This is a genomic window from Pseudomonas sp. AC016 (assembly GCF_979253365.1).
Genome location: NZ_CEEDCC010000001.1, coordinates 5,675,804 through 5,733,020, shown reverse-complemented (window position 1 = coordinate 5,733,020; position 57,217 = coordinate 5,675,804). Strand labels below are relative to the sequence as shown.

Genomic DNA, 57,217 nt, shown 5'->3' with positions numbered 1-57,217 from the left:
GGTATTCGACGCTGCAGCCAGGCAGCGGCGTGACCTGCACGTCCATGCGCTCGACCACTCTTGCCGCCCGACGACGTTCGGCTGCCAGGCCGAGCTTGCGCTGCAGGCGCGGCAACACACGCGCCAGATGCTGGACCTCAGCATCGTTCTCCGGAGCCAGTCGGGCCTGTTGCAGCAGCTCCATGGCCTCGGCGTATTGTTCGTGACGCTCCAGCACCCGAATCTGTCGCGAGCGGGCGCCGGGATAACTGGACTGCCGATAGACCGACAGCGCCAGCGGCCAATCCTGCAACCGCTCGGCCTGTTGACCGATGCGAAACAGCAGCTTGGCGCGGCGCATCTGCAGCCAGGAACTCCGGCAGTGAATGGCAATGGCCTGCTCAGCCAGATCATGCAGGACAAGACTGGTTTCCAGCGCTTCGCGGCAGGCATGCAGTTGCAGGCACACATCAATGTCTTCCCGCGCCGTGATTGCCCGGGAATCGACAGAAAACTCGACCTTCTCGTAGCGATAGATACCCAGATCGGCGAGTACGAACTCCGACCACTCCTGATAAAGATTGCCGAAGTACAGCAGCCGCAGACGGTCGCACAGTGGCATGACCTTTAGCGAAAAAACCATGTCCTGCAATGAACCATGCCACTGATCAAGAGGTTGCGGCTCCGTGTAGATCGGTTGCAGTCGTTCGAACCACAGCTCCTTGCGTTCGGAACCCTTCACACCGTGCGCCTTGAAGCACTGGCTCAACTCGTCCTTGCGCAGCAACTGGAACAGCTCATCCAGACCCAGCGCAGGCCGGTCGTCCACCCAGCCCAGTTCCAGCAGCGGGCCCACGTTTTCGACAGGGTCACCTATTTCGTCGTAGCTCAGCTTGCTCGCCCGGAACAGGGCGCCCTTGCGCATGACCATTCTCACCAGCAAACCCTGCGTCGCCACCGGCAGCCCGGCAAAGGCCTCGATGAACTGGCGCTCCGACTCGTCGAGCAGATCGTCGTAACGCTGCGCGATCCAGTCCAGCACCTGGCGAAAGTTTTCCAGGTAATAAAACGGATTATCGAGAGGTGAGGTATTCAAGGCCAACGGTCACAGGTTCGATGAACAGACCGGGCAAGGATACTGGCTATCCGTACAGATAACAGCCCAAAAAGCCACTCTCTACCCGCAGGCCGATCAATGGCGCTCTTCATCCCGCGTGCGACCCGCCGTAGAATCAACGCGATTTGTCCACTAGCGGAGCGACGACAATGCAGGCACCTCTGGTTTACCTCGCAGGTTTCGACGTTTTTCGTCCAGACGCCATCGAGCATGGGCGTTACCTGAAGGCGCTGTGTACCGCACATGGTCTGGAAGGATTGTTTCCGTTCGACAACGAAGTGCCTCCCGGCCTGTCACCTAATGAAACCGCGCAGCAGATCTATACGATGAATGTGGCGATGATTCAGCGCTGTACTGCCGTGCTCGCCAACCTGAATGTGTTTCGAGGTCTGGAGCCGGATTCAGGTACGGCGTTCGAAGTGGGAATGGCGGTAGCGCTCGACAAACCGGTGTGGGCGTATTTCGAGCTGGTGGATTCGCTGCGGGATCTGGTGCCGCATGATGAGCACGGGTTCGACGACAACGGCTTTTCAGTGGAAGACTTCGCCCTGCCCCGCAACCTCATGCTCGCCTGCAGTTGGGCCGGGACCAGCTCTACGGTGGAGCTGGGGGCTGAAGCGCTGGCGTTGTATTTGAGCAAGCGGTGAAGGCAACGATCATGGCCTCTCGGATAATGATCGTGCCCATCGCTCTGCGCTCATCGTTCTACACAAATCATCTGGCTATCCGGAGAGGCAGCCCCACTGATGTGCTTTTGTAGCGCGATAGTGAGAACACTGCAGATCGCGACGTGGGTGAAGGCTGAGTCCTGGCGCTGATTCGGGGGGCAATCGGCATGGATGCCGATTGAGCTGCACTGGGCCATGGATGGCCCATTTGCAGCGACCCCCGAATCAGTGTCAGGACGAAGGAACCCCGGCGAAGCCGGGGCCGGAACCGGAGCAGCGGGCTTTGCCTACTTTGGCCCCTCAAAGTAGGTCGCCGAGGGGCGAAAAGGTGACTTGAGCCATGCGCTCGGCTCACTGAATCCGCAATCTGTGCCATTTGTGACGCGGAGCGTCACGGGCGGCATACCCACGCAGAGCGATGGGCACGATCAGTGTCGTTGGGTATAACGATGAGCACAGAGCGTAGGAACGATCATGGCGATGAGAATACTGATCGCATCTACCGAACTGATTCCTTCATCCCAATGTGGAAGATCCGATATCACCGGTCACGACCGGGTCAAGTTTGTCTGCGTCGACGAAGTCGTCCAGACCGAGGATGTCCAGGTCGAGGTACGCCTCGGGATCGAGGTCTTCATCGGCGTCCGCGTCGTTCAGGGGCGACTGGTCGCCGCCAAAGTGATGAATGTCTCGTGTTACGTCAGCGTGTGTCTGTGAAGGTATGTGCATGATCTGGATGCTCCTGTCGATCGTCAACGAATCGGACACGCTCCGGGTGCCCGCATTACCGAAGGCTAACCCAGCGGCGTCCAAAAGCCAGCGCCTGAAGGTGAAATCTTCAGGCCCACACCAGAAAGTCTCCGCCATTGTCGCGCAGCATCTGCAGCATGCCCTGCGCGGCGGGCGAAAGGTAGCCGCCGCTGCGCAGGGTGACGCCGATGGTGCGCTTCATGGTGGTCTGTTCCAGCGGCACCTCGCGCAGGTGTTGCATGGTCTTGCCGAACTCCAGCGATTCGCGGGCGACGAAGCTGAGTAGGTTGCTCTGGGCAATCAGGTTGGGCAACAGCGAGATCGAATTCGCTTCGATCTGTACCGTGGGCAACGGCAAGCCATTTGCGGCAAAAGTCGCATCCAGCCATTTGCGTGACGACACGCTGACTGGCGGCAACACCCAGCGAAAGGCGCAAAGGTCGCTCATTTGCAGCGGTTTGTTCTTGAAGATCGGGTGCTGCTTGCTGGCAATGACCACAGCCTCGTCCTCAAGCACCGCAAAGCTGGTAACCCCTTCGCTGTCTGGCGCCAGCGCGCAGATGATCATGTCCAGTTGCCCAGAGCGCAGCGACTCGCGCAGCAGGTCGTCCTGGCCGATCACTAGCTTGAAGGTCACGTCGGGCGTGCGTTGCAACAGGGCCGAGGTCAGTTTCGGCATCAGGTATTCAGCCATGGTCGCCGCGCAACCAACACGGATGTTGCCGACCATACCGCTGGCAAAGTCCCGTACCTCACGCTGGGTCTGGGCAATGCTCTGCTGCAACTCCTTGCCCCGTGCCTGAAGCAGCTCGCCGACGGGTGTCAGCTTGATGCGCCGACCGTCACGCTGAAACAGTTTGGTGCCGAACGATTCTTCCAGTCGCTGAATACTTTTGGTCAGCGCGGGCTGGCTGCGGTTGAGCTTTTCAGCAGCCCGTCCCAAGTGGCCCAGTTCGGCGATGGTTTCAAAATACGTCAAATCGCGCAGGTCCATATCTATCAACCAAAGTTATCAATTCATGATTATTAGAAAATAGACTTGATGGGTTGTGATGTCGATACTTGTCGTACTCGATCAGGGCCGTGTGCCAGTTGATCGACTCGCAACGCTCGCAACAACAGGGAGAATCTTCTTGCAACGCACCTTGAGTCTGTCTCTTCCCACCCTTTCCCCGCCGGTTCAGTGGCTGGGTCTGATCCTTCTCGCTGGCAGCGCCGGCCAATTGCTGAAACTGATCAACATGCCTGCTGCGATGTTCCTCGGGCCGATGCTGATCGCCATCGGTTTCGGCGTATCGGGCGCCACCATTCGTATGAACAAGCGACTCTTTCAATTCGGCCAGGGCACGGTGGGAGTGCTGATCGCGCACGCCATGTCGGTCAGCGTACTGATGACCGCGCTTGAGTCCTGGCCTGTCATGTTGCTGGCCACACTGCTGACCGTCGTGCTGAGCGCCGCCGTCGGCCTGTTGCTGGTGCGGTTCGCGGGCATACCGAGCAGCACAGCGGCCTGGGGCACATCACCGGGCGCAGCGTCGGCGATGGTGGCCATGTCCGAGGATTACGGCGCCGATTCGCGGGTGGTCGCGACGATGCAATATGTGCGGGTGGTCTGTGTGGTTGTGATCGGCGCGCTGGTCAGCCACTTCATGGGCGCTTCGGGCAGCGGCGCTCAGGCGCACAGCAACGAAGTGATGCTGCAAGGCTCCAGCCTGCTGGATCTGGGCTTGAGTCTGGCAGTGATCGTGGTCGGCGTGCTGCTGGGCTCGAAACTGCCCGCAGGTGCCTTGCTGATGCCGTTGATACTGGGCGGCGCACTGCAGCTGAGCGGCGTGCTGCAAATCACCATCCCGGACTGGCTGTTGCCACTGGGCTACGGTGCCATTGGCTGCTACGTCGGCCTGCGCTTCGACCGCCCTACTGTTCAGTATGTCTGGCGGCGTCTGCCGATGATGATTCTCGCCTCGCTGGTGTTGATCGTGCTCTGCGCCCTGTCCGCCTCGTTGATCGCGATGATGATGGACAAGGATTACCTCTCGGTTTATCTGGCCACCAGCCCCGGCGGCCTGGACACCATGGCGATCATCGCCATCGACACCCACGCCGACGTCGGCTTCGTGCTGGCCATGCAGACCTTGCGCCTGTTCGGTGTGATTCTGACCGGCAGCTTTCTGGCCAGACAGATCATCCGCCTGACCGAAAAGCGCGCATCGTCACACTGAGGTTTGAACGCAGCCTCAGTCCAGACCCGCCAGCGCACTGGCCAGACTCGGCGACAGCGGCAGTACCGGCAACAGCGTGGCCTGATACGCGTGATACAGATCAGGCTTGCCGGGCCAGATGTCTTCGCTCGGCACATTCTGTTCGTTCAACTCATGACGCCAGCTGCCGTGCTCGTAATCGATGAACAGCGTTTCATTGAATTCCCAGAACACCCGATACCAGTCTTCGTATTGCTGCTCGCCGGTACGCTGCAGCAAGGATGCCGCCGCAGCCGCCGCTTCGCAGTGCGTCCAGTGCAAGCGATGACGCACCACCGGCCGATTCTCCCAGTCCAGGGTGTAAACGATGCCGGGCGCACCGTCGACGTCCCAGCCGTAGCGACAGGCATTGGCGAACAACTGGCGGGCGTCTTCGAGCAGCCACTCGGGACTGGACCGTCCGGCGTCACGACGCGCGGATTCAAGGTGCAGCACCAGACGCGCCCATTCGAAGGCATGCCCCGGCGTAGTGCCGAAGGGGCGGAAGCCATCGGCGGGATTCTCGCGGTTGTAATCCAGCAGTGGCGTCCAGTCCTGAGCGAAATGCTCGATGACCTGAAAGTCATTGTCGCCTGCGTGCTGATGAATCACACGCTCGACGATACTCAACGCACGATCCAGCCAGAGTGCGTCACCGGTCACGTCGGCCAGTGCCAGAAACGCCTCGGTGCTGTGCATGTTGCTGTTGGCGCCGCGATACGCTTCCTCGCCGCTCCAGTCACGGGCGAAGGACTCGCGCATCGCGCCCTCGTCCTCGCTCCAGAAATGGCTGTTGATAATCTGAATTGCATCCGACAGCAGCGCCTGTGCACCGGGCCGTCCGGCAACCACAGCCGAACTGGCCGCCAGCGCGACGAAGGCATGCAGATAGGCTTGTTTGTCGGTGGTTCCATCGTCTTCGAGCGCCGCGCTGAACCAGCCGCCGTGCTCGGCATCGCGCAACGGACCGCTGAGGGCTGCGACACCGTGATCCACCAGCGCGGCGCAGCCGGGAATACCTTGCGCGTGGGCCATGGCGAAACAGTGAGTCATGCGTGCAGTGTTCATGGTTTCGGCGGTGGCACCCACCATCAGACGGCCGTAATCATCAAGGCTGCCGAAACCGTTCTGCAGCTTCGCAGCCTTGGCAAAGGCCAGCAGGCGATTGCCTTCCTGGGACAGCCATTGATGATGGGCTGGCGAACGCAGCCAACTGCTGAAGGTTTGTTTTTTATTGTTCATGACGCTGAGCAGCCTCCATCGATAGACATACCTGCACGGTGGTCTTCGCGACCGGGTGCAATAATGCGCGCCCGGCCGGTCGGCGGCAAGCGCGCTCAGGCCCTGTCGATGTCGGCTTTTCAGACCTTGAAGCGAGCCACTACCTGGTTCAGATCAGCGGCCAGACGCGACAGTTCATGGCTTGAAGCACTGATCTGATTGGCGCCCTGGGTCGACTGCATGGACAGGTCACGGATGTTGACGATGTTGCGGTCCACTTCACGCGAGACCTGGGCCTGCTCTTCGGCGGCACTGGCGATCACCAGGTTGCGTTCGGATATCTGGTTGATGGACGAGGTGATTTCGCTCAACGATTCACCTGCACCCTTGGCCAGCGACAGCGTGGAGCTGGCGCGGTCACGGCTGGTGTTCATGGACTCCAGCGCCTGAGCCGAACCGCTGCGCATGGCGTTGACCATCGAGTCGATTTCCAGGGTCGACTGCTGGGTACGGTGCGCCAGCGCCCGCACTTCGTCAGCCACGACGGCAAAGCCGCGACCCGACTCCCCGGCACGTGCCGCTTCGATGGCGGCATTGAGCGCCAGCAGGTTGGTCTGCTCGGCGATCGAACGGATCACGTCCAGCACCTTGCCGATGTCCTGAGACTGATCCGCCAGGTTCTGCACCAGAACCGAAGTGGCCTGAACGTTTTCGGTGAGGGTCTGGATTGACTGCACCGTCTCGATCACCCGGTTCTGCCCGGCCTGTGCTGACGAGCTGGAATGACTGGACGCATCAGAAGTGGACACTGCATTACGGGCCACCTCTTCAACCGCCGAGGTCATTTCGTTGATGGCGGTGGCGGCCTGGTCGATTTCGGCGTTCTGCTGGTTCAGCCCGCGATAGCTGTCCTCGGTGACCGAGTTCAGTTCGGTGGCGGCCGACGCCAGTTGACCGGCAGAGCTGCCGATGTGGCGCATCGCTTCGCGCAGGTTGCCCTGCATCTGCTCCAGCGCCCGCAGCAAGCGGGTGACTTCGTCGTTGCCATCCACCGCAATGCTGTGGGTCAGGTCGCCCTGGGCCACATGCTCGGCGGCACTGACGGCGCGTTGCAGCGGACCCACGATGCTGCGGGTCAACCACAGAGCCAGACCAATGGTGCCCAGCGCGGCGAGCACGACAAACACCAGAACGATGCTGCGCGATGCCTTGTATTGAGCCTCGGCCGCCTTGCCTTCCGCATCGACCTTGGTGACGTAGAAGTCGGCCAGATCATTGAGTTGTTTGCCCGAGCCATCGACGATCTGCTTCATGTCAGCCAGCAACAGCTTGTTCAGTCCCTTGCTGTCGCCTTGAGAGGCAAGCACAAAAGATTGATCCAGCGCGGTACGGTATTGGCCCATGGTCACCAGAAACTGATCGGCGAGGACCTTCTCTTCCGGGGTGTCGACGAAACCGTTGAGAATGTCGAGCTTCTTGGTCAGGTCACCCAGACGCACGTCCATCTGCCCGCGGTAGGTAGAGATGCTTGCGGGGTCGGTGTCCAGCGCCATGCGCAGGGAAATGGTGCGAATGCGCAGCATGATTTCGCGCACATCGTTGACCACCCGCATGCTCGGCACCCAGTTGGTTTCGACGGCCACCTCGCTCTCACGGATGGCAGACATCTGCACCAGTGCGAACCAGCCCAGCAGCGCCACCAACAGGGAAATCAGGGTAAAACCCAGACCCGCGCGGCGGGCAATCGTGAGTTTGCGTAAATTCATGGCCAGGGCTCTTTTATATTTGGAAAGGCAGTGTGGGCAGCAGCGGTTGTCAGACAACCGCCAAGCGTATCGACATTGTCGGACACTTCTTTAGGCCGTCGGCCATCATTTCATCTTCCAGAAACCGCCCGACGAATGAACCCGCTCATCCCGACGGGATGCATGTCTACCTCTATGCACCTGAAACCGACTTGCACAAACGTGGAGGTTTGCCATGCATCTGGAAGGTTCCTGCCATTGCGGCGCCGTGGAGTTCAGTCTGGACAGCGCCCACCCCTACCCTTATCAACGCTGCTACTGCTCGATCTGTCGCAAGACTCAGGGCGCGGGTGGCTATGCGATCAACCTGAGCGGCGATGCTGCGAGCATGAAGGTAAAAGGGAAGGAAAATATTTCGATCTATCACGCCAGGATCCGCAAGGACCATCACGTGGAGACCAGCAGTGCCGAGCGGCATTTCTGCAAAGTCTGCGGCAGCGGCCTGTGGCTGTTCAGCCCGGATTGGCCAGACTTGATTCATCCGTTTGCGTCAGCCATCGATACACCATTGCCGATGCCGCCTGAGCGCACTCACATCATGCTGGACTCAAAGGCGTCATGGGTGGAGGTGGATGTGCACGAGGGCGATCTTCAGTTCGATGGTTACCCTGAAGAGTCAATTGCCGACTGGCATGAACGGCTGGGGCTGGAGCGTTGAGGTCTGACAATTCACTGAAATGCTTCCATGCCACTGAAACAGCGCGGCCTTGAAGACACTGAACGTTGGAGGCGGCTTGCCGGCGATGAACGATGACGCGATTTTCCTGATCTACCGCGCCAACCCGGTCGTCGGATTGCCGCACAGACCAAGCCCCTCCCTCAACCAACCGAGCTGCCGGCGAGCTTCATTCTGATGCCGCCAAACGCCACACCCGCGCCACATCCCGTGCCCGTTCCTGCAGCAGGCGAGGTGCTTCGCGGCAGGCGTGTTCAAGGTCCATCGGCCCGCTGGTCAACGCGAATGCGGCGCTGATGCCGTGCTGATAAAGCTGCTCGTAACCTTCGCCCAGCGTCCCGGCCAGCACGATTATCGGGACATGCTGGCGTTGGGCGACGCGTGCAACGCCCAGGGGCGTCTTGCCGCGCAAGGTCTGGGCATCGAAGCGGCCCTCGCCCGTGATTACCAGATCGGCACCGACCAGCGCCTGCTCGAGGCCCGTCAGGTCTGCGACCACCTCGACCCCGGCGCGAAACGAAGCATTCAGATAAGCCTTGGCCGCGAAACCCATGCCGCCTGCTGCACCGCTGCCGGGGCTGTCACGCAAATCGCGCCCCAACGTACGGGCGGAGTGGTCGGCGAAATGCCCCAGCGCGGCATCAAGCGCCAGCACCTGATCGGGCGAGGCGCCCTTTTGCGGACCGAAGATATGCGATGCGCCATTCGGGCCGCAAAGCGGGTTATCGACGTCGGCTGCAATTTCGACACGTACATTCGCCAGCCTCGGGTCCAGACCACTCAGGTCGATCCGCGCCAGATCGGTCAGGGCGCGTCCACCACGCGGTAACGGCTGATCATTTCGGTCCAGAAACCGCGCGCCCAGTGCCGAGAGCATGCCGCTGCCGCCATCGTTGGTCGCGCTGCCACCGATGGCCAGAATGACCCGTTGCGCACCGGCATCCAGCGCCGCCGAGATCAATTGACCGGTCCCTTCGGTGCTGGTCAGGCAGGCATCGCGTTGCGCGCGGGTGAGTAGTTGCAAGCCGCTGGCCATGGCCATTTCGATTATCGCGGTGCGGCTCTGCGCCAGCCAGCCCCAGTGAGCGTCGACGCTGTCACCCAGCGGGCCGCTGACCTGTGCGCTCATCCATTGACCCTCGCAGGCGTCCAGCACGGCTTCGATAGTGCCTTCCCCACCGTCGGCCATCGGGCACTTGACCAGCTCGGCATGTGGCCAGACTTCGGCCAGGCCGCTGGCAATTGCGTCGGCGACCGCCTGGGCACTGAGGCTGTCTTTGAAGGAATCGGGGGCGATGACTATTTTCATTGTTGTTCTCCATGTCCGTCACCGGATGTTCTCATCCCTGCCACGCCTTGCCGCCTGCCCGGCGCACAACGATTGCGCGCGGTGATCGGGCATTTGAACAAAATCTGCCTTCAGGTCTGTCGCGGGGTCATCTGCGCCCCCAGATAAAGACGCAACAGGTCAACGGTCTTGTAAGGGTCGCAGCCGGTCAGCTCAGCAATTTTCTCCAGCCGGTAACGCAGACTGTTGCGATGGATACCCAGCGCATCGGCGCAGGCCTGGCTTTCGCCGCTGTGGTCGAACCAGCTGCACAGGGTTTCGAGCAACTGACCCTGATGGTGCAAACGGGCAATAGGCTCGGCGACCTGGGACGCCAGCCAGTCATGCCGGTGACGCCAGAACAGCACGGACAGACGGTGATCGGCCAGACGCACCAGCTGTTGTTTCGGGTGGGCCTGTGCGACGTAATCCAGCAGGTCCCGGGCGGCCGCGCAGGCATGACGCAACTCGGGCAAGTCCGCCGAAGGTTCCACCGTGGCCATGCGTATCACGGGCCAGTGGTGCTCATCAAACTGCTTGAGCAGCGCATTGTCGTCGCGATCCTTGACAGCCGTGCGGCACCAGTAGAGCAAGGTCGGTTCACGCAGCACGAACCAGCTGTCGGCATAGCGCGAGCCCAGCCATCCAGCAATCTGGCTGGCTGCCGAGGCCTGTGCACCCAACTGAATCAGCACCGCCTGGCGCGGCAATTGCGGCTGCAGGCCCAGTTGGCGGGCTTCGTCGACCAGGCTTTCAGGGCAATCGGGCAGCAACAGCCGCGCCAGCAGGTCTTCGCTGCGCTGCAGGCGCCATTGGCGATCGGCCTGTTGGCGGCGCTGTTCCATGAGCATTTCAGCGGTCATCTTCACCAGCTCGCCGTAGACGCGGACCTCGTCCGGTTCGCCGGTAATACCGAGCACACCGACCAGTTTGTGGTCGAGCATCAGCGGCAGATTGACGCCCGGCTTCACGCCGCCCAGATGCAGCGCAGCCCGGGAATCGATTTCGAAGATCTGGCTGTTGGCGAGCACCCGTTGAGCACCTTCGTGCCGAGTGCACAGACGCTCGGGGTCACCGCTGCCAATGATGATGCCCAGATAGTCCATGACATTGACGTTATAGGGCAGAATCGCCATGGCGCGATCGACGATGTCCTGAGCCAGGTCCCGATCAAGCGCAAACATGAAGAACTCCCGGTGCCACGAGGGGCTTGGAGTGAGTAGACATGCGGATACATTTTGTTGAAGTTATTGAGCCAGCGAGTGTGCCTGAAATCACTGTTGAGCGCGATGCGCGTGGCGCAGAGCCCACGCAGCCGGCCTCAACCCTGATCGTGCCCATCGCTCCGCGTGGGCATGCCTCCCGTGACGCTCCGCGTCACACATGGCACAGATTGCGGATTCAGTGAGCCGAGCGCCCGGCTCAGGTCACCTTTGCGCCCTTACGGCGCGCTACTTTGAGGGACCAAAGTAGCCAAAGTCCTTCGCTCCGGTTCCGGCCCCGGCTTCGCCGGGGTTCCTTCGTCCTGACACTGATTCGGGGGTCGCTGCAAATGGGCCATCCATGGCCCAGTGCAGCTCAATCGGCATCCATGCCGATTGCCCCCCGAATCAGCGCCAGGACTCAGCCTTCACCAGCGTCGCGTTCTGCGGTGTTCATGCGATCGAGCTAAAAAAGCGCATCAGCGCCGCTGCCTCACTGGATAGCCAGATGACTTGTCTATAACGAGGAGCACAGAGCGATGGGCACGATCATATCTCCGGGACTTTGTGTATAAAGATGAGCGCAGACCGTGCGCCACCCTCTGTATTACCCAATCAACCCCGCCAGACCAAGGGCTTCCAGAACTTGATCAGATCCCGACTCGCCAGCCTGCTGTCCCTGCTCACGCTTTCAGCCTGCACCTCGATGGCCGAGAGTGAAGACCCTACCCGACGCTTCGAGGATTACCGTCAGCAGACTCGGGAACTGATCCGCTCCCAGCGCACCTTCCAGACGTCCGACCACGAAGCCGAACTGAACTGGAATGCGCCGCAGCAATGGACGCCGAGCGGTGAGATCAAAGGCGGCGTGCTGATGGTGCACGGCCTGGGGGATTCACCCTGGTCATTTCACGACGTCGGTCAGCGGCTGGCCGATCAGGGGTTTGTGGTCCGCACCGTGCTGCTGCCCGGTCACGGCACCAAACCCGAAGACATGCTCGACGTGACGCTGGAGCAATGGCAGCAGGCGGTACGTGAGCAGGCAAACCTGCTCGGCAAGGAAGTGCCCAAGGTGTATCTGGGCGGTTTTTCCACCGGTGCCAATCTGGTGCTGGACTACGCCTACGACCATGAAGAGATTGCCGGGCTGTTGCTGTTCTCCCCCGCCTTTCGCTCCGACAGCGGTTTTGCCTGGCTGACACCCTGGATCGGCTGGGCAAGGCCATGGCTGCTTGCGTCCCCCAAGGACGGCCTGCGGCCGATGCAGACGCCGCTGCGTTACATGAATGTGCCCACCAACGGGTTCGCCCAGTTCTACCGCAGCAGTGCTCTGGCTCAGAATCGCCTGCTCAGACGTAAATATGACAAGCCGGTGTTCATTGCTATCGCCCAGCACGACTCGGTGCTGGACACCGCCTACGTACTGGACACCTTCAACGAACGCTTCAGCCACCCGGACAGCCGCCTGATCTGGTACGGCGACCTGCCCGCCAAGGCTGCGCGTACCTCACGGGTCGAGGTGCGCACCGACTACTTGCCGGACTACCGCATCAGCCGCTTTTCGCACATGGGCCTGCTGTTTTCCCCGGACAACCCGCTGTACGGCGTCAATGGCACGCAGCGAATCTGCTGGAACGGCCAGACCGACGAGGACACCGCGAAATGCATGGCGGGCGAGCCGGTCTGGTACTCGGACTGGGGTTACCGCGAGCCGGGCAAGATCCACTCGCGACTGACCTTCAATCCCTATTTCGACTGGCAGATGCAATTGATGCTGGGCGTACTCAAGGATGCGGACGAGGGCTAATCCTGCGGCACCAGCCTCTCACGGCTGTTGCTAAGGTGGGTCCACATGGCAGCGCGCGCCGCGTCCGGGTCCTTGCGACGAATGGCGCTGAGCAGCGCTTCGTGTTCCAGGTTGGCCAGGTAGCCCTGATGGGCCAGGTTATTGCCCGCACGCTCGCTTGAGGCAATGCGGCTGCGCGGAATGATCGCGCTGCCCAGGTGCTGCATGATTTCCATGAAATACGGATTGCCGGTCGCTTCGGCGATCAGCATGTGAAAACGCTTGTCCGCCTCGACGCAACTGTCATCGTTGGCCAGCAGGTCCTGATAGTCGTCCAGCGCCTGACGCATGGCCGCCAGTTGTTCTTCCGTGCGACGCACCGCCGCCAGCGCCACAGCCTGAGTTTCAAGGCCGATGCGCAGCTCAATGATGTCGCGCACCCGCGACACGGTTTCGACCTTCAGGCGCAACCCCGTCTGGTCGCCGCGCTCCAGCACGAAGGTGCCGATGCCATGATGGGTCACTACCAGCCCCGAGGCCTGCAACTTGGAAATCGCCTCGCGCACCACCGTACGACTGACTCCGTGTTCACGGACGATCTGGTTTTCCGATGGCAGCTTCTCGCCCGGCGCAATCTTGCCCAGCAGGATGCGCTGACTCAGCTCGGTGACCAGATCAGTGGCCAGACTGTGCTGGCGGCGTTTGGGGGCGGTGCTGGCGGGCTCTTGCATGAAGGTTGTCCTGACGTTGTCTGGCGCTTGTCTGATTGTGCGGCGTCTGGTGAACCCGTAACGCAGCGGCAAGGCTGACGAAGGCACATGGGGCCTGAGTTTCAGGGTCACCAGAACTTGTCTGACTTGTATTACAAGCTGGCCGAGCTTGTCAAAACCTCTCCTGCCCTTCTGTCCGTCTTTTTATGACGTGATACTCCAGAAAAAATGATGTTCGGTAACGGCCAACGATACTCACCCTGAGCGCAAAACCCTTGAAATACCTGACCTCTAATCACTGAAAGCTGAATCAGCTCCACGATAAACAACTGAAACCTCTCGTCGCTGTCCGCAAAAATTAATCGTGATCCGACCGTAGAGGGGGCTTGCGCAAGCGCATCCAACTTGTATGATGACCGACAATGCGAGGGACACACCTTGCACATACCCGCATAAAAACAACGAGTGGGAGATTCAATTGTGAGCACATCCAATTCCGGGATGGCCGCCGGCGCAGATTCGGTCCTGACTTCAGCCGTATCGAAAGTCAAACGTCATGTCCTGCCGCTTTTCGTCATCATGTTTATCGTCAACTACATCGACCGGGTGAACATCGGCTTCGTGCGCTCGCACATGGAGCACGATCTGGGCATCGGTGCTGCGGCCTACGGCCTGGGCGCCGGGCTGTTCTTCATCGGCTATGCGTTGTTCGAGGTCCCTTCCAACATCCTGCTGCAGAAAGTCGGCGCACGCATCTGGCTGACGCGGATCATGCTCACCTGGGGCCTGGTCGCGGCCTGCATGGCCTTCATCCAGAACGAAACCCACTTCTATATCCTGCGCTTTCTGCTGGGCGTGGCCGAAGCAGGCTTCTTTCCAGGCGTGATCTACTACTTCACCCGCTGGCTGCCAGGCGTTGAGCGTGGCAAGGCAATCGCCATCTTCCTCAGCGGCTCGGCCATCGCTTCGCTGATTTCCGGCCCGTTGTCCGGCCTGCTGCTGCAGATCACCGGGTTCGGCCTGAAAGGCTGGCAGTGGATGTACTTCATCGAAGGCATGTTCTCGGTGGGCCTGTGCTTCTTCGTCTGGTTCTGGCTGGACTCCAAACCGCACGATGCCAAGTGGCTGACCCGTGAGGAACAGGACGCACTGGTCAACGCCATCGACGCCGAACAGGCCGCTCGCGAAGCCGCAACGCCAGTCAAGGCGTCCATTGGCAAGCTACTCAAGGACGGCCAGATCATCCTGTTCTGCCTGATCTACTTCTTCATTCAGTTGACCATCTATGCGGCGACCTTCTGGCTGCCGAGCATCATCAGAAAAATGGGCAGCCTGACCGATTTCGAAGTCGGCATGTTCAACTCGATCCCATGGCTGCTGTCGATCATCGGCATGTACGCCTTCGCCACCCTGTCGGCCAAATGGAAACGCCAGCAGGCCTGGGTTGCTGCAGCGCTGCTGATTGCCGCGGCGGGCATGTTCATGTCCACCACGGGCAGCCCGATCTTCGCGTTCGTTGCCATCTGCTTTGCGGCACTGGGCTTCAAGTCGGCCTCGTCACTGTTCTGGCCGATTCCCCAGGCTTATCTGGATGCCCGAATTGCAGCGGCGGTCATCGCGCTGATCAACTCGGTCGGCAACCTCGGCGGTTTCGTGGCACCGACCACTTTCGGCCTGCTGGAAGAGCACACCGGCTCGATTCAGGGCGGCCTTTATGGCCTCACCGCCACGTCGCTGATTGCCGCGGTCATTGTCTTCGCCGCTCGCAACACGCCAAAGCCAGGCGCGACGCCGGTCGCCGCTGTGCAGACGCCTGCGACTCACTGACGCTCATTCCAACAACAATTTCGCAAAGGATTTCACCATGAACGCTCAGCACTCCAACATCACTGCCAAGGCCCCTGTCATCACCGAGATGCAGGTCGTGCCGGTAGCGGGCCATGACGACATGCTGCTCAACCTCAGCGGCGCGCACGGCCCCTACTTCACCCGCAACATCGTGATCCTCAAGGACAACGCAGGAAACACCGGCGTCGGCGAAGTGCCGGGCGGCGACCTGATCCGCCAGACCCTGGAAGACGCACGCTCGCTGGTGGTCGACAGCAGCATCGGTACCTACCAGAAGATCCTCAATGACGTGCGCAAGGCCTTCGCCGAACGCGACTCGGGCGGCCGTGGTCAGCAGACCTTCGACCTGCGCATCACCATCCACGCCGTCACCGCGCTGGAAGCCGCCCTGCTCGACCTGCTCGGCCAGCACCTGGACGTGCCCGTCGCCGCCTTGCTGGGTGAAGGCCAGCAGCGCGATCAGGTGGAGATGCTGGGTTATCTGTTCTATGTGGGCGATCAGCACAAGACCGACCTGGCCTATCGCAGCGAACCGGATGCCGACAACGACTGGTTTCGCCTGCGCCACGAAGTCGCTTTGACACCTGAGGCGGTAGTACGCCTGGCTGAAGCCGCGCACCAGCGTTATGGTTTTCAGGACTTCAAACTCAAGGGCGGCGTACTGCGTGGCGACGAGGAAATCGAAGCGGTCACAGCGCTGGCCGAACGCTTCCCCGACGCCCGTATCACCCTGGACCCCAACGGGGCCTGGTCGCTCAAGGAAGCCATCCGTCTGTGCCGCGACCAGCATCATGTGCTGGCCTACGCCGAAGACCCATGCGGAGCGGAAAACGGATTCTCCGGCCGTGAAGTGATGGCCGAGTTCCGGCGCGCCACAGGGCTTAAGACGGCCACCAACATGATTGCCACTGACTGGCGCGAGATGGGCCACGCAATTCAGCTGCAGTCGGTGGACATTCCGCTGGCCGATCCGCATTTCTGGACCATGCAGGGTTCGGTGCGGGTCGCGCAGATGTGCAACGAGTGGGGCCTGACCTGGGGCTCGCATTCCAACAACCACTTCGACATCTCGCTGGCGATGTTCACCCATGTCGCCGCCGCTGCGCCGGGCAATATCACCGCCATCGACACTCACTGGATCTGGCAGGACGGCCAGCGCCTGACCAAGGCCCCGCTGCAGATCGTCGGAGGCAAGGTCGAGGTGCCAAAAAAACCGGGGCTGGGTGTCGAACTGGACATGGATCAACTGGCCAAGGCACACGAATTGTACAAAGGCATGGGCCTCGGCGCGCGCAACGACGCTGTGGCCATGCAGTTCTTGATCAAGGACTGGACGTTCAACAACAAGCGGCCTTGCCTGGTGCGCTGAACCGCGTTCGCCTGCTTCAAGAACACTCGCCATAGTGTTGGCACACGGCGCGCAACCCCCTTGCGCGCCGTTTTTTCTCGCTTCGCACTGCCGCGTGATACTGTCTTGCAACAATCAGTAACGACTAGCCCGCATGCGCCATCTCGTTCATACCCGTCCCCGCCTGACCATCGCTGCGCTCGTAGGACTGACGTCCGGCGTCGCCTCCGCCTGGGTGCTTCCCGACACCACAGTGACCCAGAATCTGCTCATTGGCTGGGATCTGGGCGTCTGGCTCTACCTGATCCTCATATTCATCCGCACCCTGCACAGCGACGCAAGCGATGTGCAGCGCATCGCCATGATGGAAGACGAGAATGCCGGCGCGATCCTGATGACCGTGTCCATCGCTGCACTGGCCAGCCTGGCGGCGATAATCGTTGAAATCGCAGGCACCAAAGGTCTTTCGCCGCATGCCCAGTTGCTGCATCACGCGTTCACCGGCGTCACCGTCATTGGTTCATGGCTGATGATCGGCGTCGTGTTCAGCCTGCATTACGCCCGTCTGTTCTATACCTGGAAAGGCAAAGAGCCGGCACTGTCTTTCGCCGGTGGCGAGAAAAACCCGGATTACTGGGACTTCCTGTATTTCTCGTTCACCTTGAGCGTTGCGGTCCAGACCTCCGATGTCGGCGTGGCGACGCGCCAGATGCGCCGGATCGTGCTGGCCCAGTCGCTGATCTGTTTTGTGTTCAACACGGCTATTCTGGGGTTCTCGATCAATATCGCGGCCAGCCTGTTCGATTAGCCGCTTCCCCAAACCTGCCCAGGGAGACCACTGCTCATGACCCGATTGACCATTGCTGTGCTTGATGACTGGCAGAACGTGGCCAGCGATGTGGTGGACTGGTCGCCACTGCACTCCATCGGCGAGGTCAGCTTCCTGCATGACTTCCCCGCCGACACTGCCACCATGGTCCAGCGCCTCCAGCACTTCGATGTGATCTGCGTGATGCGCGAACGAACCCTGTTCGACGACGCCCTGCTCAGCCAGCTCCCGCGGCTGAAACTGTTGACCACCGGCGGCATGCGCAATGCGGCCATCGACGTCGCAGCGGCCAAACGGCTGAATATTACGGTGTGCGGCACCGACAGCTACAAGCAGGCAGCGCCGGAGCTGACCTGGGCACTGATCATGGGCATCACTCGCAATCTGGTGACCGAAGCCAATGCATTGCGCGCCGGTCACTGGCAAGTCGGGTTGGGCAGCGATCTGTACGGCAAGACGCTGGGCATTCTGGGGTTGGGCAGTATCGGCAAGTGGATTGCCCGTTACGGTCAGGCGTTCGGCATGGAGGTCATCGCCTGGAGCCAGAATCTGACACCGGAGGCCGCCGCCGAATGTGGCGTCACTTATGTCAGCAAGCAGGCGCTGTTCGAGCAGGCCGATGTGTTGTCGGTGCATCTGGTGCTCAGCGATCGCAGCCGAGGGCTGGTGGATGCACAAGCGCTGGGCTGGATGAAGCCCGGCGCGTTCCTCGTCAATACGTCGCGTGGGCCGATCATCGACGAAGCGGCGCTGATCGAGACCCTGCAACAACGCAAAATCGCCGGAGCCGCTCTGGACGTGTTCGATACCGAGCCGCTCCCGGAAAACCACCCGTTCCGCACGCTGGGCAACGTGCTGGCGACGCCGCATATCGGCTACGTTACCGAGAACAATTACCAGACCTTCTATGGCCTGATGATCGAGAACATCCAGGCCTGGCACGCGGGGACGCCGATCAGGGTGTTTGCCTGATCGCGACCGTTTGACGCTTACAGGGTGTAGGCGATACCTACCTGCACCGTACGCGGGGCGCCCGGATAGGCATACACGTTGCCGAAGGCGCCTTCTTCATAGTCCTTGTCGAAGACGTTCTTCACATCGAGATTGAGCTTCACGTGCTCGTTGACCTTATAGAAGGCCAGCAGATCGAACACGGTGTAGCTGTCCATCGAGAACGCGGTGTTCGCAGTCTGCCCGGCACGTTGATCGACATAGCGACCGCCCGCCCCCAGGCCCAGGCCACGCAGCGCGCCGTCCTGGAATTCATAAACGTTCAACAGGCTGAACGTCTGCTCCGGAATGTTCAGCAGACGGGTGCCGGTGCGCAGGGTGTTGTCCTTGGTGACCTCGGCATCGACGTAGGCATAGCTGCCCATCACACGCCACTCCGGCGTCAGGTTGCCGACCACGTTCAGGTCCAGACCGCGACTGCGCACTTCGCCCGCTGCCACGCTGAAAGTGGAGTCGACCGGGTCGGTGGTCAGCACGTTCTGCTTCTCGATCTGATACAGCGCAGCGTCGACGCTCAACTGACGGTCCAGCGCTTCCCACTTGACGCCCACTTCATAGGACTTGCCCTCCTCAGCCTTGAAGCCGCCACCCAGACGGCTCGCGCCGGTGTTGGGCTTGAACGAACGAGCCGTGTTGGCGTAGACCGCCACGGTGTCGGTCAGGTCGTAGGTCAGGCCGAGACGCGGGGTCACTGCGTTGTCGCTGTTGGTGAACGGCACGCCGACACCGAAGGTATCGTAGTCATGCTCGAAACGCTCGAAACGCACACCGGCCAGCAGTTTCATGCGCTCGGTCAGCGCTACCTGATCCTGCACAAAGGCGGCGTAGGTCTTGAGGTTTTCCTTGTCGTTGGTGGTAGTTCGCGTCAGCGCCGGACGGGCCTTTCCGTAAACCGGATCGAAAATGTCAATGGTGTAGGCGTTCACCGCACCACTGGAGCGTCGGATGATCGACTTGTAGTCGTAGTCTTCGTATTCGACGCCCGCCAGCAGCGTATGGTCGAACCCGCCAGTGGCGAAATGCCCGGTGACGTTCAACTGCACATCGCGGTCAGTCCATTCCAGCTTGCGGTAATTGAAGTTACGGCCCAGCGTGCGCCCGTCGGCTGCCAGGCCGTTTGCCTCGATGGCGTCACCCTTGAGCGAGCCGTCGAGCATCTGGATGCCGCCGCCCAGTTTCCAGTCGGCGTTCAGGTCGTGGTCGAAACGGATCTGCGCCATGTTGTTGTCATTGTGCAGCTTGCCCACGTCCTTTTCACCGAAGAACGTGTCCCGGGAAGCGGTGCGGGTCTGCGCGGGATAACGCGTCAGGCCACGGTCCAGCGGCGCGTTGTTGCGCATGAAGTCGCCTTCGAAAGTGATGCGCGTGGCGTCATCGACCTGCCAGCTCAGGACCGGCGTCACGCCGTAGCGTTCGGTTTCGACGTGATCGCGAAAGGTATCGCCGCCCTCGCCCACCACATTCAGGCGATAGGCAAATCGCCCGTCGTCATCCAGAGGACCGGATGCGTCCAGCGTGCCGCGCTTCATCCCCTGATCATTGAGCTGGCTGCCCAGCGTGACTGAACGCTCGGCCAACGGCTGTTTGGACACCACGTTGAACGTGCCGCCCGGATCTCCACGCCCGTAAAGGGTGGTGGCAGGACCGCGCAGCACTTCCAGACGCTCGATGGTGTTGGCGTCCGGCATGTTCGGATAGCCGCGATTGATCGGGAAGCCGTTGCGATAGAACTCGCCCGTGGTGAAGCCGCGTACGGTAAACGTGGTGAGACCCTGACCGCCGAAGTTGTTGGCACGCCCCACGCCGCCTGCGTAATCCAAAGCATCTTGCAGGCGCGTGGCACCGATGTCTTCGACGGCCTCGCGGGTGACGACACTGATCGACTGCGGCGTTTCGTGCAAAGACGTATCGGTACGGGTGGCACTGGCAGAACGGGTCGCGCGATAGCCCTGGACAGGGCCCTGGGCAGTCTCGATATCCGTGGCGCTCTGGATGTCGATGTTCTGCAGTTCGATCGAGGAATTGTTGGCAGTCACCTGATCGGCCCAGGCTGATTGGGAGATTGCTTGAATGACACAAAGAGACAGAAAGGTACGACGCATCGAGGTGCAGCCCTTGGCAAGAAACCAGGCCTCATGGGACCCGGCGGGATTTTTTCGCGAATAGTACAGATTCTTATTAGCACTTGATACAAATTACCAAAAAAGACATTCCACCTATTTAAGTCCGTACGTGCAGGGCTCTGTGAGAACTGGCTCATACATTTGCCTATACCGCACGCAGGCGGCGAACGACGGCGTGCGACGCCTGTCTCAAGCATCGGACCGGCGCAGCCTGCGTCCTCATCTCTAGCGCATCAGCAACGCATCAGGAAACGGTATGGACCACGAAGTAGACGGCAAGACCCCCGGCCTGTCAGCCGAAGAAGAGCGCGAGATCGATGAGAACCAGCCGCCCCGCGCGGCGGTACTGCATGAAACCATCCGCATGCAGGGCGACCATGAGCTGGAACGCAGTGTCGCCGCCCTGTGGTGGTCAGCCCTGGCGGCCGGCCTGACCATGGGCCTGTCGCTGATGGCGATGGGTTTGCTCATGTCACGCCTTGAAGGCATATCCGGCAGCCATGTGATTACCAGCCTGGGTTATTCGGCGGGCTTCCTGGCGGTCATCCTGGCTCGCCAGCAACTGTTCACCGAAAACACCATCACTGCGGTATTGCCGATCATGAGCAAACCGAACCTGGCCAATATCTGGCGGCTGTTGCGCCTGTGGGGCGTGGTGCTGGGTGGCAACCTGATGGGCACTCTGCTGGTGGCATACGTCATGCTCAACCTGCCGATCTTCGATGCCAAGACCGACCACGCGTTTCTGGAAATCGGCCGCAAGGTCATGGAAAACGATGTCAGCCAGATGTTCTCCAAGGGAATCGTGTCCGGCTGGATGATTGCGACCATGGTCTGGATGATCGCCTCGATGGAAAATGCCAAGATCGCGATCATCGTGCTGATCACCTACCTGATGGCACTCGGCGACTTCACGCACATCGTCGTGGGCTCGGCTGAAGTGTCGTATCTGGTGTTCGCAGGCGAGCTGGGCTGGAAGGATTTCTGGTTCACCTTTGCGGGTCCCACGCTGGCGGGCAACATCATTGGCGGCAGTTTTATTTTCGCCCTGATCAGCCACGCGCAAATCCGCAGCGAGAAAGACACCAGCGCCAAACTTGAACGGGACAAGAAACGTCGTTCGGAAGAAAAACGCCTGGCCGACGCACAGAAGCTCAAGGACAGCGATGCCGGGATGCCGAAAGACATATGATCCCCGTCATTAAACTTTCTTTCAGGAACTTCGCCGCCATTTAGGGGCAAACTAGGTCTTTGAACGTACTTATTCAGGCAGGGACCATGACCCGAATTCTGGCAATCGAAGATGATGCCATCACCGCAAAGGAAATCGTCGCAGAGCTCAGCAGCCACGGACTTGAAGTGGACTGGGTGGACAACGGCCGTGACGGTCTGGCGCGTGCAGTGAATGGCGACTACGACTTGATAACCCTGGACCGCATGCTGCCGGAGATCGATGGCCTGACCATCGTCACCCAGCTACGCGCCCAGGGCATCGCCACGCCGATCCTCATGATCAGCGCGCTGTCCGACGTGGACGAGCGCGTTCGTGGCCTGCGGGCCGGAGGCGATGATTACCTGCCCAAGCCGTTTGCATCCGATGAAATGGCGGCACGCGTCGAAGTGCTGCTGCGTCGCAGCAATCCGGTCAGCGCCGCAAAAACCGTTCTGCAGGTGGCCGACCTTGAGCTCAACCTAATTACCCGTGAAGCCTGTCGTGGTGGCGAGCCGCTTGTGCTGTTGCCGACCGAATTCAAACTGCTCGAGTTTCTGATGCGCAACAGCGGACAGATCATCACCCGCATGATGATTTTCCAGGAAGTCTGGGGTTACCACTTTGACCCCGGCACCAACCTGATCGATGTACACATCGGTCGCCTTCGCAAAAAGATCGACCAGCCTGGCATCGCACCGCTGATACAAACCGTGCGAGGTTCAGGTTATGTCATTGCCGAACCCGTCTAACGGTTGGCGCTCCTCTTCCAGCAGGTTGCTGGCGCTCTACAGCACACTGTTCGTGGCCTGGAGCGCCATCCTGTTGGGGGTTCTGTACTGGGAGGTCAACGGTTACCTGGACAGTCTGGCACGTCGTTCGCTGACCCATCGTCAGCAGTTGTTCACGCGCTTCGAGGGGCAGGCGCTGATCGACGCGCTGGCCACCAGCATGACCTTCGACACGCGCTCCGTAGACGCCTACGGCCTGTTCGATGACCAGTTCCGGCACATCGCCGGGCCGATCACGCACATCCCCAAAGTGCTGCCCATCGACGGTCAGATCCATGAACTGAGCAGTTGCATCGACTCCGAAGACCCGGGACTGCCCAAGGACAGCTGCGACGCGATTGTGTCGCACACCGTAGACGGGCGCTGGCTGGTGCTGGTGCGCGAGAACGGTTCACTGTTCGCGGTCAGCACGCTGATTCTGCACGCCCTGCTCTGGGGCATCTCGTTGACGATCATTCCCGGAGTCGCCGGTTGGCACCTGCTGCGCCAACGACCTCTTCGGCGTATCCGCGCCATCCAGCTCAGCGCAGAGTCGATCATCGCCGGAGACATGGCCGGACGCCTGCCCGTCTCCAGCAGACGCGACGAACTGGACATGCTGGCGGTCATCGTCAATGCGATGCTCGACCGCATCGAAAAGCTCATGAACGAGGTCAAGGGCGTCTGCGACAACATCGCCCATGACCTTCGCACGCCACTGACCCGTCTGCGTGCCCAGCTGTACCGCATCCAGCAGCAGGCCAAGTACGACTCGCCCTGCGCGCTGCAGATTGCGCAAGTGATCGGTGAAGCGGATACGCTGATGGCGCGCTTCCGCGGCCTGCTGCGCATCTCGGAACTGGAAGACCGGCAGAGGCGCTCTGCCTTTGTCGAACTTGAATTACGTCCACTGTTGCAGGAACTCCACGACTTTTACCTGCCGTTGGCCGAAGAAGACGAGATCACCCTGCTCCTGAAGATGGAAGACACGTTGCCGACGCTCGTCGGAGATCGCGCCTTGCTGTTCGAAGCCCTGGCCAATCTGCTGAGCAATGCCATCAAGTTCACGCCAGCGGGCGGAACAGTCATGGTCAGCGCCTACGCGGACAAGGAAGGCAAGAGCCCTTGCGTCGACATACAGGATTCAGGCCCCGGAATTCCGGTGACTGAACGGGCTGCCGTGTTTCAACGCTTTTACCGCAGTGAAGCGGGCAATCAGCACAGCGGTTTCGGTCTGGGCCTGTCAGTGGTGGCGGCCATCGTCAACCTACACGGTTTTACGCTGCAGATCGGCACCAGCCCATATGGCGGCGCTAGCCTGAAACTGACCTGTCGCACGGCACGTCCGCTGGTCTAGAAAAACGACACGAACATCCACTCGTGCCTGCTTTTTGACGAGGTTAACGCCTCTGGCACAGGCCTTTCAGACGTTTCGATGATAATCTGACGCGAGTTGCCAAGCGCTAAAGTGTAACATTATGTTTCATAAACAGGCTGTACTGGACCGTTTCAGCCCGCACAAGTTCCCTTCAATAGTTCCGCTTTTCCGCCTTGATCTGTCTCTTTTCCCCGAATAACCCTGTTTCGCTATCAAGTATTCCCCCAGCGGCCCGATAGAAGAACGTGAACCAATCGGCATTTTTGTGGCGTCAGCATCTTGTCGGTATACCAACACTGCGTTATCTATGGTCACCGCAAGACGGACTAAAGATGCACCCAAAACAAGAACTCATCGGATTTCGCCCTGAACCGGGCGGGGCTTTGGCATGGTCGCCGAGGCAGAGAATGCTGGAATAAAATTTCGTAGGATCGACATCGGCTGGGAGGCTGTTATGGGCGCACAATCAACTATTTTAAGCGTGGGCGATTACAAGGTTTACACCGAAACTTACTGGAAAGGCAGCCATGTAAAGACCATCATGCTGGTCAACGGCGCATTGTCGACCACGGGATCTTTTGGGCAGACCGTCAAGTACCTTCAACCGCACTACAACATTGTCCTGTTTGATCTTCCGTTTTCCGGCCAGTCGCGGGCACACAATGCCGACGACATGATCGTGACCAAGGAAGACGAAGTCGGCATCCTGCTTCAGCTCATTGACCGTTTTCAGGTCAACTACCTGCTTTCCGTGTCCTGGGGCGGTGTTTCGGCCCTTCTGGCGCTGTCGGAGTGCCCGGCCTCGGTCGAAAAAGCCATTATCAGTTCGTTCTCGCCTGTGCTGAACGAGCCCATGCTCGATTACATCGACAAGGCTCAGGTGTACCTCGCCGCTCGTGAAAAACGCAAGATTGGCTCCCTGCTCAACGACACGGTCGGCAAGTACTTGCCGCGTCTGTTCAAGCTGTACAACTACAAGCATCTGATCAGTCTTGCCGAGCACGAATATGGCCAGATCGACTTTCACATCAGCCAGATTCGCCAACTAAGCGCCAGTAACTACGTCGAGCGTTTTTCCTCGATCAAGATCCCGGTATTGTTCGTCAACGGCGAGAAAGATGAATACACCACTGTTGACGATGCACGCACTTTCGCCAACTACATCCCTCGCAGCACGTTCGACGTAGTTCCCGATACCGGGCACTTTCTGGACCTGGAAAGCAAGGCCGCCTGGCACCACTCGCAGCGCAACGTGCTCGCCTTTCTGGGTACAGCAGCCTGCAACGAGGAATGGCCAAGCGCGACCGCAATGGCCTGAGATCGCTCGCGCCACGCCCCGTGGCGCAGTGGTTCATGGATGAACGTTTCTTTTTCCGGGCAGTGGCGACTCATTGATGATGTTTTTCTGTGCAGAAGATGTGCGTCGGCTCGGTCATGCGTGTGAAAAACGCCGACCGGCACACATTCCCCCTTTTCAGCGCTGGCTGACCCTGAGCTGCACCTTCGCACTGACACTTTCACTGGGTGCCTGCTCTGCCGGCAAAGCCCCGGAAAAAGTGCCGGTCCGCGTTACGGTCCAGACGGTTCAGTCGCAGGACATCGCCACCCATGTGGTGCTCAGCGGCGATATCCAGGCACGCAAAATCACTGATCAGTCCTTTCGAGTGTCGGGCAAGCTGGTGAAACGGTTCGTGGACGTAGGTGACCGTGTGCACGTCAACCAGGTGTTGGCCAGACTGGACCCGCGCGAGCAGCGCACGGGCCTTGAATCGGCCAGTGCCGACGTGGCAGTAAGAGAATCCCGTCTGCGTCTTGCCGAGCAGAATTATCAGCGCCAGCAGCGTTTGCTACCCAAGGGCTACACCAATCTCAGCGAATACCAGCAGGCGCGTTCCAGTCTGGAAAGCGCTCGTGGTGATCTGGCGTCGTTCAAGGCGCAGCAGGCTACTGCCCGTGAGCAGGTCGGTTATACCGAGCTGGTTGCCGTCGCCAACGGCGTGATCACTGCCAGGCAGGCCGAGGAAGGTCAGGTGGTGCAGGCCGCCGCGCCGGTGTTCAGCCTGGCGCACGATGGCGAACGCGAAGCGGTGTTCGCCGCCTATGAGTCACTGCTCGGCACAGACCGGATCGGCGACAGGGTCGTGATAAGCCCGGTGGGCCAGCCCGATATCGAGCTGATCGGCAGGATCCGCGAAATCACCCCTATCGTTTCCGCCACCAGCGGCACGCTACGCGTACGAGTCGCACTGCCAGAGACTTCCGATGCTCCGGGCCTCGGATCAGTGGTGAGCGCCCGCCTCGACAATCGCGCGCAACGCGCCTTCGTCCTGCCCTGGTCGGCGCTGACACGCACACAGGGGCAACCCGCAGTCTGGCGGGTGGATGACAAGTCCCAAGTCTCACTGCAACGAGTCAGGGTATTGCGTTACGAACAGGGTCAGGTACTCGTCGCAGAAGGGCTGTCCGAAGGCGACCGGGTTGTCTCTCAGGGTCTGCAATTTCTCTACGCAGGGCAGAAGGTCGAAGTGGCCGGGCAGGCCCGCGACCAGGATGGCCTTGCACTCGCCACCTCAGAGATCACCGCCTCGGAACGACGGCGATGAGCGTCAACTGCCGCCAGCCTAGAATCCTGGCCTGCAGCTGGCTGGCCTGCGCAGTGCTGATCGCCCTGCCCGGCTGCCGCGATAAACCGGTCCGCGAAGCAGTCGAGCGGCCAGTGCTGTTCACTGAAATTGTCGAGCCGCACAACGCCTTGCATGGCCGCTTCGCGGGCAGCATTCAACCGCAGTACGAAGTACCGCTGGGGTTTCGCGTCGCCGGACGTATCGCTACCCGTCAGGCAGAAGTCGGCAAGGCCGTGCGCAAGGGCGATCTGCTGGCCACGCTGGAGCCCAGCGAGCAGCAGAATCAGCTGCATGCGCGGCAGGCGGAACTCAGCAAGGCACAGTCTTCATGGCAGCAGGTTCGTGACGAACAATTGCGCTATCAGCAATTGTTCGAGCGCGGCGTCGGCTCAAGGGCGCGGCTTGATCAACTGAGCAGCGACCTGCGCAATCAGGAGGCGCTGCAGCAACGGGCCGGGATTGCCTTGCAGCAGGCCCGCGATCACCTGTCCTACACACGCCTGCTGGCAGAATTCGACGGTCTGGTGACCGATTGGCGTGCCGAGGTGGGTCAGGTGATGACTGCCGGAGAACCCGTGGTCAGCCTGGCGCGTCCGGAAAGCCGCGAAGCGGTGGTCGATCTGCCGGTCGGTCTGGTTGCCTCACTGGCCGACTCTGTACAGATCCGGGTGTTGTCACCCTTGAACGAGCAGATTTCGGTCGGGGCAAGGATTCGTCAACTGTCCCCACAAATCGATCCCACCACACGCACTCAGCGGGTGCGGCTGGCCCTGAACGACACACCGGATCTGTTTCGGCTCGGCTCGACCATCAGTGTCGAGATCAGCGGCGCAGCGCCGGTATCCCATCAACTGCCTGACAGTGCTGTCGTGCAACGCGGCGGCAAGGCGCAGGTGTGGGTGATCGATCCGCTGACATCGACCCTGAGTCCGCGGGAGATTCAGGTATTGGCGCGCAATGGCTCAACGGTTCAGGTCGGCGGTGAGTTGCACGTCGGCGACAAGGTCGTCACGGCGGGCGTCAACACGATGCAGCCCGGACAGAAAATTCGCGTGCAATGAGAGGTCGGTTTGTGAGGGAGCGCTTCAATCTGTCGGCCTGGGGCCTCAAACATCGCACGCTGGTCTGGTACATGATGTTCGTTTCGCTGCTGATGGGCAGTTGGTCGTTCCTGAATCTGGGTCGCGAGGAAGACCCGTCTTTCGCAATCAAGACCATGGTGATTCAGGCGCGCTGGCCTGGCGCGACCCTGAACGACACGCTGCAGCAGGTGACTGATCGCCTGGAGAAGAAGCTCGAGGAAATCGACGCACTCGACTACGTGAAAAGCTACACGCTGGCCGGTGAGTCCACCCTGTTTGTGTTTCTCAAGAGCGAAACCCGCAGCGCCGACATTCCCGAGGCCTGGTATCAGGTGCGCAAGAAGATCAGCGACGTTCGCGGCGAACTGCCCGCCGGTATTCAGGGTCCGGCCTTCAATGACGAGTTCGGTGATGTGTTCGGCAGCATCTATGCCTTCACGACCGATGGCCTGTCGTTTCGCCAGTTGCGCGATTACGTCGAGCAGGTACGGGCCGATATCCGCAGCGTACCCAATCTGGGCAAGATCGAACTGCTGGGTGCGCAGCGCGAAGTCATCTACCTGAATTTCTCCATTCGCAAACTGGCTGCGCTGGGGATCGACCAGCGTCAGGTGCTGCAAAGCCTGCAGGCCCAGAACTCGGTCACACCGGCGGGCGTCATGGAAGCAGGCCCCGAGCGCATTGCCGTCCGGGCCAGCGGCCAGTTCACCAGCGAGGAAGACCTTCTGGCGGTCAACCTGCGCTTCGGCGACCGCTTCTTCCGCCTCAGCGATCTGGCCACGGTCGAGCGGCGCTACGCCGACCCGCCTTCTTCCCTGTTCCGCTTCAACGGTCAGCCTGCCATCGGTCTGGCGGTGGCCATGAAACAGGGCGGCAACATTCAGGCGTTCGGCACTCAGTTGCAGCAACGCATCGAAGAACTGACCACCGAACTGCCGCTGGGCATTGATGTGCACTTGGTGTCGAGTCAGGCCGACGTGGTCGAAAAAGCCATCGGCGGCTTCACCCGTGCCCTGTTCGAAGCGATCCTGATCGTGCTGGTGGTCAGCTTCATCAGCCTGGGCGTCCGCGCCGGGCTGGTAGTCGCCTGCTCGATCCCGCTGGTGCTGGCGCTGGTCTTCGTCTTCATGGAATACAGCGGCATCACCATGCAGCGCATTTCCCTCGGCGCCCTGATCATTGCCCTGGGACTGCTGGTGGATGACGCGATGATCACAGTGGAGATGATGGTGACCCGCCTGGAGCACGGCGACAACCGGGAACAGGCCGCCACCTTCGCCTATACCTCGACCGCCTTTCCCATGCTGACCGGTACGCTGGTCACGGTTGCGGGTTTTGTACCGATCGGTCTAAACCATAGCTCGGCGGGCGAATACGTGTTCACCATGTTCGCCGTGATCGCGGTGGCGCTGCTGCTGTCGTGGCTGGTGGCGGTGCTGTTCGCGCCACTGATCGGCGTACACCTGCTCAAGGTCTCCGCCGTGCATGCGGCACCGGGACGCTGGATGCGGGGTTTCAGCCGGGCGCTGGTCAGGGCGCTGGAACACCGTTGGTGGGTGATCGGCATCACCACGCTGATCTTCATCGGCTCGCTGTTCGCCGGCAAGCTGCTGCAGAACCAGTTCTTCCCGGACTCGGACCGCCCGGAAATTCTGGTGGACTTCTACATGCCGCAGAACGGCTCGATCGAAGGCACTCGCCAGACCATGGACCGCTTCGAGTCCACCCTCAAAGACGACCCGGATGTGCTGCGCTGGAGTTCCTACGTCGGCAAGGGCGCCGTGCGTTTTTATTTGCCGCTGGACCAGCAACTGAGCAACCCGTTCTACGGCCAGATGGTCATCGTCAGCCATGGTGGCGAAGCCCGCGACCGGCTGATCGAGCGTCTGCGCCAGCGCTTTCGCGATGATTATGTGGGCGTCGGCGGTTACGTACAGCCGCTGAACATGGGGCCGCCCGTGGGCTGGCCGGTTCAATACCGGGTCAGCGGACCGGACATCGAACAGGTCCGCAGCCAGGCCATGGCGCTAGCCGCCCTGCTCGACACCAACCCCAACATCGGCCAGGTGATCTACGACTGGAACGAACCGGGCAAGGTGCTGAAAATCGACATCGCACAAGACAAGGTGCGTCAGTTCGGCCTGTCCTCCGAGGACGTCGCGCAGATTCTAAACAGCCTGGTCAGCGGCACGACCATCACCCAGCTGCGCGACAGCACTTACCTGATCGATCTGGTGGGACGCGCTGAAAGTGATGAGCGCAGCTCGATCCAGACCCTCGCCAGCCTGCAGATCCCGACGCCGAACGGCTCGACCGTACCGCTGCTGTCATTTGCCACCCTCAGTTATGAGCAGGAGCAACCGCTGGTCTGGCGCCGCGACCGCCTGCCCACCATCACCCTGAAAGCCAGCGTGCTCGGCAAGCTGCAACCGGCGGCATTGGTCAAACAGCTAAAACCTGACGTCGATGCGTTCAGCGCAGGTCTGCCCGTGCGCTATTCGGTGGCCACTGGCGGTGCAGTCGAGGCCAGCGCCCGTTCACAGGGACCGATTCTCAAGGTCGTGCCGCTGATGCTGCTGATGGTGGTGAGCTTTCTGATGATCCAGTTGCACAGCGTGAAAAGACTGCTGCTGGTGGTCAGTGTGGTGCCGCTGGGGCTGATCGGCGTTGTCGCTGCGCTGCTTATTTCCGGGTATCCGCTGGGTTTCGTGGCGATTCTCGGCGTGCTCGCACTGATCGGCATCATCATCCGCAACTCTGTGATTCTGGTGACCCAGATCGACGAATTCATGGCCGCCGGCGAAAGCCCCTGGGCATCCGTCATCAAGGCCACCGAACACCGTTGCCGCCCGATCCTGCTGACAGCAGCCGCCGCCAGCCTGGGCATGATCCCCATTGCTCGCGAAGTGTTCTGGGGACCGATGGCCATCGCCATGATCGGCGGCATCGCAGTTGCGACCTTGCTGACGCTGTTCTTTCTGCCTGCGCTTTATCTGGTTTGTTATGGGATCAGGCCGATGGGACGTTAGGCGCGACGAAGGAGTTGGTAACGACGTATCACGTTGGCAAGAACGGGAGAGAACGGCCGAAGCCGTTGTTGATCGTCCCTGCGTGACAAGTCGTCGAGCAATAATTGCAGCAGGTCGTCGTCCTCGAGTGCCAATTCGGCAGGGTCGATGCCACAAGAGAACATCAAACTGTCGATCATCGTTTTCCTTTCAGCCACAAGCCCCCGATTAGCCTGCCGCGTGTCTCCGAGGTTAAGCGCTCTTATAGACGTGATCGCACGATCACTGGTGCCTGTTACCAACCCGGAAAGCTCGAATTGCAATTCGGTTTCACACTCCGCCATCAAGGGCGTCAACGGCAAAGCCTGGTGAGCATGTGCGTTGCCGCATTGATTGGCTTGATTGCAGCTGGCAACCATATTCTGGAAATCAAGCGTGCGCCCTGGTGCCAAGCGCTGAGCTTCGACATGTTCGTTGTGAGCGCTGTTGCTGCCACCCCTGGCATCAATGACCCTGCGGCAACAATAGGCACACAGACCATATTGTTCAGTCACGCAGGCCTTTCGAATGGCATCCTTTATCGCTTCATGACCAACGAGATCTGCGTATCGCTTCCCTTTGTTCTTGAGCTTCCAATGCTCTAAAACCTCCAAAACTCCCTTTCAATCTTTCTCGCTGCGTAATTCCAGCTTGCGTATCAATAAAGACGACTTGGCCAATTCAATGTGGTCTGCGGGCAGTTGGCTGGCCAGAATTCCATATATCGTGCGAGCCTCATCAAGCTCGCCTCTTGACAGAAGAAACTGTATTTCGTCGAGACAGGCCTGTACTGCCTGGTTGCGAGTATCCGTATCCATCACGCCCGATAGCACCTGGTTGGCGTCCAGCCCATAAAGGTTGTCCTGCTCACGCAGTTCACCATCGTCCATCACGTACACCAGAACATCCTTGCTGTCGCTGATAACCAGCGGGGAATGCGTGGTCATCAGAAACTGGCAATTGGGAAAGGTCGTGGTGAACTGCTCTATCAGGCTGCGCTGCCATTTCGGGTGCAAATGCAGATCGACTTCATCGATCAGGACAACGCCGTTGCCGTGCAGAGGGTTTTCCAGCGACGGATTCATCATCGCGAGCCGCCGGGCGATATCACCTACCAACGCCATCATGGACTTCTCGCCCTGAGACAGTTGTGCAACATTCAAGGTCTTGCCATCTTTATCGATAGCCATGTGCAGACGCGGCTTTCGTTTGACACGCAGCTTGCTGAAGTCAGGCATGAAGGCCTCGACGGCAGAGCGGACAGCGGTCAACTGCCGGTCACGGGATGACGCGTGCTGCCTGGAAAGCTCCTTCCAGATATGGGTATCAGGAGCAAACTTGCGGGAGAGTTCGCTCAAAACTTCTTCGGACAGTCCCGCTTCGTTTTCACTGTCTTCACGCTCTCTGAACCATTCGAAAAAACGACGAAAATCGACCCCTCGGGCCAGTGCATTGTCGTAACCATCAAGCTGATCGAAGGTGTGGCTGGCGTGGATTTTGAGCGGGATCTCGATGACCGAGCGCTCTACTGGATAAAAGGCAACAAGAGGGAGTGAAGCAGCGTCTTCCGCCGTCAGTTCCGAGCGATAGGCGTCGGCCAGCATATTCAGCTCGCTGAGCATCGTTGCGGAGGACGCATTGCGTCCTTTTCGAGTAGCGGTAATTTCCCAATTAAAAATCGAGCCGCCTATGATCGAATCCAGCGTCGATTCGTCGCTCACTTTCAAATGGATCGCAGACGTGGCAGTACCATTCTGTACCGCCCCCTCATCGATCCGGGCGCCGTTGCCCTTCGGACTCTTGATCCGGGCTACCAGCCAGCTCAACGAAGTAGCCACAGACTTGAGCAGCGTGGTCTTACCCGCGCCGTTGTTACCCACTAACACTGTCACTTTCGACGAATGCCGTTCGGTAGGTGCCAAAGCAACTTCCAGATCGCTGAAACGACCTACATTGATAAGCCTGAAGCTTTTGATTTCCATGAAAGTCCCTGAGGGGATTGATCCAGAGCGTGGTGACGGAGCGCATTATGGCATTACTGGCGTGAACATGAGGGCTGTCTGACCCGCTGATTCAATTCCATCATCACTCACAGAAATATCTTGTATCACCTCGGCGTACCTACTTAATTGCGGCCAAAACCATTAGCCTGCTCAGCATTCCATCCTGAACGGCCCGCGCACGGTAAAGCGTGCGTGAAGCCCGATTGCACGAGCGAGACCCGTGATGCCCCATTCCGCCCAAACATCCCGCAGCAGCGTCACCATGACCCGTGGTCTGGTGATGCTTTTTGCGTTCTGCTGCGGCGCTATCGTCGCCAATATCTACTACGCCCAGCCGATCATCGAACTGATCGCGCCGGACATTGGCCTGTCCAGCACGGCGGCGAGTCTGATCGTGTCGCTGACGCAGATTGGTTATGCGCTGGGTCTGTTCTTTCTGGTGCCGTTGGGTGACTTGCTGGAAAACCGCAAGCTGATGCTGCTGACCACAGCAGTTGCGACGCTGAGTCTGCTGGGCGCGGCCTTTGCCGAGCAGCCGAATCTGTTTCTGCTGGTCTCGCTACTGGTGGGCTTCAGTTCGGTGTCGGTGCAGATGCTGATCCCACTGGCGGCGCATCTGGCCCCTGAGGAATCGCGGGGCCGCGTGGTCGGCGGGATCATGGGCGGTCTGCTGCTGGGTATTCTGCTGGCAAGGCCCATCTCGAGTCTGGTCGCCGATCACTTCGGCTGGCGGGCGGTGTTCGGCTCGGCGGCTGTGGTGATGATCGGCATCAGCGTCGTCCTCGCGACCACCATGCCCAAACGCGTCCCTGACCATCGTGCCACGTATGGCCAGTTGCTGTTTTCGCTGTGGACCCTGTTGCGCACCCAGCCGGTGCTGCGCCAGCGCGCGTTCTATCAGGCCTGCATGTTCGCGACGTTCAGCCTGTTCTGGACGGCCGTGCCGCTTGAGCTGTCGCGCAATCACGGCCTGTCGCAAACCCAGATCGCCATTTTCGCGCTGATCGGTGCCATCGGCGCCATTGCCGCGCCCATCAGTGGCCGACTGGCTGACGCGGGTCACACCCGGATCGTTTCGCTGGGCGCTTTGCTGCTCGGCGCGCTCAGCTTCCTGCCGGGGTTGATTCACCCGGTATACAGCGTTATCGGACTGGCAGTGACCGGCGTGGTGCTCGATTACTGCGTGCAGACCAGCATGGTGCTGGGCCAGCGCACCGTCTACGCACTGGACGCCGCCAGTCGCAGCCGACTCAACGCTTTGTACATGACCAGCATCTTTCTCGGCGGCGCAGTCGGTTCGGCAGTAGCCAGCCCGCTGTTCGATCATGGCGGATGGACCTGGGTGATGATCGTTGGCACAGCGCTGCCACTGATTGCATTACTGGCATTCCTGAAAGATTCATCCGGCCCGCGAGCCGCACGGGTCAGTCAGGGCTGAGTTCAGCAGAGTTTTTTCGCGGACAGAACAGTCTGTCCGCGTCCTTTCCAGTCATGCACTTCTGCCTGAAGCGCTCTATCTTGCTGATTGCGCGAAGCAACGCTGCACTTTGCACGAGAATTACCGGATAATCGCGCCGCGACGGCATGGTCCGATCGCCCTTCTGTTTCTTTCCCGCATCAAAAGTTCGCACTTCCAGCAGCGCGATTGAACACGGACTGTACAAGCGCCTCATGACCAGGCCCTTTTTATCTGCCATGCAGTTGATCTGTCATCGGCACGCATTTCTCGACATTCGAACAAGGCAAAACAGCAATGGACGCAGCACCACCCGTACCCGCTCCCTCACCCGCCGCGCGCAAGATTTCAGCGATTTTTGCCAGGATATCCTTAGGTATCGGCAGCATGATCGGTGTCCTGTGGAGCATCTTTACCTACCTCTTCCCAGACCCGAGCGTGCTGGGCCTGAACGTCGACTCGATCAACTGGCAGACCCTGATCACCGTCGTCGCCAGCATGACGCTGTGCGGCGGACTGGGCATCGCGATCATGGCCAGAAAACTGCCCGGTTTCCTGAAGCTGGGCGTCTGGCTGTTGCTGGCGCTGATCCTTTGCGGGGTGTTCTTCAAGCTGGGCGGCGAGTACGCCAAGCCCTCGGTAGAGTTTGCCCGCAGTCAGAAACTGTTCGTTGAAAACGACAACGCCAATGTGTTCGGCAAGCGTGCCGAGACCGTCGATAACCTGACACTGGAACTGCTGGAGTGTGATCAAAACGGTCAGGCGCCGACCTGTACGCTGGAGTTGCTGAACAAGAGTCCGGACCGTGACTTTCGCTTCCTGAACCCGGTCAGCCTGTTCGACGAAACGGGCGGCGCGCTGAACATGATCCAGATGCGTGTCGGTGATACAAAATTCGATCGCTGGGATTCATTCCAGCTGATTCGTAACGTTCCGACCCGCGTAACGCTGACCTTCGAGGCAGCCAAGGGCCGACTCAAACTGTCTCCCGCGCTCAAGCTCACGTTCCGTGACCGCGAGAGCAAGGAAAACGTGCTCAAGTTCAAGGATGTGAAGGTCAACTGATCATTGGGTACTGGTTGCATCCCCTGCAGCGCGTCAGGGAGGTTGCTGTCGGTGCCCGGCAGATCGCCGGCAAGCCGCCTCTTATCAAACTACCTGTAACTTACTGAAGAAACGCGATTTTGTGGGAGCGGACCGGGCGGCGTTCCGTTTGTCCGCGAATACTGTATTTCAGGCGATGAATATTCGTCGGATGTACTGGCCTTTTCGCGGACAAGTCCGCTCCCACTGAGTTTGCTGCGCGACAGCGCTACGTCGAAGAGCTGGCGAACCGGAGGGGCGGCCTGTCAGCGGGCCGACCTTTCCAGCCACTCGGCGAGGTTGGCAACTTCGGCGCCACTCAGGCTGTGCCCTACCCCTTTATAGCCATGGAACTCCGGCTTCAGCCCGAGCGCTTTCAAGGCAGAATCCGCATCAGGACCACTCGCGTAGGACACTTGAGGATCTTCCTCGCCGTGACCGATGAAGACCTTCAGACGCTTGAGTGCGTCACTGGGTTTGACTTCCGATTTCACCACCGGCAACAAGCGCCCGCTCAACGCCGCAAAGCCGCCCACCAGCGCGGGCTGACGCAGAGCAACTTCGTAACTCATCATCGCGCCCTGACTGAAACCGATCAGAAAGACCTTGTCCGGTTGAGTCTTGTACGTGGCTGTCGCCTGGCGAATGAATGCCGTGAGGCGCTCGGTACTGCTTTTAAGCTCTTCGGTCACGCCGTCGTACTCGGCAGAGCCGGGCTTGCGGGTAAACCATTTGTAGCTGTCGGATTGCAGCTCGACCGGGGCTTGAACCGACAGGTAATTGTAATCGGCAGGCAGGCGATCCTTGAGGCTGAACAGGTCGGCCGCATTACTGCCGTAGCCGTGGATGAAAATCACCAGCGGTTTGTCAGGTGTATCGGTGGTGGCCTGGGCCAGGTAATCCAGCGGCAGATCCGTGTGTAGCGTGTCTTGCGCCTGAACCAGTCCAGAACAGACAAACAGCAAAGCGGCGAAAAATTTCAGCATCAGTCAATGACCTCTGGTTGCACGCTGCCCGCAGGCAGCGTCTTCGGTGGACGATGAAACAGAAACTAACACAGCCTCAATTCTGCAGGCTGCCTCGCGAGGCTTCAGGCTTGAGCAATTGCATCTGCTGGCGGTAGTCATCGGTAACCTGACGCGCCTGGCTGCTGCTGGTGATCACACGTGGAGTGATCAGCACGATCAGCTCGGTGCGGTCCCTGGATTTGAGGCTGTTGCCGAACAGCCATTTCAGACCCGGAATACGACCCAGAAACGGCACACGGTTAGTCGTCTCGGCATTGTCCTGTTTGATCAAGCCGCCCAGCAGCACGGTCTGGCCACTTTGCGCCGCCACCTGCGTCGCCACCGAGCGCGTGGAGATGCGTGGGTTGCCGTTCAGGTCGGTGGTGCCTGTGTCGGCATCGCTGACCTGCTGTTGGATATCCATATAAACCAGACCACCCGGATTGATACGCGGCACCACATCAAGGATGACACCGGTCTGCACGTACTCGACGCTGCTCAAGGTGGTAGCGGACGCATTGGTGTTGACCGTGGTCTGGCTGATCGGAATGTTATCGCCGACCTGGATCTGCGCCTGCTGGTTGTTCATCACCACCAGCGAGGGTGCCGACAGCACCTGAGTGCGGCCGTTGCTTTCCAGGGCACGCAAGGCAACCTGCAGGTTGTTGCTGACGAACGAATAGAAGAATGAGTCGCTGGCTGCCAACGCTGCGCCGCCTGCACCCAGCGCGCTTTGACTGCCTGCGGTGTTGGTGACGTTGCCCGGAGTCCCGGCGTTCCCGGCCAGACGGCCCAGGTACCATTGCACGCCCATGTCCAGCTCGCCGGTCAGTTTGACTTCGAGAATCCGTGTCTCGATCTGCACCTGCAGCGGCGGGTTGTCGAGGCGCTTGATCGCCGACTCGATTTCCTTCCATTGCGCAGGACGCGTGCGAACCAGCAACTGGTTGCTGCTCTTCTGCGCGGTGATGCGGGTGCTGGCGTCCAGGGATTTGCTATTACCAGCCGAACCGCCCCCCTCTTCACCGGCCGCATCGGATTCTGCGCCATCCTGCTCTTCACCGGATTCGCCGTTGGTACCGTTCTGACTGTTCATGCCCTGGCTGTTGCCGAAACCACCTCCACTGTTGCTCATGCCGTTCATGCCGTTGCCCATGCCACCGCCGCTGCTGATGCCGCCGCTGCCCATGCCATTGGAACTGCCCATGCCATTGCTGCCGGTGCCGTTGAGCGACGACAGACTGGTCGTGCGCAGGCCGGGAGCGACCTTGGCGGCCGAATCTTCCTTGATCGCGCCGGTGCCGTAGATCTGCCGCAGGTATTTGGCCAGATCGGTGGCCTTCATGTTGCGCACGTCATAGACGTACATCTGCGGCTCGTTGCCTCCGCCTTCGTCTATCGTGTGAATCCACTCGCCGACTTCGCGCAGGTACTCAGGCTGAGAGGAGATCGCAACCACCGAGTTGGTCCGCTCGATGGGCAGAAAACGCACCATGCCTGCCAGCGGCATGCCGCTGTCGGGGCCGAACATTTTCTGCAGCTCGGGCATCAGCTCGCCGACCGAGGCTCGCTGCAGGCCGAACACGCCCACCGACATGCCCTTTAGCCAGTCCACGTCGAAGGTATCGATGGTGTCCTGATAGTTGGCCAGCTCTTCCGGTGTGCCCGCCATGCTCAACACATTGCGCGCCGGATCAACCAGCAGGAAGGCATTTTCCCGGGCAAACGGCTTGAGCAGTTTCTGCATTTCGTTGGCGGAGATGTAGCGCAGCGGGAACAGCCGCGCCGACATGCCGGCCGACGGCTGAGCGACGCGCATCTCCGGCACCAGCTTGCCTGCAACGGCCTGGTTGGACGGCAGGATCACGTAGCGGTTGCCCTGCTTGATCATGGCGTTGTCGGTCCAGGACAGCAGGGTTTCGAGAATCGACAACGCCTGCTGCTTGTTGACCGGCTTGGACGTCGAGAAGCTCACCTCGCCCTTCACACCCTGGGCGATGCTGTAGTTCTCGTGCAGCAGGTCACCCATGATGCTGTTGATCACCGCCTGAATCGGCTGGTTGGTGAAGTTGAAGACGATGTCGCCCGTCTCCCCGGCTTTCGCTGCGGGAGCCGCGGCAGGCTGGCGAATGAACCGCTGGTTGCCCTGAATGATCTGGCGTTGCGGCGAGGCCGTTGGCGACTGAGGCTGTGCCTGCACCGGCAACTGTTCGCTGCGCGGATCCACTGGCGGACGTTGTGAACCGGTTCCCTGGAGCGCTTCCTGCAGCATGCCATTGTCGGGGTCGAGGGTGTCCTGCCGGGACGCGCAGCCGCCAAGGGCGACAGCGGTGGCGAGACAAAGCAAGGGGGTGCGCAAGGTAGCGATGGCGGAAACTCCAGAAAAGGTACCCATCACAGGGTGGAATCGTTGGTAAGGGAAATCGGGGGTGTCGTCGACGGCGGCGGCAGACGCGGTGCAGGAAGGCGCAAGGTCTGCGTGCGGCCGTCGAGGCTGAAGGTGGCCTGCATCGGATCGAGCTGTTCCAGGGTCCAGCCGTTGCCCAGCTTGTCACCCTGCTTCATTTTGAGTGCCGGACCGCTGGCCTGCTTGAGCAGCGCCACGCGCAACGTACCGTCGAGAACGACACCGGTCAGCGTCAGGCCGGAAAGGCTGGCGACCTGCACATCGCTCTTGCCCACAGCCTTGTCAGGACTGCGGTCGGTGCTGAACAGCGGGGTTTCCCAGGTATTGGCCAAACTGTCCAGCGTCGCAGTGGGCGCGGTGTGAGTCTGTGCCGCACGGTCAACCGGGTTGCGCGGTGCCTGCTCGGGCAGCCAGCCCGGCGAATGCGCGGCGCCACTGATAATCAGGGCCGCCAGCGCGGACAGCAAGGCGGTGATGCCGAGCAGAGCCAACTCCAGAGGGCGCAATGAACGGATCATTGTTCGGCCTCCCCGGCAGAAGCCGGCTGCAGATAGCCGCGTACCAGCAGGTGCACCACCAGCTTGCCCGCACCGCCAGTGGCGGGTGCATCGGTGTCACGACGCAGGCTCATTTCATCGACGAACAGGAACGGACGCTGGTATTCCAGTGCATGCAGAATGGCCGTCAGAGGCTCGATGGCGCACTCCAGTGTCAGGCTGACCTTCACCTGCCGATAAGGCTCGGAGCTGTCCTGCTCCGGTGTGATCGGCATGCGCTGGGTCAACGCGCAACCACCCCCGGTATCGGCCTGATCGCTGATCAGGTCGGCGACACGCTGCATCAGGTCAGCGGCGACTGCGCTAGGATCATCGCCCGGCAGCAGACTGGTGCTGCTGGCCGGGTCACTGCGGGCCTGTTCCAGTTGCTCGCGCAAGCTGTCACCCTGTTTCAGCAACCCGGCATAGCGTTGCTGCTGTTCGCGCAGTTGTTCGGTCTGTTCGCTGATGTCACGCAGAGGGCCGGCGAACCAGCTGTCGATCAGCAACCAGTAGGCCAGATAAAGGACCAGCGCCAGAATGATCAGCGCCGCACCCCGCCGCTCACGGCTATTGAGTGGACGACGCATCGGCGCTCTCCTGCGAATCTGATTGATCGGACTGCTCGGACTGATCCTGCGGCGGGCTCTGGTGCAGGTGCGCACGCAACGAGTACTGGTCTTTGCCGGTCTTGCTGTCCGGCTGGATCACACCCTGAAACTGGGCGTTGTCCAGGCTGCGGCAATCCTTGACGCGGGCGATCAGCGCGCTGGCCTTGGCGCTCTGACCGGCAAAGGCCACCTCGGCGCTGTCGCTGATTTCCAGATGGTCGATCCAGGTGTCGGACGGCAGGCAGGCAGTCAGTTCGCTGAGCAGCGCCGACAGGGGCGGTTGGGCAGCCTTGCGGCGCAGCAGGTAATTGGCTGCGCCGCGGGTGTTGGTCAGTTGCTGACGCAACTGCTGCACTTCGCTGACCTGGGCTTTCTGCGCCTTGACCTCGGCCTGCATCTCTTCCAGCAATTGCTGACGGTCGTTGAGCCACAGCAGCATGGTGCCCAGCAAAAGCCCGGCGCAGATCCACAGCAGCCAGCGTTGCAGGCGATGGCCTGAATGCGATTGCTGCGGACGCAGCGGTGCTGGCAACAGGTCAACACCCAGGCGTTTATCCGGCGTGCCGACATCCACAGTGTCGGGACGCAGGCCGAGCGCGGCGCATTCTTCCAGAATGGCATCCAGGCGCTTGCGCAGCACGGCCACCAGCCGGACCTGAATGAAGCCTGCATTGCGACTTTCCTGACGGGCAACAAAATACAACTGCCCGGCATCGAAGGGCGTAAAGCGGTCCAGCTCGTAGCCGACCACTGTCGACAGATTGCGCGCCGCTGCGACCGGCAGTTGCAGGCTCTGCACCAGCACCAGAGACGAGGGCAACAACAGGATCTTCTGTGCATTGGCGCCGGTTGCGGCAACCGGTTCAACCAGCGGCCAGACATACACCTGTTCGACGGTTTCGCGAACCAGCCATCGACGGACACGCGGCGGCAGGCAGGCGCGCAGTTCTGCGCTCCACCATTGCCAGGCCTGTTGCCCCAGACTGCCACGCCATTGCTGGACGACCCGGTCGCGTAGCGCGATCACCGGTGCCAGACGTGCTGAAACGGATGCATTCATTCTTGCCAACGCAATACCCGATAGGGCTGTGCGCCTCCCTCCGATGGGCTCAATAACACAATGGTCTGTAACAGGGCGACTACGCCGCCCGGTCGTTCTGCGCGGCTGTCGATGGCCAGTACCTCACCGGCATCGGCTCCCACCGCGCTCTGGTTCGGCAAGTTCAGCGCCCGGCGCAGCAGCGCCGAGGCAAAAGCGGGATCGGGCCGGTCCAGCCCACTCCATAACGTCACTTCCGGCAACAGCCGGGTGTACAGCGCCTGAGTCATGCCCGGCAACTGTCGTATTTCTTCAACCACACGCAGTGGTGCCTGACCGTCATCCCGTTGCGCCTCTACCGTCTGGGCGATACTGCTGGCCAGATTGCGATTCGCACCGCAGGCCTGCAGCAAGCGGGCGATGTCAGCCGCTGGCGCGCTGTTGAGATCCAGCTTGCCACGCTCGCTGCGAATGCTGACCAGCAACTGCGTGTCGTCCATGCGCAACGCCACTGGCCGTCCATCGGCCACCCAGCGTTTGCGCTGTGCAGGGTCCAGCAAACCCTGCACCGCCATGTTCAAACCGCCTTCCGCTGCCAGCAGCGCGTGAGTGTTCTGGCGCAACCAGAGCGCCTGACGGCTTTCCAGTTGCACCCACCCGGCCAGTCCGCCCAGCAGCAGGCTCAACACCGCCAGAACCCACAGCACCACCAGTAACGCCACGCCCTTCTGGCGCGTGTGAAAATCCTTCACTGGCCGCCCGCCCCACCCGAAAGGTCCAGACGCAGGGCGACCACTTCGCTGACCCAGGGAATCGAGCCCTTGACCTGCGCATCGATGCGCACTGCACCCGGCAGGCGCGTCGGCCATGGCCATTCGTTCAGCCATCCCGTGGGTTTGCCTTTCGGCGTCAGGCCACGGTAACTGAAATTCAACGACTGCACGTTGTGTAATAACACCTGCGGCTCACCCCAGGGCTCAAGCGTGATGCCATTGGCCGAGGTTTTGATTCGGGAGAACGCCACCTGCAGATCACGATCACCCTCAGGCCCTTTCAGCCCGAGGGTATGCAACTGGATCCCTCCGCCCAACTCGCCCGGCAGCGTGGCCACGAACCTGAGATCCTGAGCCGTGCCCTCGAAAAAACCGCTCTTGGCGTCATCTTCAGCGGAGGTGTCCAGCGGCAGTGCCTGGCTGATGGACGAGCGCAGAAACGCCTGTGCCGCGCGCATTTCATCCAGTCCCACGGTATAGCGCTCAGCCTTGAGCACCGCGCGATTGGCACCCAGCAAGGCACCGGCCACCAACACCAGCAACACACCCAGAAGACTGATCACCAGCAGGACTTCCAGCAGGGTGAAACCTCGCTGAGCGCCCTTCAAGACCCGGCACCGGTGACGGCGCCGCGCAGCCGTAGCGTACTGAACTGCACACGCCGCTGATGCTCCAGCAGCGTCAGGTCCAGACGAAACAGCCTGGTCTGGTCGTTACCGCCCGAGACCTGACGGATTTCCAGATTCCAGTCGATACCCGCCACCCGCCCCTTGCGCGTTCCGTTTTCAAGCGGACCGCCGCTTTCCTGATCGAACACCGTACGCGCCGCGTGACTCAGACGATCGCTGTGCGACACCTGCTGCAGGGAGCGTGCGCTCTGCCCGAAAGCCACCAGCAGCACGCCACTGCACACCGCCATCACGGTCAGCGCGGCAAGCATCTCCAGCAGAGTGAACCCGGACTGCGACGCTTTCATTAAAGGGGACGCACCTGGACGCTGCCGGTGAGCCAGCCGATGTCGATGCGCCAGCGACGATCGCCGTCAGCGACCATCAGGTTGCCGCCGCTGGAACCGCCATCCGGGTAAAACTCCACCGCCGACCCGAGATCGGACGCCGTCTGCATCGTCACCTGCAAATGCGCGGGCCAGTGCTGTTCACGCTTTCCCGGCGCCTTGAAGGTCAGGTGACGCAGGTCGAATTCGGTGCGTGCCGGTTGACCGGTCACAATGGCCCGGACCCGCGTGGCCCGCAACGCCTCGACCATGTCACCGACCGCACGACGCTCACTGGCAGTGCTCAACCCCTGTTGCAGACCGAAACCCACGAGGCCGACAGCGATGCTCATCAACACGAGCACCACCAGCATTTCCATCAGGGTAAAGCCACGGCTTGCAACAGGCGATTTCATACCGGCATTTACTCCCAGTTGCCCAGGTCGGCGCTGTAACCTTCGCCGCCGGGCTGGCCGTCCTGTCCGTAGAAGATCAGGTCAAAGCTGCCATGCTGACCGGGGAAGCGATAGCCGAATGCGTGACCGAACGGGTCTTTCAGGTCCGAAGGCTTGGCGTACGGACCATTCCAGCCTGCGGCATTGCCCGGCTTGTCGGTCAACTGCTGCAAGGTCTTGGGCGGAGAACCGACGTCCAGCGCATAGCTTTCGATCTTCATGCCCAGGCTCGCCAGCTGCGCCTTGCCTGCGCCGTATTTGCCCTTGTCGACGTTGCCGCCTACCTGGCGCACAACGATGGTCGCCACGATGCCCAGCAGCACGATGACCGCGAGCATTTCCAGCAAGGTGAAGCCGCTTTGTCGGCGTGCAGGGGTAAAGCGTGTACGGCTAAGGTTCATCGGGATGGTTTCCTCGTTCATGAATTCAGATATTGCTGGTCAGGCTCATCAGCGGCAGCATGATTGCCAGCATGATCACAGCTACCATGCCTGCCATGACAACCGTGAGCGCCGGGACCAGTGCGGCGAGCATGCGGTCGATCCCGCGCTTGGCTTCGACGTCGAACACATCGGCCACTTTGAGCAGCATGCTGTCCAGTTCGCCGGCCTGTTCGCCGACTTCGATCATTTGCAGGGCCAGATCAGGCAGCAACGGTTGCGCACCAAAGGCAGCAGCCAGCGTGCCGCCTCCTTTTACCGACTCGGCGGCCTGCTCCACCTGCGCCTGCAGTGCGCGGTTGGTGCAGACCTGACGGGCAATCACCAGCGCCTGCAACAGAGCGACGCCGTTGCTCAACAACGTGCCCAGGGTACGGGTCAGTCGTGCAGCCTCGATACGTTGCAGCAGCGGGCCGATGACCCGGATGCCCAGCACCCGGCGATCATGACGCTCGCGGCGCTGCGGATCACGCATGCTAATCACCAGCCCCCAGATCAACACGATCAGACCGGCGAACACCGCCAGCCCGTAACTGCCGAGAAATTGTCCGAGGTTCAGGATCACTTCGGTGATCAACGGGATGGGCACCCCGAGATCCTTGAAAATAGGCACGAACTGCGGCACCACGTACGCCAGCAGCAAGGCCAGCGAACCGAGCACGCCGACCACCAGAAACGCCGGGTAGATCAGTGCGTTGATCACTTCGCCGCGCAGCAACTGACTGCGCTCCAGATAATCGCTCAACTGACGCAGGGTGCTTTCCAGCGCGCCACCGGCCTCGCCTGCGCGAACCATGCTTATATAAAGCGGCGAGAACTGGCTGCCCTCTTCTTCCAGCGCCACGGACAACGGCTTGCCGGCCTTGACCTGTTCGCGAATGCGCTCGATCAACGCACGAGTCTGGGGCTGGCCGGGCTGTTTGAGCAAAATGCCAAGCGAGCGTTCCAGCGGTTGCCCTGCGCCGAGCAAGGTCGCCAGTTGCTGGGTGAAGCTGACCAGCGCTGCACCGTTGAGCATACCGCTCCCCAGTGCACGACGCAGACCGCCGAGACCTGCACTGTCGACCTGCAAGACCATCAGGCCGCGCTTTTGCAGGGCAGCGACTGCAGCATTCTGATCCCTGGCTTCCAGGGTGCCGTTCTGCGGCGCGCCCTGCGCATCCAGCGCGCGGTACTTGAACAGACTCATGAGCCTTCACCCCGTGTGACGCGCAGCACTTCTTCCAGCGAGGTGACCCCGGCCACCGCCTGACGCAGGCCTTCTTCATGCAGCGTGCGCAAACCACCGCGACGGGCCGCCTCTTCCAGCGTGGACGCATCGGCATGGCGCATGAGCAGGCTGCGCAACTCTTCATTCATGACCAGCAGTTCGGTGATTGCACTACGGCCGCGATAGCCGCCGCCCGGCGCATCGGATCGCGGCCGGTAAAGGCGGATCGGGCGTTCGTCGGTGAACCGTTCGAGGCCATGCTCGGCAATCAGCTCAGGCGGTGCTTCGAAGGCTTCGCGGGTTTCCGGGTCAAGGCGACGGACCAGCCGCTGCGCCAGAATGCCGTTGACGGTCGAAGCAATCAGGTAGCTTTCGACACCCATGTCCAGCAGACGGGTGATACTCGCCGCCGCACTGTTGGTGTGCAGGGTGGAAAGCACCAGGTGACCGGTCAGCGACGACTGAATGGCGATGCGGCAGGTTTCAAGGTCGCGCATCTCACCGATCATGATCACGTCCGGGTCCTGACGCACGATGGAGCGCAGCGCTCCGGCAAAGTCCAGACCGATGGCCGGTTTGACCTGAATCTGATTGATGCCTTCAAGCTGGTATTCCACCGGATCTTCAACGGTGATGATCTTGCGCTCGGAGGTATTGAGCCGTGACAGCGCGGTGTAGAGCGTGGTGGTCTTGCCGGAGCCGGTGGGACCGGTAACCAGCAGAATGCCGTGGGGCCGTTCGAGCACATCGAGAAAGTGATCGAGGCGCTCGCCGTCGAAGCCCAGGCTGGGGAAATCGAAATCGATGGTCTGACGATCCAGCAGACGCATGACGACGGATTCGCCAAAACTGGTCGGCACGGTCGAGACCCGCAGGTCCAGTTCCTTGCCTTGAATACGCAGCATGATCCGCCCGTCCTGCGGCAGACGGCGCTCGGCGATGTCGAGCCGAGCCATGATCTTCACCCGGGAAATCACTGCTGCCGAAGAACTTGACGGCGGCGCTTCGGCCTCATGAAGCACGCCATCGATGCGGTAACGCACCTTGAGCTGGCTTTCGAACGGTTCGATATGAATGTCAGACGCACGCTGCTCGACAGCGCGTTGCAGAATCAGGTTGACCAGGCGAATGACCGGCGCTTCGGACGCCAGGTCCTTGAGGTGCTCGATGTCTTCCAGCGAGCCGCCTTCGTCGTCGAGGTTCTCAATCAGCGTGCCCATCGCCGAGCGGCCCTGGCCGTAATAACGTTCGATCAAGGTTTCCACTTCGTTGCGTGGACCGACTGCCACCTGTACCGGCACTTCACAGGCATAGGCAATTGCTTCAAACGGATACAGCACGCTGGGGTTGGCGCTCAGCACCTGTACCCCGTCCTCGCCCCAGCCGACCGGCACCACCTGATACTGGCGCATGAATCGTTCAGTCAGCGGTGGCAGCGGATCCAGCATCGGCGGCAGCGCTTCGGCCATTAATAAAGGCGCGTTCAACAGTGCGGCCCAGGCCCGTGCAAGCTCGAACTCGGACACCAGTCCAAGGCGTGTCAGCAATCCCAGCAGCTCAGTACCTTCGGACTCCTGCTGCAAACGCTGGGCGCGCTCCAGGTCCTGGGGCTTGAGACCGGCATTTTCCGTCAGCCAGGCACACACCTGCCCTGCATCGGGGATCAGTATTCGGGTGGCATCGACGGGAATTGGCTGCATGGGCAAGAACATCTACTGCTCGGAGGGACAGGTTCACGACCCTCACCCGCCTTGAAAAGGCACCGCGAGAGCCGTGGTCAGAAGCATCAAACGGTCAGTTTGACTGTTTCTGAGGCGTTGCGTTCTGTGGACGACCACCTTTTGTGGTTTGAGTCTTCTGCTGCTGCGCCTTTTGCGCCGCTTTTGCATCGGTGGTCTGGGTCATCACGGTCGAATCACTGGCACCCGACGCTGCATCGGCATCAGTCGCTTCGGCTGCGAAAACAGCACCACTCAATGCCAGACCCGCAATCACACCTGCTGCCATGTTGGACAACTTCATAACAATTACTCCACTGGATAAAACAATAAGCCCTCCAACAGGAAGGGCCAGTAACGATAAAGATCGGAAAGAACACCAAAGCGCCACCACTGGAAACATAGCGGAGACATGAGGGCACCTGAAAAATCTTAAACCCATCGACCAGTAGGTTTAAGAAGAGTTCCTGAAGTGTAAGAAAAAAACCACAAAATCAAGAAAAATACGCTTTTGTTTGACATTAACGCCTGAATTTCGACTTAATTGTAACGCTTTGCAAATTCAAAGTGCCATCAATGATAGCGCAGTGATGGCATTTTTAGCAATATAAAACATAATAACTAAAACGTGAAACTTGATTGAAAAAGTCCACGAATCGCACGCTGTAATAACAGCGAAAGTCGCGATTACGGGTCACTGTTGCCTAAAGAAAAGAACACAGCCAGACGCTGAATAGTGCGGCTGCCTGTGGGAAAACTTTTAATTGAAATGTCGTTGGAGAGCTGTATGAATAAGCGAAAGATGATGGGTGCGCATTCCGCACTGGCCTTGCTGGCACTGGCAGTGTCGCAGGTGCATGCTGCTGACGCTTCGACGCTGCAGGCACGGGAAGCCCGTGCTGAAAAAGCGGCACAGAAGACGCTGGACAAGATGACCCAGGAAGAAAAGCTGGCCTATATCGGCGGTACGGGCGGCTGGGATGTGAAACCCCTCTCCAATTATGGCGTGCCGCAGATTCACGGTGCCGACGGCGGCGTTGGCGTGCGTTACACCAGCGAAGGCAACGCGCAGGGCGTGGTTTATCCGTCCGGCCCTAACCTTGCAGCCACCTGGAACCCGCGTCGCGCCATCGACCTGGGCCGTGCGCTGGGCTATGACACCGCCGTCGGCGGCTATCAGTTCGTCACCGGCCCTGGCGTCAACCTGTACCGCATGCCCTACGGCGGCCGTGCATTCGAATACCTGTCGGGTGAAGATCCGTTCCTCGGCGCCAGCCTGGCGCCAGGCGTGATCAACGGTATCCAGTCCCGTGGTGTCTGGGCCAACGCCAAGCACTACGCGGCCAACGACCAGGAAAGCAACCGCTTCAACCTCGACCAGATCATGAGCGAGCGCGTACTGCGCGAAATGTCGCTGCCTGCGTTCGAATCGGCGTCGAAGAACGGCAACGTCGCGATGATGATGTGCGCGTTCCAGAAAGTGAACGGCGAATTCGCCTGCGAAAACGATCACCTGATCAGCCAGATCCTGAAGAAGGAATGGGGCTACAAGGGCTTCGTACAGAGCGACTACAACGCCGTGGTTCATGGTCTGGACGCCGCTCAGGCGGGCACCGACCTGGACATGATGGGCTTCCAGATGAACAGCAATGTTCTCAAGCCTTACCTGGACAGCGGTGAGCTGAGCGCTGCGACCATCGACGACAAGGTCCGTCGCATCCTCAAGCAGATCTATCTGTACAAGTTCGACAGCAAGACCCCGTCGACCCTGCACAACATGAACAGCGCCACCAGCAACAAGGTCGCCCTGAACGCTGCCCGTGAAGGCATCGTGCTGCTTAAGAACCAGAACAACCTGCTGCCGCTGGACAAGCAGAAAGCCAAGCGCATCGCCGTGGTCGGCAACCTGGCCAAGTACGCGCCACCGACCGGTTTCGGCAGCGCCAATGTCATGGCCAGCCATTACATCAGCGAGCTGAGCGGTCTGCAGCAGATGGCGCCAAACGCCAAGGTTGAATTCATCGACGGCCTGTCGCTGGACCCGACCACCACCACCTGGAGCAGCACTGACCAGGCGGGCAAAGACATCCAGGGCATGAAAGCCGAGTACTTCAGCAACGCCAACTGGTCAGGCGATGCTGCCGTGACCCGTACCGAGCAGCATGTCGACCTGGACTGGGCCAACGACAAGGACCTGCCTTTCGAAAGCAACCTGTCCGGCTCCGACCCGTACACCAGCAAAGGCTCGACCGCAGGCTCGCTCAACGGCGATACCTCTTCGACCTCGATCCGCTACACCGGCAAGATCACCCCGACCGAAAGCGGCGAGCAGGTCTTCAAGGTCCGTGCTGACGGCGCCGTGCGCCTGTGGGTCAACGGCAAGCTGATCATCGACAATGGTGACGGCAAGCCACTGCCGGGCAACAGCATTCCGCCAACCATCCCGGAATTCGCCAAGATCAGCCTGCAGGCGGGTCAGTCCTACGACGTGAAGCTTGAATACTCGCGCCGTGCCGGCTATCTGTCGACCATGGGCGGCCTGGTGGGCGTGCAGATGAGCTGGGCGTCGCTGAACGCGCCTCAGGATCTGTCGGCCTACGACGCAGTCGTGGTGGCAGTGGGTAACAGCAGCGAATACGAAGGTGAAGGTTTCGACCACAGCTTCGATCTGCCTGAGTACCAGAGCCAGCTGATCCAGAGCATCGCCAAGGTCAACCCGAACACCGTGGTGACCATGTTCGGCGGTACCGGTCTGAAGATGAGCGACTGGATCGAACAGGTTCCGGTAGCGCTGCACGCGTTCTACCCGGGTCAGAACGGCGGCCAGGCACTGGCTGAAATTCTGTTCGGCAAGGTCAACCCGTCGGGCAAGCTGCCGATCAGTATCGAACGCAATATCGAAGACAACCCGATTTTCGAGACCTTCCCGAAATTCGACAACCAGAACTCGCTGGCCGAAATGAGCTACAAGGATGACCTGATGCTGGGTTATCGCGGCTACGAGAAGAAAGGCATCAAGCCGCTGTATCCGTTCGGCTATGGCCTGTCGTACACCACCTTCGGCTACAGCAACATCAGCGTGACGCCTGGCGTTGCGGTGGGCAACACGCCGATCAAGGTGTCGTTCGACCTGACCAACACCGGCAAGGTGGGCGGTTCGGAAGTGGCGCAGCTGTATGTCGGTCAGCAGAACCCGAAAGTCGAGCGTCCGATCAAGGAACTCAAAGGCTACAAGAAGGTGTTCCTCAAGCCGGGTGAAAGCAAGCGCGTGACCATCGAGCTCAACGATCGCTCGCTGGCCTACTTCGACACCAAGACCAACCAGTGGGTGGTCGATGCCGACACCTTCAACCTGTCGCTGGGTGCTTCGTCGCAGGACATTCGCCTGAATGCCAAACTGACCAACTCGTTCCGCCAGGAACTCTCGACCACCACCAGCAACCCGCTGCCACGTTCGGCGCTGAACTCGGTGAACGTCGAGAAGCCACCGGTGAAAACCGGCGGCGTGTTCGATCAGACTGTCGAGTAAGCGTTACGCAGTGACTGAGTGAATCAGGGACAGAACAAGGCTCAAGGACGAGCCCTTACTGCTGCATCGACCTGCGCAATGTAGGCATCGAACGTCTCGACCAGATCCACCCGCTCGGGAAAGCGCAGCCACTGAATCTGCAACCCGTCCATCATCGACAGGATCTGCTGGATCAGCATGTCCAGATCCACATCCGCCCTCACCTCTCCACGCTCCACCAACACCGTGAACTGCGCCAGCAGGTGCGCGTGTATGCGCGCGTAACGGGTCTGAAACCACTCATAAGCGGGCTGGTTGTCCAGCAGACTTTCGGCATTGAGAATCGAGAACGCCCGCACCACGCCAGGTGCAGTCGAGTTGGATTGATTGATCGCACGCAGACCGCCCAGCAGGCCGGTCAGGCTATCGTCCGTACGCACTTGCGCGGCAATGCGCCCGTTGACCTCGTCACGCCGCTCCAGCACGCCCATCAGCAGGGAAATCTTGCTCGGAAAGTGATGCAGCAATCCGGCAACCGAAATGCCGACGATGGCCGCCACCTTGGCCACCGACGCACCGGTGTAGCCCTCCAGCGAGAACACCTGCAAGGCGGCATCGAGCAGTTCTTCGCGTCTTTTTTCTCCCTTCGGCGCACGTCGTTGCCGAGGTGCCGTGGCAACCGTTTCCCTGGGGTCATGCTGGGTCATATCAGGTTCCTTCTTGAACAGCCGCGTACCCTAACCATTCAGGCAAAAGCTGGCAACGGTATTGCCCATGAAGGGTATTTCACACTGGCACGGAAAGCCCGGACCGGCAGTGCCGTTGCAGAATCAACGCCGTCAGCAGCGCGACCCCGCTGATGCCGAGTGACAGCCATAACAGGCCGCGATCACCGGTCGCCTCCTGAACCCGGGCATAGACCCAGGGCGCCGCCGCAGAGAGAAGAAAACCGGGGACCAGCAGGCGTCCCTGCAAGCGTGCATAGTGATGATGTGCAAATAGCTCGAACGGCAGACTGGCCCGTAACAACGTGCCCAGCCCGTTCATGGCGCCATAGCCGAAGACAAACAGACAGGCCAGCACCGCCAGCCCCTGGCTGTGCAAGGCCATGACGAAACACAGCGCCATACCGGCCGCGACCCAGACGTTCAGGCGCAAGGCCGACAGGTTCTGCCCCACGACCCGGCTCATCAGCCGCGCGCAGGTCTGGCCGATGCCCCATAACGCCACCCAGGCCACCGGCACACCGAGACCTGCCAGCAAGGCCGGCAAATGGGCGGACAGCCCGGCTGACAGGAAACCGATCAACATCATGCACAGCGCGTAACCCGTCTGGCGCAGCCAGCTCGCCGTCGCTTCCTCATCGGACAGGTCATTGGCCGGTGTGGCAACCGGAGCCGCTGCATCGGGCAGTCCGCTCATCAGCAGACCGCCCAACAGCGCGAAACATCCGTACACCGCCACCGCGCTGCGCCAGCCGAGCGTCTCCAGCAACACATTGCCCAGCGGCCAGAACACGGCTGACGACAGACCGCCCAGCAAGGTGATCTGCACCACCAACGGACGTGACCGCGCACCGATCAACCCGGCCAGCGCGGCAAACAATGCGTCGTAAAGCGACAGACGCATGCCGACGCCCAGCACGGCCCAGCCGAGAAACCAGACAGGAACGGTTTCGCACAGGGCCAGCACGCAGCACCCCGAAGCTGCCAGCACGCTGCCCAGTTGCAGCACCTGACGAGCCCCGAGACGCAGGATCAGCCACGAGACTGCGGGCGATACAAAACCCATGACCAGCAACGCCACCGACAGGCCGGAAAACACCCGCTGTCCGCTCCAGCCCAGATCTGCAGCAATGGCATTACCGAACGCACCCGGCAGATAAAACGTGGTGCCCCAGATGATCAATTGCGCCAGTCCCAGCCTGAAAACGGCGAACCGGGACAGGTCGGGACTGTGCATGTCAGTCAGACCGTGCGATCAACGGGGAGCGTCGAAGCGCCATCGCCCAGCGCACACTGCATCAGTACGGTGTCCACCCAGCGCCCGTGCTTGAACCCCACCGACTCGAACACGCCGACGCGGCGGAATCCGAAGCTTTCGTGCAAGCCGATGGATGCGGCGTTTTCGCTGTTGCCGATCACCGCCACCATCTGCCGCCAGCCACCCTGTTCGCAGTGCCAGATCAGATCACCCAGCAGCGCCCGGCCGATGCCCATGCCGCCCATTCCATCGCGGACATAAACAGAGTCTTCCGCAGTAAAGCGATACGCAGGACGAGGCCGGTAAGGCGTGGCATAGCCATAACCGACCACTTCCCCGGCATGCTCGGCCACTCGATACGGCAGGCCGTTCTCAAGGACCAGCGCGCGGCGACGTATCAGCTCCTCAACGCTGGGTGGTTCCAGTTCGAAGCTGGAGATGCCATGCAATACGTGGTCGGCATAAATTGCCTGAATGACGGGCATGTCGTCTTCGCGGGCGTCGCGCAATGTAAATATCAGGCTCATGGCATGCTCTTGGCGGGTGTCTGGAGGTGGCTGTAATGATGCGTTCGTCTTAATCATTAAAAAAGCTATGATTAATCATCCACAGCATAAGAAATACTTTGCCATGCGCCGCCTCAACCTCAATCATCTGCACACCTTCTCACTGGTCATCGCTCATGGCAGCTTTTCCGCCGCCGCCGAGCGGCTTCACCTGACGCAGCCTGCAGTGAGCCTGCAAGTGCGGCAGTTGGAAGATCAGTTGAACCTGCGCCTGATCGAGCGGGTGGGCAAACGTTTGAAACCCACCTCGGCGGGCGAGACCCTGTTGCAGCACATTTCGCGCATTGATGCCGTGGTCGAAGACGCGCTGCTTGACCTGTCCAGCCACGCCGACGGCATTGCCGGACAAGTCGCCATCGGCACTGGCGCCACGGCCTGCATTCATTTGCTGCCGCCGTTGTTGCAGACCTTGCGTCGGCGCTTCGCACAACTGGATGTTCGGGTCAGCACCGGCAATACCGACGGCATTCTCAAGGCCGTGGAAGAAAACCGCCTGGACCTGGCGCTCGTCACGCTGCCCGCTTCGGGCCGCAGCCTTGATGTCACCCCGCTGCTCGATGACGAATTCGTGGCCATTTTCGCCAGCAGCTATCAGCCCCTGCCCGGCGCGATGACGCCCGAGCATCTCAGTGAACTGCCACTGGTGGTGTTCGAAGCCGGAAGCAGCACGCGCCTGCTGATCAGTGACTGGTACTTGCAGGCCGGGATTCGCGTCAAGCCGGTGATGGAGCTGGGCAGCATCGAAGCGATCAAGGAAATGGTCGCGGCCGGGCTGGGCTACAGCATCGTGCCACGTATGTCGGTGGCTGCGGTGCACCATCGGCGCGGTCTGCAGGTGCACGCGCTGACGCCGGGATTGAGCCGTACTCTGGGCATCGTGCTGCGTCAGGACAAGCCGCTCAGCAAGGCACTTCGTCAGGTGCTTGAAGCATTGCATGCCCTGAAAGGGTCATAAACTCGGCTCATGATGACGGGAACAGGATGCTCCTTCTCTATATACATTCGCAGTCCTGCGGACAGTTGTCGTACCGTCACAAACGCTGCCCGGCAGTTGCATCGGCAGTGATTCAAGTTGTACGATGACTGCCGACTTTCCAGAGACTGGACGGCTGGCCTGCTCGACGAACGCCAGCCAACCCCGAACACCGTAAAGCAACTCGGCAACCCATAAGGAGCGCAAGGCCCTGCAAACGGCGCCCGCCTCCACCTTCAAAACAACAGGAGATACCGATGCCTAACATTCTCGGCCAGAACTTCATCGCTGGCGGCCGCAGCGCTCTGGGCCAAAGCCTGCAAAAAAGTCTGGATGCCACCACGGGCGAAGAACTGCCCTACAGCTTTCATCAAGCCACCGACAGCGAAATCGACGCTGCGGCCCTGGCTGCCAAAAACGCCTTCCCCGAATACCGTCAGCTTAGCCCGGCCCGCCGCGCCGAGTTCCTCGACGCGATTGCCGACGAGCTGGACAAGCTGGGTGACGATTTCGTCGCCATCGTCTGCCAGGAAACCGCCCTGCCGCAAATGCGCATCCAGGGTGAACGCGGCCGTACCAGCGGCCAGATGCGTCTGTTCGCCAAAGTCCTGCGCCGTGGTGACTTCGTCGGTGCGCGCATTGACCAGGCCCTGCCGGACCGCAAGCCGCTGCCGCGCGTTGACCTGCGCCAGTACCGCATCGGCGTCGGCCCGGTTGCCGTATTCGGTGCCAGCAACTTCCCGCTGGCCTTCTCCACCGCTGGTGGCGACACCGCTGCCGCACTGGCCGCCGGTTGCCCGGTGGTGTTCAAGGCCCACAGCGGTCACATGGCCACAGCCGATCTGGTTGCCAGCGCAATCATTCGCGCTGCCGAAGCCACCGGCATGCCGAAAGGCGTGTTCAACATGATCTTCGGCAACGGCGTGGGCGAAGGCCTGGTCAAGCACCCGGCCATCCAGGCTGTCGGCTTCACCGGCTCGCTGAACGGCGGCAACGCCCTGTGCAAAATGGCTGCCGAGCGTCCACAACCGATCCCGGTCTTCGCCGAAATGTCGAGCATCAACCCGGTCATCCTGCTGCCGGGCGCTCTGACTGCGCGTGGCGAAACCGTGGCCAAGGAACTCGCGGCGTCCGTTGTGATGGGTGCCGGCCAGTTCTGCACCAACCCTGGCGTGGTCATTGGTCTGCGCTCCCCGGCCTTCTCTTCGTTCCTCGAGCAACTGACCGAGCAGATGGGCAGCCAGGCACCTCAGACCATGCTCAACGCGGGCGGTCTGCGCAGCTACAGCAAGGGCGTCGAGCACCTGCTGTCGCACCCGGGCGTCGCCCACCTGGCTGGCAAGCCGCAGGAAGGCAAACAGGCTCAGGCACAGCTGTTCAAGGCTGACGTCAGTCTGCTGCTCAATGGCGATCAACTGTTGCAGGAAGAAGTCTTCGGTCCGACCACACTGGTCATCGAAGTCGCTGACGATGCGCAGTTGAAAGACGCGTTGCAGGCCCTGCGCGGTCAACTGACGGCCACCCTGATCGGCGAACCTGCCGACCTGAGCCAATACAGCTGGCTGCAACCACTGCTGGAAGAGAAAGTCGGCCGTATTCTGTACAACGGCTACCCGACCGGCGTTGAAGTGTGCGAAGCCATGGTTCATGGCGGCCCATACCCGGCCACTTCGGATGCACGCGGTACGTCGGTGGGCACCTTGGCCATCGACCGTTTCCTGCGTCCGGTCTGCTACCAGAACCTGGCTGACAACCTGTTGCCGCCTGCCCTGCAGAACGCCAACCCGCTGGGTCTGCGTCGCCTGGTCAACGGCGAGTGGAGTGATCAGCCGATCGCCTGATCGCTGACAGTTCACTGAAACAAAAAGCGGCGCGCCCTTTCAAAGAGCGCGCCGCTTTTTTTTGTGGTCAGAATCAGGCCATCGAGCCGCCGCTAAAAAATCGCCTACGACACTGAAAAAAATTTCCGATTTGTGCGCTGACCTGCTGTTCAGGCGGCGTTTTCAGGGGGCTAAAGCAGCGTCATCCGAAACCGGAACAGGCGCTGTTCATAAAATAACCACACGGCCGCAGACCACGTCGTATAAGGGTTTCAAAAAGTTACCCACAGACATACCCACGATTTCCGTGGACAACTTCTGGCTATTTTCGAACCTCAAAACAGTTAATAAGCGCAAGCCAAAAATCTTACATATATCCCGTGCAAACCTGACCCAAAATATGCATGGCCTGACCTCGCCTGTCTTTAAACGAATCAGGTCTTGCTTCCTGGCGCGCTTGCCTCTGAAATGGATCCTTTACCCGAGGCAGTCTGCAAATGGAGCAACAATGTGACGTGGCCGTTCTGGGCCTGGGCGCGATGGGTGCCGCCACGCTTTATCAGTTGGCCAGAGAAGGCGCGGATGTGCTTGGGATCGACCAGTACGCACCGCCCCACACGCAGGGTTCCAGCCATGGCGATACGCGCATCACCCGGCTGTCGGTAGGCGAAGGGCCGCAATACCTGCCGCTGGTGCGCAATTCGCACCGCATCTGGCGCGAGCTTGAAGCAATGACCGGCGAGCCCCTGTTCGAGCAGTGCGGCGTGTTGGTAATGACATCCAGCCCTGCCTATGACCCGCAAGACCCGGAAGACTTCACCCACAAGACAATCGCCCTCGCCCGCGAGTACGGCGTAAGGCATGAAGTGCTTTCAGCCGAAGACATTCGCGAACGATTTCCGCAGTTCAGCCCGGTCCTGGACACCGCCATCGGCTACTTCGAACCTGACGGAGGTTTCGTAAGGCCCGAGCGCTGCATCGCTGTACAGCTGCAACTGGCCGGAAAACTGGGCGCGCGTATTCGCCTGAACGAAACGGTGACCCGCCTGCAGGCTCATGGTGATCAGGTGCGCGTCACCACCGACCAGGGATCGATTATCGCGAACAAGGTGGTGGTCAGTGCCGGGATGTGGTCGTCGCACCTGCTGGGCGAGCCCTTTACCGATCTGCTGCGCGTCTGTCGGCAGCAGCTGTTCTGGTTCGCACTCGAAGACACTGCCGCATTCGCCCCGGTATCGCCCAGCTTCATCCTGACTCACGGCCCTGGCGAGGTGGATATCAATTACGGCTTCCCGCCATTACCCGGCGAAGGCAGCATGAAGATTGCCACTGAGCAGTATCTGCATGCGTCACAGGCCTGCGAGCTGGACCGCAGCGTCAGTGCCGAGGACGAACAGACGATGTTCCAGACGCAGGTCAGCGGCAAAATTGCAGGCATAAAGGCAGACGTGGTGAAGTCATCGGTGTGCGCCTACACCGTGACGCCGGACTACCATTTCATCATTGACGACCACCCGCACCTGAAGAACGTGACCGTTGTCTCGGCCTGTTCAGGGCACGGCTTCAAGCATTCCGCTGGTCTGGGGCTGGCGCTGGCGCAGCGTTGTCTGCGCGGCTCCAGCGATGTGGACCTGTCGGCATTCTCGCTCAAGCGTTTCGGCAAAACCGCCTGACGCTTGCTCAACGCGGCTGCACGAATGCCTCATCGATGCGCGCCAGATCGGTATCGCGCAAGGTGCCTGCGTGATAGTGCAACTTGATCCAGGCCATCAGGTAGTCGTAACGAGCGCGCGCCAGGTCGCGGCGCGTGCTGTAGAGCTGTTGTTCAGCGTTTAGCGCATCGAGATTGATGCGCTCGCCACCCAGAATGCTCTGACGCGTCGA

51 protein-coding genes and 1 pseudogene (2 of these 52 cut by a window edge) are annotated in these 57,217 nt (G+C 60.5%); 21 read left to right on the top strand and 31 right to left on the bottom strand.

Features of this window, described 5'->3' with window-relative positions:
* On the bottom strand, window positions 1-1,075 hold the 5' portion of the coding sequence (locus AC0IXS_RS25800; RefSeq protein WP_471826039.1) for a VRR-NUC domain-containing protein. It extends 626 nt beyond the left edge of the window; only the first 1,075 of its 1,701 coding nucleotides appear in the window; its start codon is at window positions 1,073-1,075; its stop codon lies beyond the left edge, outside the window.
* Between the two features lie 170 nt (window positions 1,076-1,245).
* On the opposite strand from AC0IXS_RS25800, the gene AC0IXS_RS25795 reads away from it, so the two are divergent.
* Entirely contained in the window at window positions 1,246-1,743 is a 498-nt protein-coding gene (locus tag AC0IXS_RS25795) for a nucleoside 2-deoxyribosyltransferase (protein ID WP_471826037.1), read from the top strand.
* Window positions 1,744-2,280: 537 nt separating this feature from the next.
* Here the strand turns inward: AC0IXS_RS25795 and AC0IXS_RS25790 are convergent.
* Entirely contained in the window at window positions 2,281-2,493 is a 213-nt protein-coding gene (locus AC0IXS_RS25790) for a hypothetical protein (protein ID WP_449126091.1), read from the bottom strand.
* 109 nt (window positions 2,494-2,602) lie between these two features.
* Window positions 2,603-3,508 carry a LysR family transcriptional regulator gene (locus AC0IXS_RS25785; protein ID WP_025995004.1) on the bottom strand — a complete coding sequence of 302 codons (906 nt, stop codon included), beginning with the start codon at window positions 3,506-3,508 and terminating at the stop codon, window positions 2,603-2,605.
* Window positions 3,509-3,647: 139 nt separating this feature from the next.
* On the opposite strand from AC0IXS_RS25785, the gene AC0IXS_RS25780 reads away from it, so the two are divergent.
* Window positions 3,648-4,736, top strand: a complete 1,089-nt coding sequence (locus AC0IXS_RS25780) for an AbrB family transcriptional regulator (RefSeq protein WP_471826035.1) — start codon at window positions 3,648-3,650, stop codon at window positions 4,734-4,736.
* A gap of 15 nt (window positions 4,737-4,751) precedes the next feature.
* Here the strand turns inward: AC0IXS_RS25780 and AC0IXS_RS25775 are convergent, their stop codons facing one another.
* The 3 genes and pseudogenes from AC0IXS_RS25775 to AC0IXS_RS25765 all read right to left on the bottom strand — a co-directional run.
* Window positions 4,752-5,996 carry a D-mannose isomerase gene (locus tag AC0IXS_RS25775; protein ID WP_471826033.1) on the bottom strand — a complete coding sequence of 415 codons (1,245 nt, stop codon included), beginning with the start codon at window positions 5,994-5,996 and terminating at the stop codon, window positions 4,752-4,754.
* Window positions 5,997-6,115: 119 nt separating this feature from the next.
* Entirely contained in the window at window positions 6,116-6,955 is an 840-nt protein-coding gene (locus AC0IXS_RS25770; protein ID WP_371321612.1) for a methyl-accepting chemotaxis protein, read from the bottom strand.
* Between the two features lie 15 nt (window positions 6,956-6,970).
* Window positions 6,971-7,741, bottom strand: a pseudogene (locus AC0IXS_RS25765) (HAMP domain-containing protein); the annotation flags it as partial.
* A 214-nt stretch (window positions 7,742-7,955) separates the two neighbouring features.
* Here AC0IXS_RS25765 and AC0IXS_RS25760 point away from each other — a divergent pair.
* Entirely contained in the window at window positions 7,956-8,438 is a 483-nt protein-coding gene (locus AC0IXS_RS25760; protein WP_025995000.1) for a GFA family protein, read from the top strand.
* 187 nt (window positions 8,439-8,625) lie between these two features.
* On the opposite strand, the gene AC0IXS_RS25755 is transcribed toward AC0IXS_RS25760, so the two are convergent.
* Both AC0IXS_RS25755 and AC0IXS_RS25750 read right to left on the bottom strand, forming a co-directional pair.
* Window positions 8,626-9,765, bottom strand: a complete 1,140-nt coding sequence (locus AC0IXS_RS25755; RefSeq protein ID WP_471826031.1) for a glycerate kinase — start codon at window positions 9,763-9,765, stop codon at window positions 8,626-8,628.
* Between the two features lie 110 nt (window positions 9,766-9,875).
* Window positions 9,876-10,967, bottom strand: coding sequence for a CdaR family transcriptional regulator (locus AC0IXS_RS25750; protein WP_057410049.1), 1,092 nt, complete (start codon window positions 10,965-10,967; stop codon window positions 9,876-9,878).
* Window positions 10,968-11,631: 664 nt separating this feature from the next.
* On the opposite strand from AC0IXS_RS25750, the gene AC0IXS_RS25745 reads away from it, so the two are divergent.
* Window positions 11,632-12,792 (top strand): alpha/beta hydrolase, encoded by a 1,161-nt coding sequence (locus tag AC0IXS_RS25745; RefSeq protein ID WP_081021906.1) that lies wholly within the window; start codon window positions 11,632-11,634, stop codon window positions 12,790-12,792.
* On the opposite strand, the gene AC0IXS_RS25740 is transcribed toward AC0IXS_RS25745, so the two are convergent.
* Window positions 12,789-13,502, bottom strand: coding sequence for a FadR/GntR family transcriptional regulator (locus AC0IXS_RS25740; RefSeq protein ID WP_029242855.1), 714 nt, complete (start codon window positions 13,500-13,502; stop codon window positions 12,789-12,791). The genes AC0IXS_RS25745 and AC0IXS_RS25740 overlap by 4 nt on opposite strands.
* A 480-nt stretch (window positions 13,503-13,982) precedes the next feature.
* Here AC0IXS_RS25740 and AC0IXS_RS25735 point away from each other — a divergent pair, with 480 nt between their 5' ends.
* The 4 genes from AC0IXS_RS25735 (at window position 13,983) to AC0IXS_RS25720 (ending at window position 18,478) form a co-directional block, all read left to right on the top strand.
* Window positions 13,983-15,308 (top strand): MFS transporter, encoded by a 1,326-nt coding sequence (locus AC0IXS_RS25735; RefSeq protein ID WP_004885210.1) that lies wholly within the window; start codon window positions 13,983-13,985, stop codon window positions 15,306-15,308.
* 37 nt (window positions 15,309-15,345) lie between these two features.
* On the top strand, window positions 15,346-16,698 hold the full coding sequence (gene gudD / locus AC0IXS_RS25730) for a glucarate dehydratase (RefSeq protein ID WP_471826029.1): 1,353 nt from the start codon (window positions 15,346-15,348) through the stop codon (window positions 16,696-16,698).
* 133 nt (window positions 16,699-16,831) lie between these two features.
* Complete coding sequence (locus AC0IXS_RS25725) at window positions 16,832-17,485, top strand: DUF1345 domain-containing protein (protein WP_096768485.1); 654 nt, start codon at window positions 16,832-16,834, stop codon at window positions 17,483-17,485.
* A 36-nt stretch (window positions 17,486-17,521) separates the two neighbouring features.
* The gene (locus tag AC0IXS_RS25720) at window positions 17,522-18,478 is read left to right on the top strand and encodes a D-2-hydroxyacid dehydrogenase family protein (protein ID WP_122668969.1); all 957 of its coding nucleotides are present in this window, start codon (window positions 17,522-17,524) and stop codon (window positions 18,476-18,478) included.
* A 17-nt stretch (window positions 18,479-18,495) separates the two neighbouring features.
* Here the strand turns inward: AC0IXS_RS25720 and AC0IXS_RS25715 are convergent, their stop codons facing one another.
* On the bottom strand, window positions 18,496-20,619 hold the full coding sequence (locus AC0IXS_RS25715) for a TonB-dependent siderophore receptor (protein ID WP_057408024.1): 2,124 nt from the start codon (window positions 20,617-20,619) through the stop codon (window positions 18,496-18,498).
* Window positions 20,620-20,896: 277 nt separating this feature from the next.
* Here AC0IXS_RS25715 and AC0IXS_RS25710 point away from each other — a divergent pair, with 277 nt between their 5' ends.
* The 7 genes from AC0IXS_RS25710 (at window position 20,897) to AC0IXS_RS25680 (ending at window position 30,733) form a co-directional block, all read left to right on the top strand.
* On the top strand, window positions 20,897-21,832 hold the full coding sequence (locus AC0IXS_RS25710; protein ID WP_057408023.1) for a formate/nitrite transporter family protein: 936 nt from the start codon (window positions 20,897-20,899) through the stop codon (window positions 21,830-21,832).
* 86 nt (window positions 21,833-21,918) lie between these two features.
* Entirely contained in the window at window positions 21,919-22,602 is a 684-nt protein-coding gene (locus AC0IXS_RS25705; RefSeq protein ID WP_004885204.1) for a response regulator transcription factor, read from the top strand.
* A complete protein-coding gene (locus AC0IXS_RS25700; RefSeq protein WP_122613486.1) occupies window positions 22,580-23,977 on the top strand; it encodes a sensor histidine kinase in 1,398 nt (465 codons plus the stop codon). The genes AC0IXS_RS25705 and AC0IXS_RS25700 overlap by 23 nt, the downstream gene beginning before the upstream one ends.
* Window positions 23,978-24,386: 409 nt before the next feature.
* Window positions 24,387-25,316 (top strand): alpha/beta fold hydrolase, encoded by a 930-nt coding sequence (locus AC0IXS_RS25695; protein WP_057408021.1) that lies wholly within the window; start codon window positions 24,387-24,389, stop codon window positions 25,314-25,316.
* A 76-nt stretch (window positions 25,317-25,392) separates the two neighbouring features.
* On the top strand, window positions 25,393-26,601 hold the full coding sequence (locus AC0IXS_RS25690) for an efflux RND transporter periplasmic adaptor subunit (RefSeq protein ID WP_471826025.1): 1,209 nt from the start codon (window positions 25,393-25,395) through the stop codon (window positions 26,599-26,601).
* A complete protein-coding gene (locus tag AC0IXS_RS25685) occupies window positions 26,598-27,683 on the top strand; it encodes an efflux RND transporter periplasmic adaptor subunit (protein WP_471826023.1) in 1,086 nt (361 codons plus the stop codon). The genes AC0IXS_RS25690 and AC0IXS_RS25685 overlap by 4 nt, the downstream gene beginning before the upstream one ends.
* A gap of 11 nt (window positions 27,684-27,694) precedes the next feature.
* The gene (locus tag AC0IXS_RS25680) at window positions 27,695-30,733 is read left to right on the top strand and encodes an efflux RND transporter permease subunit (protein ID WP_471826299.1); all 3,039 of its coding nucleotides are present in this window, start codon (window positions 27,695-27,697) and stop codon (window positions 30,731-30,733) included.
* Here the strand turns inward: AC0IXS_RS25680 and AC0IXS_RS25675 are convergent.
* The gene (locus tag AC0IXS_RS25675; RefSeq protein ID WP_449121387.1) at window positions 30,730-31,365 is read right to left on the bottom strand and encodes an HNH endonuclease family protein; all 636 of its coding nucleotides are present in this window, start codon (window positions 31,363-31,365) and stop codon (window positions 30,730-30,732) included. The two genes, AC0IXS_RS25680 and AC0IXS_RS25675, sit on opposite strands and share 4 nt — an antisense overlap.
* Before the next feature lie 9 nt (window positions 31,366-31,374).
* Window positions 31,375-32,733 carry an AAA family ATPase gene (locus AC0IXS_RS25670; RefSeq protein ID WP_449124012.1) on the bottom strand — a complete coding sequence of 453 codons (1,359 nt, stop codon included), beginning with the start codon at window positions 32,731-32,733 and terminating at the stop codon, window positions 31,375-31,377.
* Window positions 32,734-33,016: 283 nt separating this feature from the next.
* On the opposite strand from AC0IXS_RS25670, the gene AC0IXS_RS25665 reads away from it, so the two are divergent.
* Window positions 33,017-34,192, top strand: a complete 1,176-nt coding sequence (locus AC0IXS_RS25665) for an MFS transporter (RefSeq protein WP_449126107.1) — start codon at window positions 33,017-33,019, stop codon at window positions 34,190-34,192.
* On the opposite strand, the gene AC0IXS_RS25660 is transcribed toward AC0IXS_RS25665, so the two are convergent.
* Together AC0IXS_RS25660 and AC0IXS_RS25655 are read right to left on the bottom strand one after the other, a co-directional pair.
* The gene (locus AC0IXS_RS25660; protein ID WP_122668977.1) at window positions 34,179-34,451 is read right to left on the bottom strand and encodes a hypothetical protein; all 273 of its coding nucleotides are present in this window, start codon (window positions 34,449-34,451) and stop codon (window positions 34,179-34,181) included. The two genes, AC0IXS_RS25665 and AC0IXS_RS25660, sit on opposite strands and share 14 nt — an antisense overlap.
* Window positions 34,441-34,599, bottom strand: coding sequence for a hypothetical protein (locus AC0IXS_RS25655; protein ID WP_235806216.1), 159 nt, complete (start codon window positions 34,597-34,599; stop codon window positions 34,441-34,443). The genes AC0IXS_RS25660 and AC0IXS_RS25655 overlap by 11 nt, the downstream gene beginning before the upstream one ends.
* A gap of 10 nt (window positions 34,600-34,609) precedes the next feature.
* On the opposite strand from AC0IXS_RS25655, the gene AC0IXS_RS25650 reads away from it, so the two are divergent.
* Window positions 34,610-35,275, top strand: a complete 666-nt coding sequence (locus AC0IXS_RS25650) for a hypothetical protein (protein WP_371306714.1) — start codon at window positions 34,610-34,612, stop codon at window positions 35,273-35,275.
* Window positions 35,276-35,559: 284 nt separating this feature from the next.
* Here the strand turns inward: AC0IXS_RS25650 and AC0IXS_RS25645 are convergent, their stop codons facing one another.
* The 13 genes from AC0IXS_RS25645 to AC0IXS_RS25585 form a co-directional block, all read right to left on the bottom strand.
* On the bottom strand, window positions 35,560-36,279 hold the full coding sequence (locus AC0IXS_RS25645) for an alpha/beta hydrolase (RefSeq protein ID WP_004885196.1): 720 nt from the start codon (window positions 36,277-36,279) through the stop codon (window positions 35,560-35,562).
* A 76-nt stretch (window positions 36,280-36,355) separates the two neighbouring features.
* On the bottom strand, window positions 36,356-38,695 hold the full coding sequence (gene gspD / locus AC0IXS_RS25640) for a type II secretion system secretin GspD (protein ID WP_122668979.1): 2,340 nt from the start codon (window positions 38,693-38,695) through the stop codon (window positions 36,356-36,358).
* Window positions 38,695-39,225 (bottom strand): hypothetical protein, encoded by a 531-nt coding sequence (locus tag AC0IXS_RS25635; protein ID WP_471826018.1) that lies wholly within the window; start codon window positions 39,223-39,225, stop codon window positions 38,695-38,697. The genes gspD and AC0IXS_RS25635 overlap by 1 nt, the downstream gene beginning before the upstream one ends.
* On the bottom strand, window positions 39,222-39,833 hold the full coding sequence (gene gspM, locus AC0IXS_RS25630; protein WP_057411224.1) for a type II secretion system protein GspM: 612 nt from the start codon (window positions 39,831-39,833) through the stop codon (window positions 39,222-39,224). Before gspM ends, AC0IXS_RS25635 begins: the two co-directional genes overlap by 4 nt.
* Window positions 39,814-40,914 (bottom strand): type II secretion system protein GspL, encoded by a 1,101-nt coding sequence (locus AC0IXS_RS25625; protein WP_057411223.1) that lies wholly within the window; start codon window positions 40,912-40,914, stop codon window positions 39,814-39,816. Before AC0IXS_RS25625 ends, gspM begins: the two co-directional genes overlap by 20 nt.
* The gene (locus tag AC0IXS_RS25620) at window positions 40,911-41,645 is read right to left on the bottom strand and encodes a type II secretion system protein GspK (protein ID WP_122668982.1); all 735 of its coding nucleotides are present in this window, start codon (window positions 41,643-41,645) and stop codon (window positions 40,911-40,913) included. The genes AC0IXS_RS25625 and AC0IXS_RS25620 overlap by 4 nt, the downstream gene beginning before the upstream one ends.
* Complete coding sequence (locus AC0IXS_RS25615; RefSeq protein ID WP_004885190.1) at window positions 41,642-42,274, bottom strand: prepilin-type N-terminal cleavage/methylation domain-containing protein; 633 nt, start codon at window positions 42,272-42,274, stop codon at window positions 41,642-41,644. The genes AC0IXS_RS25620 and AC0IXS_RS25615 overlap by 4 nt, the downstream gene beginning before the upstream one ends.
* Window positions 42,271-42,642, bottom strand: a complete 372-nt coding sequence (locus AC0IXS_RS25610) for a prepilin-type N-terminal cleavage/methylation domain-containing protein (protein WP_025994876.1) — start codon at window positions 42,640-42,642, stop codon at window positions 42,271-42,273. Before AC0IXS_RS25610 ends, AC0IXS_RS25615 begins: the two co-directional genes overlap by 4 nt.
* Window positions 42,642-43,076 carry a prepilin-type N-terminal cleavage/methylation domain-containing protein gene (locus AC0IXS_RS25605; protein ID WP_004885188.1) on the bottom strand — a complete coding sequence of 145 codons (435 nt, stop codon included), beginning with the start codon at window positions 43,074-43,076 and terminating at the stop codon, window positions 42,642-42,644. The genes AC0IXS_RS25610 and AC0IXS_RS25605 overlap by 1 nt, the downstream gene beginning before the upstream one ends.
* Before the next feature lie 8 nt (window positions 43,077-43,084).
* A complete protein-coding gene (gene gspG, locus AC0IXS_RS25600) occupies window positions 43,085-43,516 on the bottom strand; it encodes a type II secretion system major pseudopilin GspG (protein ID WP_004885187.1) in 432 nt (143 codons plus the stop codon).
* 25 nt (window positions 43,517-43,541) lie between these two features.
* Window positions 43,542-44,744: a type II secretion system inner membrane protein GspF gene (gene gspF / locus AC0IXS_RS25595; RefSeq protein WP_004885186.1), complete on the bottom strand. Its 1,203-nt coding sequence runs from the start codon at window positions 44,742-44,744 to the stop codon at window positions 43,542-43,544.
* Complete coding sequence (gene gspE, locus AC0IXS_RS25590) at window positions 44,741-46,465, bottom strand: type II secretion system ATPase GspE (RefSeq protein ID WP_025994872.1); 1,725 nt, start codon at window positions 46,463-46,465, stop codon at window positions 44,741-44,743. Before gspE ends, gspF begins: the two co-directional genes overlap by 4 nt.
* A 94-nt stretch (window positions 46,466-46,559) precedes the next feature.
* Window positions 46,560-46,787: a hypothetical protein gene (locus AC0IXS_RS25585; RefSeq protein ID WP_057411221.1), complete on the bottom strand. Its 228-nt coding sequence runs from the start codon at window positions 46,785-46,787 to the stop codon at window positions 46,560-46,562.
* 483 nt (window positions 46,788-47,270) lie between these two features.
* On the opposite strand from AC0IXS_RS25585, the gene AC0IXS_RS25580 reads away from it, so the two are divergent.
* Window positions 47,271-50,012, top strand: a complete 2,742-nt coding sequence (locus AC0IXS_RS25580) for a beta-glucosidase (RefSeq protein WP_025994870.1) — start codon at window positions 47,271-47,273, stop codon at window positions 50,010-50,012.
* 41 nt (window positions 50,013-50,053) lie between these two features.
* On the opposite strand, the gene AC0IXS_RS25575 is transcribed toward AC0IXS_RS25580, so the two are convergent.
* From AC0IXS_RS25575 to AC0IXS_RS25565, 3 genes are all read right to left on the bottom strand, one after another.
* On the bottom strand, window positions 50,054-50,698 hold the full coding sequence (locus AC0IXS_RS25575; protein ID WP_004885182.1) for a TetR/AcrR family transcriptional regulator: 645 nt from the start codon (window positions 50,696-50,698) through the stop codon (window positions 50,054-50,056).
* A 79-nt stretch (window positions 50,699-50,777) separates the two neighbouring features.
* The gene (locus AC0IXS_RS25570) at window positions 50,778-51,953 is read right to left on the bottom strand and encodes an MFS transporter (RefSeq protein ID WP_057411220.1); all 1,176 of its coding nucleotides are present in this window, start codon (window positions 51,951-51,953) and stop codon (window positions 50,778-50,780) included.
* A 5-nt stretch (window positions 51,954-51,958) separates the two neighbouring features.
* Window positions 51,959-52,501 (bottom strand): GNAT family N-acetyltransferase, encoded by a 543-nt coding sequence (locus AC0IXS_RS25565; RefSeq protein ID WP_057411219.1) that lies wholly within the window; start codon window positions 52,499-52,501, stop codon window positions 51,959-51,961.
* Window positions 52,502-52,604: 103 nt separating this feature from the next.
* On the opposite strand from AC0IXS_RS25565, the gene AC0IXS_RS25560 reads away from it, so the two are divergent.
* The 3 genes from AC0IXS_RS25560 (at window position 52,605) to solA (ending at window position 57,006) form a co-directional block, all read left to right on the top strand.
* Window positions 52,605-53,495, top strand: coding sequence for a LysR family transcriptional regulator (locus AC0IXS_RS25560; RefSeq protein ID WP_057411229.1), 891 nt, complete (start codon window positions 52,605-52,607; stop codon window positions 53,493-53,495).
* Between the two features lie 275 nt (window positions 53,496-53,770).
* Window positions 53,771-55,354: an aldehyde dehydrogenase (NADP(+)) gene (locus AC0IXS_RS25555; protein WP_191954805.1), complete on the top strand. Its 1,584-nt coding sequence runs from the start codon at window positions 53,771-53,773 to the stop codon at window positions 55,352-55,354.
* A 476-nt stretch (window positions 55,355-55,830) separates the two neighbouring features.
* Window positions 55,831-57,006, top strand: a complete 1,176-nt coding sequence (solA, locus tag AC0IXS_RS25550; protein ID WP_057411217.1) for an N-methyl-L-tryptophan oxidase — start codon at window positions 55,831-55,833, stop codon at window positions 57,004-57,006.
* Window positions 57,007-57,013: 7 nt separating this feature from the next.
* Here the strand turns inward: solA and AC0IXS_RS25545 are convergent, their stop codons facing one another.
* Window positions 57,014-57,217, bottom strand: partial view of a TolC family outer membrane protein gene (locus AC0IXS_RS25545; RefSeq protein WP_057411216.1) — the end only. Its footprint extends 1,146 nt past the window's final position; only the last 204 of its 1,350 coding nucleotides appear in the window; the start codon falls outside the window, past its right edge — the gene reads right to left on this strand; the stop codon is at window positions 57,014-57,016.

Bases quoted from the DNA above. Each gene is read 5' to 3' on its own strand.
- AC0IXS_RS25795 (WP_471826037.1), top strand. From the start codon at position 1,246: ATGCAGGCACCTCTGGTTTACCTCGCAGGTTTCGACGTTTTTCGTCCA.
- AC0IXS_RS25790 (WP_449126091.1), bottom strand. From the start codon at position 2,493: ATGCACATACCTTCACAGACACACGCTGACGTAACACGAGACATTCAT.
- AC0IXS_RS25785 (WP_025995004.1), bottom strand. From the start codon at position 3,508: ATGGACCTGCGCGATTTGACGTATTTTGAAACCATCGCCGAACTGGGC.
- AC0IXS_RS25775 (WP_471826033.1), bottom strand. From the start codon at position 5,996: ATGAACAATAAAAAACAAACCTTCAGCAGTTGGCTGCGTTCGCCAGCC.
- AC0IXS_RS25770 (WP_371321612.1), bottom strand. From the start codon at position 6,955: ATGCGCCACATCGGCAGCTCTGCCGGTCAACTGGCGTCGGCCGCCACC.
- AC0IXS_RS25760 (WP_025995000.1), top strand. From the start codon at position 7,956: ATGCATCTGGAAGGTTCCTGCCATTGCGGCGCCGTGGAGTTCAGTCTG.
- AC0IXS_RS25755 (WP_471826031.1), bottom strand. From the start codon at position 9,765: ATGAAAATAGTCATCGCCCCCGATTCCTTCAAAGACAGCCTCAGTGCC.
- AC0IXS_RS25750 (WP_057410049.1), bottom strand. From the start codon at position 10,967: ATGTTTGCGCTTGATCGGGACCTGGCTCAGGACATCGTCGATCGCGCC.
- AC0IXS_RS25740 (WP_029242855.1), bottom strand. From the start codon at position 13,502: ATGCAAGAGCCCGCCAGCACCGCCCCCAAACGCCGCCAGCACAGTCTG.
- AC0IXS_RS25735 (WP_004885210.1), top strand. From the start codon at position 13,983: ATGGCCGCCGGCGCAGATTCGGTCCTGACTTCAGCCGTATCGAAAGTC.
- gudD (WP_471826029.1), top strand. From the start codon at position 15,346: ATGAACGCTCAGCACTCCAACATCACTGCCAAGGCCCCTGTCATCACC.
- AC0IXS_RS25725 (WP_096768485.1), top strand. From the start codon at position 16,832: ATGCGCCATCTCGTTCATACCCGTCCCCGCCTGACCATCGCTGCGCTC.
- AC0IXS_RS25720 (WP_122668969.1), top strand. From the start codon at position 17,522: ATGACCCGATTGACCATTGCTGTGCTTGATGACTGGCAGAACGTGGCC.
- AC0IXS_RS25715 (WP_057408024.1), bottom strand. From the start codon at position 20,619: ATGCGTCGTACCTTTCTGTCTCTTTGTGTCATTCAAGCAATCTCCCAA.
- AC0IXS_RS25710 (WP_057408023.1), top strand. From the start codon at position 20,897: ATGGACCACGAAGTAGACGGCAAGACCCCCGGCCTGTCAGCCGAAGAA.
- AC0IXS_RS25705 (WP_004885204.1), top strand. From the start codon at position 21,919: ATGACCCGAATTCTGGCAATCGAAGATGATGCCATCACCGCAAAGGAA.
- AC0IXS_RS25700 (WP_122613486.1), top strand. From the start codon at position 22,580: ATGTCATTGCCGAACCCGTCTAACGGTTGGCGCTCCTCTTCCAGCAGG.
- AC0IXS_RS25695 (WP_057408021.1), top strand. From the start codon at position 24,387: ATGGTCGCCGAGGCAGAGAATGCTGGAATAAAATTTCGTAGGATCGAC.
- AC0IXS_RS25690 (WP_471826025.1), top strand. From the start codon at position 25,393: ATGATGTTTTTCTGTGCAGAAGATGTGCGTCGGCTCGGTCATGCGTGT.
- AC0IXS_RS25685 (WP_471826023.1), top strand. From the start codon at position 26,598: ATGAGCGTCAACTGCCGCCAGCCTAGAATCCTGGCCTGCAGCTGGCTG.
- AC0IXS_RS25670 (WP_449124012.1), bottom strand. From the start codon at position 32,733: ATGGAAATCAAAAGCTTCAGGCTTATCAATGTAGGTCGTTTCAGCGAT.
- AC0IXS_RS25665 (WP_449126107.1), top strand. From the start codon at position 33,017: ATGACCCGTGGTCTGGTGATGCTTTTTGCGTTCTGCTGCGGCGCTATC.
- AC0IXS_RS25660 (WP_122668977.1), bottom strand. From the start codon at position 34,451: ATGGCAGATAAAAAGGGCCTGGTCATGAGGCGCTTGTACAGTCCGTGT.
- AC0IXS_RS25655 (WP_235806216.1), bottom strand. From the start codon at position 34,599: ATGCTGCCGATACCTAAGGATATCCTGGCAAAAATCGCTGAAATCTTG.
- AC0IXS_RS25645 (WP_004885196.1), bottom strand. From the start codon at position 36,279: ATGCTGAAATTTTTCGCCGCTTTGCTGTTTGTCTGTTCTGGACTGGTT.
- gspD (WP_122668979.1), bottom strand. From the start codon at position 38,695: ATGGGTACCTTTTCTGGAGTTTCCGCCATCGCTACCTTGCGCACCCCC.
- AC0IXS_RS25635 (WP_471826018.1), bottom strand. From the start codon at position 39,225: ATGATCCGTTCATTGCGCCCTCTGGAGTTGGCTCTGCTCGGCATCACC.
- gspM (WP_057411224.1), bottom strand. From the start codon at position 39,833: ATGCGTCGTCCACTCAATAGCCGTGAGCGGCGGGGTGCGGCGCTGATC.
- AC0IXS_RS25625 (WP_057411223.1), bottom strand. From the start codon at position 40,914: ATGAATGCATCCGTTTCAGCACGTCTGGCACCGGTGATCGCGCTACGC.
- AC0IXS_RS25610 (WP_025994876.1), bottom strand. From the start codon at position 42,642: ATGAAAGCGTCGCAGTCCGGGTTCACTCTGCTGGAGATGCTTGCCGCG.
- AC0IXS_RS25605 (WP_004885188.1), bottom strand. From the start codon at position 43,076: ATGAAATCGCCTGTTGCAAGCCGTGGCTTTACCCTGATGGAAATGCTG.
- gspG (WP_004885187.1), bottom strand. From the start codon at position 43,516: ATGAACCTTAGCCGTACACGCTTTACCCCTGCACGCCGACAAAGCGGC.
- gspF (WP_004885186.1), bottom strand. From the start codon at position 44,744: ATGAGTCTGTTCAAGTACCGCGCGCTGGATGCGCAGGGCGCGCCGCAG.
- gspE (WP_025994872.1), bottom strand. From the start codon at position 46,465: ATGCAGCCAATTCCCGTCGATGCCACCCGAATACTGATCCCCGATGCA.
- AC0IXS_RS25585 (WP_057411221.1), bottom strand. From the start codon at position 46,787: ATGAAGTTGTCCAACATGGCAGCAGGTGTGATTGCGGGTCTGGCATTG.
- AC0IXS_RS25580 (WP_025994870.1), top strand. From the start codon at position 47,271: ATGAATAAGCGAAAGATGATGGGTGCGCATTCCGCACTGGCCTTGCTG.
- AC0IXS_RS25575 (WP_004885182.1), bottom strand. From the start codon at position 50,698: ATGACCCAGCATGACCCCAGGGAAACGGTTGCCACGGCACCTCGGCAA.
- AC0IXS_RS25570 (WP_057411220.1), bottom strand. From the start codon at position 51,953: ATGCACAGTCCCGACCTGTCCCGGTTCGCCGTTTTCAGGCTGGGACTG.
- AC0IXS_RS25565 (WP_057411219.1), bottom strand. From the start codon at position 52,501: ATGAGCCTGATATTTACATTGCGCGACGCCCGCGAAGACGACATGCCC.
- AC0IXS_RS25560 (WP_057411229.1), top strand. From the start codon at position 52,605: ATGCGCCGCCTCAACCTCAATCATCTGCACACCTTCTCACTGGTCATC.
- AC0IXS_RS25555 (WP_191954805.1), top strand. From the start codon at position 53,771: ATGCCTAACATTCTCGGCCAGAACTTCATCGCTGGCGGCCGCAGCGCT.
- solA (WP_057411217.1), top strand. From the start codon at position 55,831: ATGGAGCAACAATGTGACGTGGCCGTTCTGGGCCTGGGCGCGATGGGT.